The 41,096-nt window shown below is 72.0% G+C and carries 38 protein-coding genes (1 of these 38 only partly in view); 21 read left to right on the forward strand and 17 right to left on the reverse strand.

Annotated elements, in window-relative coordinates; all coding sequences use genetic code 11:
* A protein-coding gene (gene hrpA / locus M8542_RS39355; protein WP_257925457.1) for an ATP-dependent RNA helicase HrpA crosses the window boundary here: on the forward strand, positions 1-1,537 show its 3' end. Its footprint begins 2,348 nt before the window's first position; the window shows 1,537 of its 3,885 coding nt (coding positions 2,349-3,885); its start codon lies beyond the left edge, outside the window; the stop codon is at positions 1,535-1,537.
* On the opposite strand, the gene M8542_RS39360 is transcribed toward hrpA, so the two are convergent.
* The gene (locus tag M8542_RS39360) at positions 1,534-2,283 is read right to left on the reverse strand and encodes a TIGR03084 family metal-binding protein (RefSeq protein ID WP_257925458.1); all 750 of its coding nucleotides are present in this window, start codon (positions 2,281-2,283) and stop codon (positions 1,534-1,536) included. The genes hrpA and M8542_RS39360 overlap by 4 nt on opposite strands.
* Positions 2,284-2,371: 88 nt before the next feature.
* On the opposite strand from M8542_RS39360, the gene M8542_RS39365 reads away from it, so the two are divergent.
* Positions 2,372-2,968, forward strand: coding sequence for a hypothetical protein (locus M8542_RS39365; RefSeq protein WP_257925459.1), 597 nt, complete (start codon positions 2,372-2,374; stop codon positions 2,966-2,968).
* Here M8542_RS39365 and M8542_RS39370 read toward each other — a convergent pair whose 3' ends face one another.
* Positions 2,969-4,654: a bifunctional 3'-5' exonuclease/DNA polymerase gene (locus M8542_RS39370; RefSeq protein ID WP_257925460.1), complete on the reverse strand. Its 1,686-nt coding sequence runs from the start codon at positions 4,652-4,654 to the stop codon at positions 2,969-2,971.
* A gap of 154 nt (positions 4,655-4,808) precedes the next feature.
* Between M8542_RS39370 and M8542_RS39375 the strand changes: the two genes are divergently transcribed.
* Positions 4,809-6,443, forward strand: coding sequence for an acyl-CoA synthetase (locus M8542_RS39375; protein WP_257925461.1), 1,635 nt, complete (start codon positions 4,809-4,811; stop codon positions 6,441-6,443).
* On the opposite strand, the gene M8542_RS39380 is transcribed toward M8542_RS39375, so the two are convergent.
* Entirely contained in the window at positions 6,438-6,728 is a 291-nt protein-coding gene (locus tag M8542_RS39380; RefSeq protein ID WP_257925462.1) for a nuclear transport factor 2 family protein, read from the reverse strand. The two genes, M8542_RS39375 and M8542_RS39380, sit on opposite strands and share 6 nt — an antisense overlap.
* 74 nt (positions 6,729-6,802) lie before the next feature.
* Between M8542_RS39380 and M8542_RS39385 the strand changes: the two genes are divergently transcribed.
* Together M8542_RS39385 and M8542_RS39390 are read left to right on the forward strand one after the other, a co-directional pair.
* Entirely contained in the window at positions 6,803-9,736 is a 2,934-nt protein-coding gene (locus M8542_RS39385) for a helix-turn-helix transcriptional regulator (RefSeq protein ID WP_257925463.1), read from the forward strand.
* 40 nt (positions 9,737-9,776) lie between these two features.
* On the forward strand, positions 9,777-10,355 hold the full coding sequence (locus M8542_RS39390; RefSeq protein WP_257925464.1) for a DUF8817 family protein: 579 nt from the start codon (positions 9,777-9,779) through the stop codon (positions 10,353-10,355).
* A 17-nt stretch (positions 10,356-10,372) separates the two neighbouring features.
* Here the strand turns inward: M8542_RS39390 and M8542_RS39395 are convergent, their stop codons facing one another.
* A complete protein-coding gene (locus M8542_RS39395) occupies positions 10,373-11,299 on the reverse strand; it encodes a hypothetical protein (protein ID WP_257925465.1) in 927 nt (308 codons plus the stop codon).
* Between the two features lie 384 nt (positions 11,300-11,683).
* Here M8542_RS39395 and M8542_RS39400 point away from each other — a divergent pair, with 384 nt between their 5' ends.
* Genes M8542_RS39400 through M8542_RS39415 form a run of 4 tightly spaced genes read left to right on the forward strand, consistent with a single transcriptional unit; the run spans position 11,684 to position 15,069 of the window.
* On the forward strand, positions 11,684-12,436 hold the full coding sequence (locus M8542_RS39400; protein ID WP_257925466.1) for an SDR family oxidoreductase: 753 nt from the start codon (positions 11,684-11,686) through the stop codon (positions 12,434-12,436).
* Positions 12,433-13,488 (forward strand): phosphotransferase family protein, encoded by a 1,056-nt coding sequence (locus tag M8542_RS39405; RefSeq protein ID WP_257925467.1) that lies wholly within the window; start codon positions 12,433-12,435, stop codon positions 13,486-13,488. The genes M8542_RS39400 and M8542_RS39405 overlap by 4 nt, the downstream gene beginning before the upstream one ends.
* The gene (locus tag M8542_RS39410; protein WP_257925468.1) at positions 13,488-14,144 is read left to right on the forward strand and encodes a histidine phosphatase family protein; all 657 of its coding nucleotides are present in this window, start codon (positions 13,488-13,490) and stop codon (positions 14,142-14,144) included. The genes M8542_RS39405 and M8542_RS39410 overlap by 1 nt, the downstream gene beginning before the upstream one ends.
* Positions 14,145-14,154: 10 nt before the next feature.
* Entirely contained in the window at positions 14,155-15,069 is a 915-nt protein-coding gene (locus tag M8542_RS39415) for an SMP-30/gluconolactonase/LRE family protein (RefSeq protein WP_257925469.1), read from the forward strand.
* Here M8542_RS39415 and M8542_RS39420 read toward each other — a convergent pair.
* The 4 genes from M8542_RS39420 to M8542_RS39435 are packed head-to-tail and all read right to left on the reverse strand — an operon-like array spanning position 15,066 to position 18,826.
* The gene (locus M8542_RS39420) at positions 15,066-15,893 is read right to left on the reverse strand and encodes an enoyl-CoA hydratase family protein (RefSeq protein WP_257925470.1); all 828 of its coding nucleotides are present in this window, start codon (positions 15,891-15,893) and stop codon (positions 15,066-15,068) included. The two genes, M8542_RS39415 and M8542_RS39420, sit on opposite strands and share 4 nt — an antisense overlap.
* Positions 15,890-16,582, reverse strand: coding sequence for an SDR family NAD(P)-dependent oxidoreductase (locus M8542_RS39425; RefSeq protein WP_257925471.1), 693 nt, complete (start codon positions 16,580-16,582; stop codon positions 15,890-15,892). Before M8542_RS39425 ends, M8542_RS39420 begins: the two co-directional genes overlap by 4 nt.
* Positions 16,579-18,081: a benzoate-CoA ligase family protein gene (locus M8542_RS39430; protein ID WP_257925472.1), complete on the reverse strand. Its 1,503-nt coding sequence runs from the start codon at positions 18,079-18,081 to the stop codon at positions 16,579-16,581. Before M8542_RS39430 ends, M8542_RS39425 begins: the two co-directional genes overlap by 4 nt.
* Positions 18,074-18,826 carry a creatininase family protein gene (locus M8542_RS39435; protein ID WP_257925473.1) on the reverse strand — a complete coding sequence of 251 codons (753 nt, stop codon included), beginning with the start codon at positions 18,824-18,826 and terminating at the stop codon, positions 18,074-18,076. Before M8542_RS39435 ends, M8542_RS39430 begins: the two co-directional genes overlap by 8 nt.
* Positions 18,827-18,874: 48 nt before the next feature.
* Between M8542_RS39435 and M8542_RS39440 the strand changes: the two genes are divergently transcribed.
* From M8542_RS39440 to M8542_RS39460, 5 genes are all read left to right on the forward strand, one after another.
* A complete protein-coding gene (locus M8542_RS39440; RefSeq protein ID WP_257925474.1) occupies positions 18,875-19,690 on the forward strand; it encodes a PaaX family transcriptional regulator in 816 nt (271 codons plus the stop codon).
* A complete protein-coding gene (locus tag M8542_RS39445; RefSeq protein WP_257925475.1) occupies positions 19,687-20,547 on the forward strand; it encodes a tryptophan 2,3-dioxygenase in 861 nt (286 codons plus the stop codon). Before M8542_RS39440 ends, M8542_RS39445 begins: the two co-directional genes overlap by 4 nt.
* Complete coding sequence (locus tag M8542_RS39450) at positions 20,544-21,737, forward strand: kynureninase/PvdN C-terminal domain-containing protein (protein ID WP_257925476.1); 1,194 nt, start codon at positions 20,544-20,546, stop codon at positions 21,735-21,737. The genes M8542_RS39445 and M8542_RS39450 overlap by 4 nt, the downstream gene beginning before the upstream one ends.
* A 165-nt stretch (positions 21,738-21,902) precedes the next feature.
* Positions 21,903-22,976: a Glu/Leu/Phe/Val dehydrogenase dimerization domain-containing protein gene (locus M8542_RS39455; RefSeq protein ID WP_257925477.1), complete on the forward strand. Its 1,074-nt coding sequence runs from the start codon at positions 21,903-21,905 to the stop codon at positions 22,974-22,976.
* On the forward strand, positions 22,973-23,788 hold the full coding sequence (locus tag M8542_RS39460; RefSeq protein WP_257925478.1) for a serine hydrolase: 816 nt from the start codon (positions 22,973-22,975) through the stop codon (positions 23,786-23,788). Before M8542_RS39455 ends, M8542_RS39460 begins: the two co-directional genes overlap by 4 nt.
* Here the strand turns inward: M8542_RS39460 and M8542_RS50485 are convergent.
* From M8542_RS50485 to M8542_RS39475, 3 genes are all read right to left on the reverse strand, one after another.
* Entirely contained in the window at positions 23,761-25,374 is a 1,614-nt protein-coding gene (locus M8542_RS50485; protein WP_257925479.1) for a caspase, EACC1-associated type, read from the reverse strand. The genes M8542_RS39460 and M8542_RS50485 overlap by 28 nt on opposite strands.
* Positions 25,375-25,417: 43 nt before the next feature.
* The gene (locus M8542_RS39470) at positions 25,418-25,777 is read right to left on the reverse strand and encodes an effector-associated constant component EACC1 (RefSeq protein ID WP_257925480.1); all 360 of its coding nucleotides are present in this window, start codon (positions 25,775-25,777) and stop codon (positions 25,418-25,420) included.
* 140 nt (positions 25,778-25,917) lie between these two features.
* Positions 25,918-26,859 carry a LysR substrate-binding domain-containing protein gene (locus M8542_RS39475; RefSeq protein WP_257925481.1) on the reverse strand — a complete coding sequence of 314 codons (942 nt, stop codon included), beginning with the start codon at positions 26,857-26,859 and terminating at the stop codon, positions 25,918-25,920.
* 83 nt (positions 26,860-26,942) lie between these two features.
* Here M8542_RS39475 and M8542_RS39480 point away from each other — a divergent pair, with 83 nt between their 5' ends.
* Complete coding sequence (locus M8542_RS39480) at positions 26,943-27,866, forward strand: MBL fold metallo-hydrolase (RefSeq protein WP_257925482.1); 924 nt, start codon at positions 26,943-26,945, stop codon at positions 27,864-27,866.
* On the opposite strand, the gene M8542_RS39485 is transcribed toward M8542_RS39480, so the two are convergent.
* From M8542_RS39485 to M8542_RS39505, 5 genes are all read right to left on the reverse strand, one after another.
* On the reverse strand, positions 27,842-28,993 hold the full coding sequence (locus tag M8542_RS39485; protein WP_257925483.1) for a glycosyltransferase 87 family protein: 1,152 nt from the start codon (positions 28,991-28,993) through the stop codon (positions 27,842-27,844). The genes M8542_RS39480 and M8542_RS39485 overlap by 25 nt on opposite strands.
* 102 nt (positions 28,994-29,095) lie before the next feature.
* Positions 29,096-29,761 (reverse strand): response regulator, encoded by a 666-nt coding sequence (locus M8542_RS39490; protein ID WP_257925484.1) that lies wholly within the window; start codon positions 29,759-29,761, stop codon positions 29,096-29,098.
* Positions 29,758-30,984, reverse strand: a complete 1,227-nt coding sequence (locus tag M8542_RS39495) for an ATP-binding protein (protein ID WP_257925485.1) — start codon at positions 30,982-30,984, stop codon at positions 29,758-29,760. The genes M8542_RS39490 and M8542_RS39495 overlap by 4 nt, the downstream gene beginning before the upstream one ends.
* Before the next feature lie 100 nt (positions 30,985-31,084).
* Positions 31,085-31,270 (reverse strand): DUF5302 domain-containing protein, encoded by a 186-nt coding sequence (locus tag M8542_RS39500; protein ID WP_004559232.1) that lies wholly within the window; start codon positions 31,268-31,270, stop codon positions 31,085-31,087.
* Between the two features lie 82 nt (positions 31,271-31,352).
* The gene (locus M8542_RS39505; protein WP_257925486.1) at positions 31,353-32,297 is read right to left on the reverse strand and encodes a winged helix-turn-helix transcriptional regulator; all 945 of its coding nucleotides are present in this window, start codon (positions 32,295-32,297) and stop codon (positions 31,353-31,355) included.
* Positions 32,298-32,500: 203 nt separating this feature from the next.
* Here M8542_RS39505 and M8542_RS39510 point away from each other — a divergent pair, with 203 nt between their 5' ends.
* From M8542_RS39510 to M8542_RS39530, 5 genes are all read left to right on the forward strand, one after another.
* A complete protein-coding gene (locus M8542_RS39510) occupies positions 32,501-33,973 on the forward strand; it encodes a carotenoid oxygenase family protein (RefSeq protein WP_257925487.1) in 1,473 nt (490 codons plus the stop codon).
* A complete protein-coding gene (locus M8542_RS39515) occupies positions 33,970-35,661 on the forward strand; it encodes a class I adenylate-forming enzyme family protein (protein WP_276587713.1) in 1,692 nt (563 codons plus the stop codon). The genes M8542_RS39510 and M8542_RS39515 overlap by 4 nt, the downstream gene beginning before the upstream one ends.
* 4 nt (positions 35,662-35,665) lie before the next feature.
* Positions 35,666-36,853 (forward strand): acetyl-CoA acetyltransferase, encoded by a 1,188-nt coding sequence (locus M8542_RS39520; protein WP_257925489.1) that lies wholly within the window; start codon positions 35,666-35,668, stop codon positions 36,851-36,853.
* Positions 36,850-37,809: an LLM class F420-dependent oxidoreductase gene (locus M8542_RS39525; RefSeq protein ID WP_257925490.1), complete on the forward strand. Its 960-nt coding sequence runs from the start codon at positions 36,850-36,852 to the stop codon at positions 37,807-37,809. The genes M8542_RS39520 and M8542_RS39525 overlap by 4 nt, the downstream gene beginning before the upstream one ends.
* Before the next feature lie 335 nt (positions 37,810-38,144).
* A complete protein-coding gene (locus M8542_RS39530) occupies positions 38,145-38,663 on the forward strand; it encodes a pyridoxamine 5'-phosphate oxidase family protein (RefSeq protein WP_257925491.1) in 519 nt (172 codons plus the stop codon).
* Here M8542_RS39530 and M8542_RS39535 read toward each other — a convergent pair.
* Positions 38,653-39,495, reverse strand: coding sequence for an SGNH/GDSL hydrolase family protein (locus M8542_RS39535; protein ID WP_257925497.1), 843 nt, complete (start codon positions 39,493-39,495; stop codon positions 38,653-38,655). The two genes, M8542_RS39530 and M8542_RS39535, sit on opposite strands and share 11 nt — an antisense overlap.
* 102 nt (positions 39,496-39,597) lie before the next feature.
* Between M8542_RS39535 and M8542_RS39540 the strand changes: the two genes are divergently transcribed.
* On the forward strand, positions 39,598-40,833 hold the full coding sequence (locus M8542_RS39540; RefSeq protein WP_257925492.1) for a PucR family transcriptional regulator: 1,236 nt from the start codon (positions 39,598-39,600) through the stop codon (positions 40,831-40,833).
* Positions 40,834-41,096 lie beyond the last annotated feature (263 nt).

Genomic DNA, 41,096 nt, shown 5'->3' on the forward strand with positions numbered 1-41,096 from the left:
GCGCGACATCCTGGTCGACGACCAGACGCTGTACGAGTTCTACGACGCCCGGGTCCCGGCCGACGTCGTCTCGGTGCGCCACTTCGACACCTGGTGGAAGAAGACGCGCCACGAGCAGCCGGACCTGCTCTCGTTCGAGAAGTCCATGCTCATCAACGAGACCGCGGGCGGCGTCCGCGAGGGCGACTACCCGGACTCGTGGACGCAGGGCACTCAGGTCTTCAAGCTGACCTACCAGTTCGAGCCGGGCGCGGACGCCGACGGCGTCACGGTGCACGTCCCGCTGCCGGTGCTGAACCAGGTGACGCCCGACGGCTTCGACTGGCAGGTGCCTGGGCTGCGCCAGGAGCTGGTGACGCAGCTGATCAAGTCGCTGCCGAAGGCGTTGCGGCGCAACTTCGTCCCGGCGCCGGACACCGCCGCGTATGTCCTTTCGCGAGTGTCCTCTTCGGACGGTCCGCTGCTGGACGTGCTGGGCCGCGAACTGCGGGCCCTGCGGGGCATCACGGTGCCGTACGCCGACTGGGCCCTTTCGTCGGTGCCGGAGCACCTGAAGATGACGTTCCGGGTGGTCGACGAGCGCGGCAAGAAGGTCGCCGAAGGCAAGGACGTCGAGGCGCTGCAACGGCGCCTGGCCCCGAAGGTCCGGGAGACGATCTCGAAGGCGGCCAACACCCTCGAGAAGGCCGGGCTGACCAAGCCGTCGTTCGGATCGCTGCCGAAGGTGTTCGAGTCGACGCAGCGCGGCCACGACGTCAAGGCGTACCCGGCCCTGGTCGACGAGGGCGCGTCGGTGGCGGTGCGGCTGCTCGACACGCCGGGCCAGCAGGAGCACGCGATGTGGGCGGGCACGCGGCGGATGCTGCGGCTCAACCTGAATTCGCCGATGAAGTTCATCACGAGGTCGCTGTCGAACTCGTCCAAGCTGGTGCTGAACCGAAACCCGCACGGCAGCGTGGCCGCGCTGCTCGAGGATTGCGTCGACTGCGCGGTCGACTCGCTGATGGCGGCCGGCGGTGGTCCGGTGTTCGACGAAACCGGGTTCAAGGTGCTGCTGGAGAAGGTCCGCGCGGGCCTGCACCCGGTGGTGCTGGACGTGCTGACCGACGTGGAGAAGATCCTCCGCGCGGCGAACGACGTCGAGGTGGCGCTGCCGGCCACGCGCGGCCCGGCGGAGTCGCTGTCCGACATCCGGGCTCAGCTGGCCGGCTTGGTGTACCCGGGTTTCGTGACGGCGACGGGCACGTCCCGGCTGCGCAACGTGGTGCGGTACCTGCAGGGCATTTCGCGCCGGCTGGAGAAGCTGGTGCCGGAGCCGACCCGGGACCTGCAGCGCACGGCGGACGTCGCGTGGATCACCGGTGAGTACCGCGACGCGGTGGCCTCGCTGCCACCGGGGACGTCGTCACCGGCGTTGGACGAGGTGCGGTGGATGATCGAGGAGCTGCGGGTTTCGTTCTTCGCGCAGACCCTCGGCACGGCGCACCCGGTGTCGCTGAAGCGGATCACCAAGGCGATCGACGACGCGCTGGGCTAGAGGAAGACCCGGGCGACCTCGAGCCACGTCTGCGCGTCTTCGCCCATCGCCGTCAGATCGGTTTCCGCAAGGGGACGGCGCTGGGTGACCCGGAGGCAGAAGTCGAGTGCGCTGCCGCGAATCCGCTGCGCGGCGCCTTCCGGGCCCCACGTCCAGGTTTCGCCGCCGGGGCCGGTGAGTTCGACGCGGAACGGCTCCTGCGGAATCGGCAGCTGGGCCGCGTAGAACGACAGCGTCCGCCCTTCCACGCCCAGCGAAGCCACGTGCCGGAGCCGCCCGGTCGGCCGGCGTGCGACGCCGAGGGTGTCGTAGACGTCCTGCCCGTGTGCCCACGTCTCCATCAGCCGCAGCGGCACCATCAGCGTCGCGGTCACCTCCGATCCCTGCCACGGGAACGGCCGGTCCAGCGGCAGGTCACGCAGCGCCGTCGCCACCTCGGCGCGGCCGTCGCGCCAGCGTTCCAGCAGTTCCGCCCGCGGGAGCGCGGCTCCCGCGGCGGCCACGACGTCGGCGTCCTTCGCCTCGGGTTCGAAGGCTTCCGGGGTCCGCACGGCGACGAGCACGTTCGCATCGGCCGCGGCGAGGTGCGCGATCTGGTGGGCGATCGTCCACCCCGCGGCCGGGGTCAGGCGGGTCCAGTCGGGCTCCGCCGCGACAAGGGCGTCGAGCTCGTCGCCCTCGGCCACCAGGTCGGGCAGCGCGAGGTCGCGCTCCACCGCGGACAGGTCGAGGCCGTAGTCGATCATCGTTCCAGGCTACCGAAAACCCGGATGTCCGGATTCGCACTTCCGACGGTTGCCGCGTTCGATTGACGACGCTCGGTAGGATCGGGGCATGGCCGTCGAGGGGGACAAGCCGCCGAAATCCGATGACGATCCGGACTACAAGAAGTTCGGCGTCATCATCGGGTCGGTCAGCGCGGTGTGCGCGATCCTGCTGGCGCTCAACACGCTCACCGGGTTCAACCCGCTGAAGGACCTGACCACCAAGAGCAGCACGGCCGCGCCGCCGGCCACGAGCGTCCCGCTGCTGGCCCGGACCAGCGTCGAGTGGCCCACCGACCCGCCGGCGCGGACCACGGAGGAAACCGAGGAGACCTCCGAAACCCCGGAAACGACCGAAACCACCGCCCCGGCCGAACCCGCGTTCCACGTGCGCTCGTCCCAGTGGAACGGGCCGTGCCAGACGACGTCGTGCGCGATGAGCGCCGTGTTCCGCAACGACGGCGGCGCCGGCTCCGGGTCGGCGACCTTCTACGTCCTGCGGCCGGACGAGAACACTTACCTGGCCAAGTGTTCCGTCGTCCTCTACCGCACCGCCGCGGACGACTTCGTCAACGCCGGGTGCACGGCGAGCAGCGGCCAGCTGCAGCTCTGGATCCGCGACCACCCCGGCGGCACCGTGCGGATGGACATCCGGGTCGACAGCTGACTACTTCGCGTCGGCGTAGGTCTCGACCGGGGCGATCTGCATCGGGAACCGCACCGGGCAGGCCGGGCCGAACAGCATCCTCGCCGCCTCCGTCACCGAGTCCGTGATCGCCGCCGACACCTCCTCCGCCAGCTCGGCCGGGGTGTGGACGATGACCTCGTCGTGCTGGAAGAACACCAGGTGCGCCGGGGCCGGGAGGCGCTGCCGCAACGTTGCCAGCATCACCGCCGTCATGTCCGCCGCGCTCGCCTGGACGACGAAGTTGCGCGTGAACCGGCCCCAGCCCCGCGACGCGCGGCGGGCCTTCAGCTCCGCCGCCTCGTCCGAAGCCAAGCCGCCGGTCAGCGCGCGCCAGGCCGCCGACGGCGCCGGTGACGTCCGGCCCAGGCGAGAGCGCACGCGCTCACCGCGTTCGCCGGCCTGGGCGGCACGCTCCACATAGGACACTGCGGCCGGGAACCGCTGGCGCAGCAGGCCCAGCAGCGGGCCCGCCTCGCCGGACGTGCCGCCGTACATCGCCGAGAGCATCGCGATCTTCGCCCGCGCCCGGTCGTCGCGGTCGTCGTCGGCGGCCGGGACCCAGCGGCCGCCCGAGAACAACGCCTCGCCCAGGCGTGCGTACAGGTCCGTTGCCGCCGCGACGTCGGCCAGCTGCCGGTCACCCGACAACGCCGTGAGCACCCGCGGCTCGAGCTGGGCCGCGTCGGCCACCACCAGCAGCCAGCCCGGGTCCGCGCGGACGCACGTGCGCAGCACCTTCGGGATCTGCAACGCTCCGCCGCCGCGGCTGGCCCAGCGCCCGGACACCACGCCGCCCACGACGTAGTGCGGGCGGAACCGGCCTTCGGCGACCCACTCGTCGAGCCACGCCCACCCGTTCGCCGCGTGCAGCCGCGACAGCTCCTTGTACTCCAGCAACGGCCCGACCGCGGGGTGGTCGATCCCCTTCAGGAGGTACTTCCGCGCGGCCGGCACCTCGATCCCGGCGCGCGCCAGCGCCCTGACCACGCTCGGCGGCGAGTCCGGGTTGACCGGCCGCCCGCCGAACGCCTCGCTGATCTTCGCCGCCAGCTCCACCAGCACCTTCGGCCGCTGCCCGGCCGGCACCCGCGGGCCGAGCCGGGAAACCAGCAGCTGCTCGTGCAGGTCGGCCCGCCAGGGCAGGCCGTCGGCCGACATCTCCGCCGCGGCCAGCGCGCTCGCCGACTCCGCGGCCAGCAGCAGCCGCAGCCGCTCCGGGTGCTCGGCCGCGGCCACCCGCCGCTCCTGCTCGGCGAGCACGCGCCGGACCGCCGTGACCATCGTCACGCCCTCGGGCAGCGTCGGCACGTGCGTCTCGAACAACGTCGGCTGCGCGAGCTCGACGGCGTCCGCCTCCTCCGGGGGCTCCTCGTCGTTCGCCCTCGCCCAGGCCGCGCGCAGGCTTCGCGACTGCCCTTCGACGCCCTCGTACGCCAGCAGCAGCCCCTCGGCCAGCGCGACGTCGTAGCAGCGCCGCACCCGCACCCCGGCCGCCACCAGCACCGGGTACACCAGCTCGACCGACGGGAACACCCACCGCGGCCCCGCCGCCTCCAGCTCCCGGGCCAGCGCCGCGAACCCCGCCTCGTCCAGGCCGTTCGCCGTCGAGGACGGCGTGTGCACGGTGAAGCTCCCGTTCTCCTCCCGCCCGGCGATCACCTGCACGAAGACATCATGCCGGGCACCACCGACAAAAACCGGACCACGCGCGCGGCTGGTGCGCTCGCGTCCCGCTTGGGCTACTCTCCAGTAGCCCCCCATACCGCCGGTACGCCCGCCGTCGGCATGGGCTCGTTCCCGCAGCAATGGAGGTGCCCGGATGAGCCTGGTCGCGCTCGCCACGACGGTGGCGGACAAGGTGACCGAGACGGTGCGCAGCGTCGACGTCATGCGGAAGGCGGGCCTCGTCCCCTTCCCCCGGGTCGACGAGGGCCTCCGCTCACTGGTCGCGCTCCGGAAGTTCGGCCCGTTCGCCGGGGCGAACCACATCTCCGCGCGCCGCGACCCGACCGCCGTCGGCATCGTCGACGAGCTGGGGCCGCTCACCTACAAGCAGCTCGACGACCAGTCGAACGCGCTGGCCAGGGCCTGGTCCGAGCGCGGCATCAAGCCCGGCCAGGTCGTCGCCGCGCTCTGCCGCGACCACCGCGGCCTGGTCATCACGATGGCCGCGTCGGGCAAGCTCGGCGTGCGCCTGCTGCTGATGAACACCGGGTTCGCCAAGCCGCAGCTGGCCGACGTCGCCAAGCGCGAAGGGGTCACCGCGCTCGTCTACGACCAGGAGTTCACCGGCCTGCTCGACGCCATCCCGGCCGGCGTCGACCGCTACCTGGCCTGGGTCGACCCGGACAGCGACCTGGCCGGCCGGGACGTGCCGGTGCTGTCCGAGATCATCGCCAGCACCGACGACCGGCCGTGGCCCGCGCCGGAGAAGCCGGGCGGGTTCGTGCTGCTGACCAGCGGCACCACCGGCACGCCGAAGGGCGCGCCGCGGCCGCACACCTCGGCGCTGGCCTCGGCGCAGTTCCTCGACCGGATCCCGCTGCGCGCAGGCGAAGCCACGTACATGGGCGCGCCGCTGTTCCACGGCACCGGGCTCTCGCAGTTCATCCTGTCCTTCGCGCTCGGTTCGAAGGTCGTGATGCGCCGGAAGTTCAACCCCGAAGAGACGCTGCGCGGCGTCGCCGAGCACGAGTGCACCGCGCTCGTGCTGGTGCCGACCATGCTGCAGCGCATCGTCGACCTGCCCAAGGACGTCCTGGCGAAGTACGACACCTCGGCGCTGCGCATCATCTTCGTGGCCGGCTCCGCGCTGTCACCGGACCTCGGCAACCGCGCGAACGAGGCGTTCGGGCCGGTCGTGCACAACCTCTACGGCTCGACCGAGGTCGCGGTGGCGACGGTCGCGACGCCGGAGGACTGGGCGAAGGCGCCGGGCACCGTCGGCCGCGCGCCGGTCGGCTGCAAGGTGGCGCTCTACGACGAGAAGGGCGGCCGGATCACCGCGCCGCACGTGACCGGCCGCGTGTTCGTCGGCAGCGGGCTCAGCTTCGGCGGCTACACCGACGGCCGCCACAAGGAGATCATCGACGGCCTGCTCTCCAGCGGCGACGTCGGCCACTTCGACGACGAAGGTCTCCTGTTCATCGACGGCCGCGACGACGAGATGATCGTCTCCGGCGGCGAGAACGTGTTCCCGATCGAGGTGGAGAACCTCCTGGTGGAGCGGGAAGACGTGCTCGAGGCGGCGGTCATCGGCGTCGAGGACCCGGAGTTCGGCCAGCGGCTCAAGGCGTTCGTCGTCCGGGCCGACGGCTCGGACCTCGACGTCGACACGGTCCGCGAGTACGTCAAGGCGAACCTGGCGCGGTACAAGGTGCCGCGCGACGTCGAGTTCCTTGAGGAGCTGCCCCGCAACGCGACCGGGAAGGTGCTGCGGAACAAATTGTCATGACCCCCGCTGGACATTGACGATCAACCAGCGTCCCTCCCGCACGGCCGCCACGACGGTGCAGCCCGCGCCGTCGCGGCGCCCGGTCGCCACGCCGACCGACGCCGTCACCCGCAGGTGCGTCCAGCGGAACGCCGCCGCCGGCGCCCGGCCGGGCCAGTGGTCGCGGTCGAGCACCAGCCCGTCGGGGCCGTCGCCGCGGAAGTCGGCGGCCAGCAAGGCCGCGGCGCCGTCGCCGCTGGCCTCGGCGTCGCGCCAGCGGGCCAGCAGCTCTTCGAACGTGTTCACGGGTCGAAAGTCGCACGCGGCGAGGGTGCGGACATCTGCCACCTGGCCGAGCTTCGCTGGCAGACTGGCCGGCGATGAGCGAGACGAACCTGGTGCCCGCGGGCACGGTCACGATCCTGTGCGCCGGCGACGAACCGCCGGCCGTTTTCGCGACGCCCGCGGCGGCGCTCGCGACCTTGACCGGCGGACCTGCCGCGCTCCACACCGGCGACGTGCTGCTGCGCGAAGACGGCACCCCCACCGGTCCCGCCGTCCGGCGCTGCCGGCACCTGCGCGACCTGGCCGAGGGCCGCACGCTCGTCTCCGCGCGCGCCGCCGCCGAACTGCCGGGCCGGGCGCTGCACGACCTCGGCGTCCACCGGCTGCCGGACCTCACCGCGCCCGAGCGGATCTTCCAGCTCGGCGGCCGCCCCGGCCCGCTGCGCTCGCTCGACACGACCCCGAACAACCTCCCCGTGCAGCTGACCGGCTTCGTGGGCCGCGGCATCGAAGCCGCCGAACTCGAGCGGCGGCTCGCCGGGGGACAGCTCGTCACGCTGGCCGGGACCGGCGGCAGCGGCAAGACTCGGCTGGCGGCGCAGGTCGCTGCCGCCGGGGCCGGGCGGTGGCCCGACGGGGTGTGGTGGGTCGAACTCGACGTCGAGCCCGCCGACGTCGCCGAGCTGGTCGCCGCGACCCTCGGCGTGCCCGTCGAGCCGCACGTCGGCGCTGTCCGGTCCGTGGTGACCCACCTGCGTGACCGGCGGGTGCTGCTCTGCCTCGACAACTGCGAGCAGGTCCTCGACGGTGTCGCGGACTTCGCCGTCGAACTGCTGCGCTCCTGCCCCGAGGTCGCGGTGCTGGCGACCAGCCGCGAACCCCTCGGCCTGCCGGGGGAGACGGTGTGGCGGGTGCCGCCGTTGGCCGTCGAGGAGGCCGTGGCGCTGTTCGTCGAACGGGCGGGCGCGGTCCGGCCCCTGTTCACTTTGGACACTTCGAGTGCCGCCGCTGTCCGGTCGGTGTGCACCCGGCTCGACGGCATCCCGCTGGCGGTCGAGCTCGCCGCCGCCTGGCTGGGAACCCTTGCCCCGCACCAGATCGACGCGGGTCTCGACGACCGCTTCGCCCTCCTGACCCGCGGCCCGCGCGGCGTGCCGGCGCGGCAGCAGACCCTCGCGGCGTCGATCGCGTGGAGCCACGACCAGCTCGACGACTCCGACCGCGCGGTGTTCCGCCGCCTCTCGGTCTTCGTCGGCGGGTTCACCCTGGACGCCGTGTCCGGTCCGGCCGCGCTCGCCCGGCTCGTCGACAAGTCCTTGGTGCTGGCCGAAAACGGCCGCTACCGGATGCTGGAGACCATCCGCGAGTACGCGGCGGCCCGGCTGGCCGAGGCGGGCGAGACCGACGCCGTCCGCGATCGCCACCTCGACCACTTCCTCGCGCTCGCCGAGGCCGCCGAGCCCGACCTCGACCGCGACAAGGACGCCTGGCGCGCGCGGCTGGAACCCGAGCGCGACAACCTGCGCGCGGCCCTGGAATGGGGGCTGGCACAGGAAGATCCGACGCGGGGCCGCCGGCTCGCCGCCGCCGTCGCGTGGCTGTGGAACCTGCGCGGGCGCGGCCACGAAGGACTCGCGTACCTGAAACGCGCGGTCGCGCGCCGCCCCGACGAGCGGTCGACGTTGCAAGCCAGATTGCTCACCGGGATGGGTCTGGTGGCGGACACCACAGCGCCGTTCGACCTCGAAGCCGCCCGGCTGGGCTTGGAAATCGCCACCGAACTAGGCGAAGCGAGCTTGCGTGCGCGGTGCCTGTCACTGACCGCCCTCGGGCACCTGTACACGGACTTCGACGCCGCTTGGGAAGTCGCTCTCGAAGCCGAGAAGGCCGCGGGAACCGACGGCTTCGCCCGCGACAGCGCGTTGATGCTGCGCGGAATCGTGCTGCACGCGCGAGACCGTCACGGCGAAGCCGAGCCGTTGTTCGCCGAAGCGGCCGAAGGTCTCCTTCGCCGGGGCGACCGCGGACTCGCCTCGACGGTCCTCAGTGTCCAGTCCGCGAGCGCGCTCGCGGCGGCGGATCTGCCCAGGGCGCGGGAACTCGCCGAGCACGCGGTCGAGGTCGCCGCGCCGCTCGGGGACTTCCACCGCGTCAACACGACGTTGTGCCGGCTGGCGCTGGTGCACTGCCTGGCCGGCGACGTCGACGCGGGATTCCGCGTGATGGCGCCGTTCCTGCGGCTCCTAGAGACCGCGGGCGACGTCTTCGTGCCCGGCATGGCCGGGGTGATGGGCGAGCTGCACCGGCGTCACGGCGAGCTCGAGGAGGCCGAGCGCTGGTTCGCCCGTGAGGCCGTTCCCGGGACGTACCTGGCGTCGCAGGGGCTCGCCGAACGCGCGGCCGTGCTGCGGGAGCTGGGCCGGACCGGGGAAGCCGCGGCCGTGCTGGCCACCGCCGTCGAGCAGACCCGGCGCTGGAGCCTGCCGTCGGCGCTGGCCGACGCGCTGGACCAGCAGGGCTATCTGGCCGAGCCGGAGCAGGCCGCCGAGCTGCACCACGAGGCGTTGACGCTGCGCCTGGAGCACGGCCTCCGCCTGGGCGTCCTGGACAGCCTGGACGCGCTGACGACGCTGCTGGCCCGCACGGGCCGCGAAGCCGACGCGGCGCGGGTGTCCGTCTCGGCGACCCGGGTGCGCGCGGAGCTGGGGTTCCCGCGCCGGCCGGGCGGGGTCGAGCGCACGACCGAGGACGAGCCGATGAGCCTCGACGACGTGGTGGCGTTCGTCCGCCGGACCCGGGGCGCGCGCGGCCGCCCGTCGAGTGGCTGGGGCAGCTTGACGCCGACCGAGCTGGCGGTCGTCGAGCTCGCGGCCGAGGGGAGCACGAACCCGGAGATCGGCGCGAAGCTGTTCATGAGCCGCGGCACGGTGAAGACGCACCTGGCGCACGTCTACGCGAAGCTGGGCATCGCGAACCGCACGGAGCTGGCGGCCGCCCACGGCAGCAGAGTCGTTCGCACGAGCAAATAGCTCCGTGTCGTTCCGGCCGGTCCGGGCTTAGCTTCGAGCAGTGGCGAACGAACTGACCATTCCGCTCCTGCCCTGTCCCTCCATCGACGAGATCGCGTCGTTCTACGAGATGCTCGGCTTCGAGATCACCTACCGGCAGACGCGGCCGAACCCGCACGTCGCGCTGCGGCGGGAAGACATCAACCTGCACTTCTTCGGCATGGCCGATTACGACCCGGCGCAGTCGTACAGCACGTGCCTGGTCATCGTGCCGGACACCGGCGAGCTGTTCGAGGCCTTCGCCGCGGGGATGCGGTCCGGGCACGGGAAACTGCTCGTCTCCGGCATCCCGCGGATGACCCGGCCGCGGCTGCGCAACGACCGCTACACCGGGTTCACCGTCGTCGATCCCGGCGGCAACTGGATCCGGATCCACCAGGCCACCAAGGAACCCGAGGCGCGGACCAAGCTGGCCAAAGCCATGGAGAACGCCGCGCGGCAGGCGGACGCGCGCGGCGACGAACGCCAGGGGCTGAAGATCCTCGAGGGCGCGCTGAAACGGGCGACCGGCGACGAACCGGAGCTCCAGGCGGCGCGGGAGTACCGCGACGAGCTCGTCGAACGGATCAAGGGGAGCTGAGCCGCGTCCGGGCGGTGTCAGTCCCAGTCGATGCCGAACACGCCCGGGCCGAAGTCGAGCGCCACCGCGTGGACGCCGTCGCCGCCGTCCAGCTTGAGGGGGCGGCGGGCGCGGGAGCCGGTCGCGCCGTTGCGGGAGTACTGCCAGCAGCGCTCCGGCGCGGTGCCCGGGGCGAAGCGGACCTCCAGCAGGTATTCGCGGACCGGGCGCCGGAACTCGCGGTAGTAGGTGTTGCGGCACTCCGGGTACGGCGGGCCGCCGTTGGTCAGCGTGTACTCGATCAGGTGCGTCTCGCCCCGGTCGATCGGCTGGTCGAAGACCAGCTCGGCGACGATCAGCCCGTGGGCCTCGTCGACCTCGGCGCGCCCCACTCGGCAGTTGCGCACGGCGTGCAGCTCCGGCGGCCCGGCCGCCGGGTCGTCCTGGGTGTAGACGAGCAGCCAGCGGTCCTGGCCGTCCGCGCCCGCCTGGAACACCGCCCGCGCGGTCACCGCGCGCTGGCCGCCGTCGGCGGCGATCTCGCACAGGTCGTGCAGCCCGACCAGCTTCAGCGGGTGCTGGCGGTCGAGCGCGTCGGGCGCGCCGACCTTGTCCAGCAGCGGCTGCAGCGTCTCGCGCGGGAACGTCATGGGCTCGCCGCCCGCCTGGCGCTTGCCGGCGCCGCCGCGGGGCCGGGGCGGGGGCAGCAGGCCGAGCAGGGCCCCGGCGGGGACGTCGAGGATCTCTTCGAGCGTGCGGACGGCCGAGAGCGAGCTCTGCCGCTCCGGCTGGCGCTTGCCCGACTGCCAGTAGCTGAGCGCCGTGACGCTGACGACGACGCCGCGAGCCCGCAGCCGCGCCTGGATCCGGTCGAGGGACAGGCCGCTGGTGGCGATGGCGGCGCGCAGCTGGGTCGCGAACGCCGTGCGCGCACCGTCCGCGCGGCCCGAGGTGCTGCCTTCCATCGCTGATCCGACCCGCCCCTGCGTCCCCCGACGATCCCCGACAAGGTGCACGTTAGCAGGATTCACCGGGTCTTCCGCGCCCCTCTTCAGGAGGGTCTGCGGGTGGCTTCGGAGGCGCGTTCGCTCGGGCGAACGGGCTAGTACTGGCAACTGTGAACCATTGCCCCGGTCCGGGCCGACGCGCTTGTATGACTTGCCTGCGCCGGTGGCCCCGCCTCCCCCTCACGGCCCACCCGGGCGCAGGCCGGGAAAGCCGTGGACAACGGCTCCGGCTCACCCGGCCGCGTTGTGCGACCGGCCGGGTGGCCGCGCGATGACCGGTGGCCCGGCGACGCCCCCAGCGCCGGGCCACCGGTCTTGTTACCACCGGGTAGCATCCCGGGCATGACGCTCCGGACGAACATCCTGATCACCGGCGCCAGCAGCGGCTTGGGCGAGGGCATGGCCCGCCGGTTCGCGGCGAAGGGGCGCAACCTGGCGCTGTGCGCGCGGCGCACCGACCGGCTCGAGCGGCTGGCCGGCGAGCTGACCGCCGCGCACCCCGGGATCAAGGTCGTGACGCGCAAGCTCGACGTCACCGACCACGACAGCGTCTTCACCGTCTTCGAGGAGTTCCGCGCGGAGCTGGGGTCCCTCGACCGGGTGATTGTGAACGCCGGGCTCGGGAAGGGGCAGCCGGTCGGCAAGGGCCGCTTCGACGCCAACCGCCAGACCCTCGAGGTCAACTTCGTCGCGGCCGCCGCCCAGATCGAGGCGGCCGCCGGGATCTTCCGCGCGCAGGGCGCCGGGCACCTCGCCGTCGTGTCGTCGTTCAGCGCGATCCGCGGCCTGCCCGGCAACCTCACCGCGTACGCCGCCTCGAAGGCCGGGATCTCGGCGTTCGTCGACGGCACGCGCCTGGAGCTCAAGCGCAAGGGCATCACCGTCACCGACGTCCGGCCGGGCTACATCGAGTCGGAGATGAACGACCGCCTCGGCCGGAACCCGTTGCTGGCCAAGGCCGAAAACGGCGCCCGGGCGCTGGTGAAGGCGATCGAAGCCGAGCCGCGCCGGGCCTACGTCCCCGCGTGGCCGTGGGTGCCGCTGAGCCTCGCGATGCGCGTGACGCCCGCCTCGATCCTGCGGAAGTTCGCATGAGCACCATCGAGGTGCGCGAGGAAGACGCCTTCGACGCCGCCGCGGTGCACGCGTGGCTGCGCACCCGCGTCGAGGGGCTGGGCGACGAGCCGCCGCGGGTCCGGCAGTTCCCCGGGGGCGCGTCGAACCTGACGTACCTGCTGAGCTACCCGGACCGCGAGCTGATCCTGCGCCGGCCGCCCGGCGGGCACAAGGCGGCGTCGGCGCACGACATGCGGCGCGAGTACCGCGTGCAGCACGCGCTGCGGCCGGTGTTCCCGTTCGTGCCGCGGATGCTGGCCTTCGGCGACGATCCGGCCCTGCTCGGCGGCGACTTCTACGTCATGGAGAAGCTGGACGGGCTGATCCTGCGCGGCGACCTGCCGCCCGGTCTCGAACTGAGCGCCGAGCAGGCCCGCGAGCTGTCCGGCAAGGTCGTCGACCGGCTGGTGGACCTGCACGCGGTCGACGTCGAGGCGGCGGGCCTGGCCGACCTCGGCAAGGGCGCCGGCTACGTCGGACGGCAGATCCGGGGCTGGTCGGACCGGTACGTCGCGGCACGCACGGACAACGTCGGCGACTTCGCCGAAGTGCGGGCGTGGCTGGCCGCGAACCAGCCCGCCGAGGTCGGGATCTGCCTGATCCACAACGACTACCGGCTGGACAACCTGGTCCTCGACGGCCCGTCGACGCTGAACATCGTCGGTGTCCTCGACTGGGAGATGGCCACCCTCGGCGACCCGCTGATGGAGCTGGGCAGCATGCTCGCCTACTGGGTGGAGGCCGGCGACGACGACGTCATGCAGGCCAGCCGCCGCCAGCCGACGCACCGGCCCGGGATGTTCACCCGCGAGGAGTTCGTCGCGCGGTACGCCGAACAGACCGGGCTCGCGGTGGGGGACTGGCGGTTCTACGAGGTCTACGGCTTGTTCCGGCTCGCGGCGGTGCTCCAGCAGCTCTACCGCCGGTACCGCGAGGGCGCCACGCGCAACCCGGCGTTCAAGGACTTCTGGCAGTTCGTCGGGTACCTCGACTGGCGCTGCCGCGAGATCATCGCGAAGGGGAGTGCGTAGTGGGCGCGATCTACCTGGTCCGGCACGGGCAGGCGTCGTTCGGCGCGTCGGACTACGACGCGCTTTCGCCGCGCGGCTTCGAACAGTCCACTGTGGTCGGTGCGGAACTCTTGAGGCGTGAGGTTTCCTTCACGCAGATCCGGTCGGGCACGCTCGCGCGGCAACGCGACACCGCCGCGACGGCGCTGAAGGTGCTCGGCACCGACGTCCCGGTGGTCGAGGACCCGCGCTGGAACGAGTACGACCACCTCGACATCGCCCGGCACCACGCCGGGGGCGCGCCGCAGGAGGATTCCCGCGCGTACCAAGGGGTGCTGGACGCCGCGCTGACGGCGTGGACCACGGCCGGTCCGGGCGGGCCCTGCGCCGAGACGTGGCCGGCGTTCCTGGCCCGCTGCCGATCGGCTTTGGAAGAGCTGGTGGCGTCCCTTGGCAAGGGCGAGCACGCGGTCGTGTTCACCTCCGGCGGCGTGATCGCGACGATCTGCGGGCTGCTGATGGGCGCCCCGGAGGTCGGGCTCCTGAAGCTCAACCGCGTCACGGTCAACGGCGGGATCACGAAGCTGGTGTCCGGCCGGGGCGGCGTCACGATGCTGTCGTTCAACGAACACCCGCACTTCGAGGCCGACGCGGCCGCACTGCTCACCTACCGGTAGGAGACGTTCGATGCTGTCCGGTCGTCACGTCACGCTCATCCCCGTCGACGGTCACGGCCCCGAGGACGTCGTCCTCGACGCCCAGGGCCGGATCTACACCGGCGTCGACGACGGCCGGATCCTGCGGTTCACCCCGGACGGCAGCGGGTGGGAGGTCATCGCCGACACCGGCGGCCGCCCGCTCGGCCTGGAGCTGTACGGCGACGACGAGCTGCTGATCTGCGACGCGCGGGCCGGGCTGCTGGTCGTCCCGCTCGCCGGCGGCGAGGTGAAGACGCTGGCGACTTCCGCGCTGGGCCTGGACTTCGTGTTCTGCAACAACGCGGCGGTGGCGTCGGACGGGACGATCTACTTCACGGACTCCTCACGCCGCTTCGGCATCGACAACTGGCGCGACGACCTGATCGAGCAGACCGGCGGTGGCCGGTTGCTGCGCAGGTCCCCGGACGGCACGATCGACCTGGTCCTCGACGGCCTCCAGTTCGCCAACGGCGTGGCACTGGCTCCGGACGAGTCGTTCGTGGCGGTGGCGGAGACGGGCGCGTTCAGCGTGTCCCGCGTCCGGCTCTCGGACGGCCGGGTGGACCCGCTGGCCGAGAACCTGTGGGGCTTCCCGGACAACATCTCGACCGGCACGGACGGCCTGATCTGGATCACCCAGGCGTCCCCGCGCGTCGCGGCGCTGGACGTGGTGCGCCGGCTGCCGTCGTTCGTCCGCGCAGGTGTTCGCGCGCTCCCGACGTGGCTGCAGCCTCGGCCGGGTCGGGAGGTCGGCGTGCTGGGGGTGTCGCCGGAGGGCAAGGTGGAGCGGGACCTGCGCGGCGAGATCGACGGGTTCCACATGCTGGTGGGTGTGCGGGAGTGGCAGGGGCAGCTGTACTTCGGCTCGCTGGAGGAGTCGAAGATCGCGGTGGCCCGGCTTTAGCGGCCGGTCCACCGGGGCTCGCGGCCCGCGGTCCACGCCGCGTAGAACTCCTTGTGGTCCTTCGCCGTCATCAACAGTGCCTGGGTCATCGCCTCCAGCTCGATCGAACTGCCCAGGTCCATGTCCAGCTCGCGGGTCAGCAGCACCTTCGTCGTCGAGTACGCCAACGCCGGGCCGTCCGCCAGCCGCCGGGCCAGCGCCGACGCGACCGATGGCAGCTCGGCATCGGGCACGACCTGCGAAGCCAGCCCGATCTCCAGCGCCCGGGCCGCGGGCAGCTTGTCGCCCAGCATCAGCAGTTCCGTCGCGCGGCCCAGCCCCACCAGGCGCGGCAGCAGGTACGCCGAGCCCATGTCCGCCCCCGCCAGCCCCACCTTCGTGAACAGGAACGCGAACTTCGCCGACTCCGCCAGCAGCCGGAAGTCACTCGCCAGCGCGATCACCGAGCCCGCGCCCGCCGCGACGCCGTTGACCGCCGCGATCACCGGCAGCGGACACTCGCGCAGGGCCTTCACCACCGCGCCGGTCATGCGCGTGAACTCCAGCAGCTGCGCGGTTTCGAACTGCTGCAGCTCGCCGATGATCTCCTCGACGTCGCCGCCGGAGCAGAAGCCGCGGCCTTCGCCGGTGATCACCAGCACCCGCACGTCCTCGTGCTGCGGCAGCTCCAGCACCAGGTCCCGCAGGTCGGCGTAGACGTCGAAGGTCAGCGCGTTCAGCTTGTCCGGCCGGGTGAACGTCACCGTGGCGACCCCGTCGGTCACCGAGAACCCGAAGTGGCCCCACTCCTTCGTCAGCGGTGCGGTCGCGCGGAACGGGCTCATGACTGGATTCCTCCGCCGTCGAGTACGAGGGTCTGGCCGTTGATCGCGGCGGCTTCCGGGGCCGCCAGGAAGGCGACGGCGAACGCCACCTCCGCGGGTTCGAGCAGTCTGCCGAGCGGGGACGCCGCCGCCAAAGCCGCCTCTGCCTCCGGCTCGGCACGCCCGGTCCGCTCCTGGATCCGCGCCACCGAAGTGGCCGTCATGTCGGTGCGGACGAACGCCGGGCAGACCGCGTTCGCCGTGACGCCGGTGCCGGCCAGCTCCGCCGCCACCGCCCGCATCAGCCCGGCCGCCGCGTGCTTGGACGCCGTGTAGCCGGCCGTGTAGCGGTAGCCGACGTGCGACGCCGTCGAGGCCACCGTGACGATCCGGCCGCTGTCCCGCGAGCGCATCCCCGGCAGGACCGCGCGGGTGCACAGGAACGCACCGGTCGCGTTGACCTCGATCTGCGACCGCCAGTCCTCGAGCGAAGTGCGTGAAAGCGGTGCGCTGGAAGAGATCCCGGCGTTGTTCACCAAGACGTCCACCGGCCCGGCCGAAGCGAAGTAGGCGGCCACGGCGTCTTCGTCGGTGACGTCGCAGTCGGCCCGGCCCGGCGCGAGCACCGTGTCGCCGGCGGACCGGAACCGCGAAGCGATCGCGGCCCCGATGCCCCGGGTGCCGCCGGTGACCACGACCAGGCGGCTCACGGGCGGCCCGCCAGGGCGCGCCGGTCGAGCTTTCCGTTGGCGGTGCGGGGGAGTTCGGTCACGAAGACGACCTCACGGGGGTATTTGTGCTTGGCCAGGTGGGCTTTCGCGTGGTCCTTCAGCTCGTCCGCGGTCACCGGGGTCCGCGTCACGACGTACGCGCGCGGCACGACCAGGCCGCCGGTCTCGTGCCCGACCACCGCGCAGTCGACCACGGACGGGTGCCCGAGCAGGCAGTCCTCGATCTCGCCGGGCGCGACGAACACGCCGCCGACCTTGAGCAGCGCGTCGGCCCGCCCGTGGTGGCGGAAGTACCCGGCTGCCCGGCTGAACAGGTCGCCGGAGGTGAGCGTGTCGCCGTCGAACGTCTTCGCGGACTTCTCGGCGTCGCCGTGGTACTCCAGCGCGATCGTGGGCCCGGTGATCCGCAGCGGCCCGATTTCCCCGTCCGGTAACGGGTTTCCCAGCTCGTCGACGACCTCAGCGGTGTAGCCCGGCACCGGCGTCCCGAGCGTGCCGATCCGCGCCTCGCCCGGCCGGTTCGACAGGTAGATGTGGTAGGCCTCCGACGAGCCGATCCCGTCCACCACCGGCACCCCGAACAGCGCGTCCCACTTGCGGTGCAGCTCCGAGGGCAGCGCCTCACCGGCGGACGTCGTCATGCGCAGGCAGCTGAGGTCCTGCGAAGCCGCGGCCGGGTGCGCGACCATCGCGCTCATCATCGTCGGCACGTTGACCAGCACGGTCGGCCGGTGCCGCGCGATCAGCTCGAACATCAGGTCCGCGGTGCTGCGCTCGGGGAACGCGATCCCGGCCGCGCCGACGCCGAACGGGAACAGCGCCACCAGGTCGCGCGCGTAACCGAAGAACAGCTTGGGCACGGCGAGCACGCGGTCGTCCGCCCGCAGCCCGAGCACCTGCACGGCGTACCGCTCGAAGCTCTCTTTCGGACTGCGCAACGGGTGCACGCACGCCTTGGGCGCGCCGGTGCTGCCGGTGGTGAACTTCCAGATCCCGACGTCGTCCACAGTGGTCGGCGCGGCTTCCAGCGAAGGGGACGCGGCGTCCAACAGGGTCCTGAAGGGACGTTCGCCCGGGAGCAGCTCGCTTTCCGGGACCCCGAGCACCAGGAGGTTCCGCGCGCCCGCGGAGCGCAACGCGGGCAGTGTGACGGCGTCCGCGATCACCGCCACGGCTTCGGTGTAGCCGAGGTAGTACGCGTAGTCCTTGGGCTGGAGGAACGGGTAGACCTCCGCGGTGACTGCCCCGATCTTCTGCGCGCCGTACCAGGTCGCGACGAACTCCTCGCCGTCGCTCAGCGCCAAGAGCACCCGCTGTCCTTTTCGGACACCGGCGTCGAGCAGCACGTTCCCGGCGCGGTTGGCCAGCTCGGCCAAGGCGGCGTACGTGACCGAGCGATCCCCGGTGTACAGGGCGACGCGGCCCGAAGCGACGTGCCGGTCGAGGAAGTGCGTGGCGAGGTTGAACGGCTCACTCACGGGCCAGCTCCCGGATCGCTTCCACCAGCAGATCGGTCAAGGTCGAGAAGGTCTCTTCACCTTCGGCGGCGGTCGCTTCGGCCGGAGAGCCGCAGTAGGCCTCGGTCATCCCCATCTCCAGGAAGCCGCCTTCGGCAGGCGCGGAAGCCAGGCTCACGGGCACGTGCGGCAACGTCCGCATCAGCGCCTGGTCGACCAGCTCGGGCCGGTCGGCGAGCACCAGCGACGTCTCGTAGCGCCCGGCGTGGCACTCGCCGGAGCGGAACTCCTCGGTCAGCCGCTGCGCGTGGCGCCGCCGGACCAGGTCGAGCAGGGCGACGCGGCCGTCGTAGGCGAAGTTCAACGTCTCCACCGCGCGCCGCAGCGTCACCAGGTGTGCGGGCTCGAAGTGGTTGTTCACCAGCAGGATCCGGCGTAACCGCTGGCCGATCAGGGCCGCGCCGATGTCCACCAGCAGCGCATGCAGGGTCTCTTCGCCGATGTGGACACCCCCGGCGAACCCGGTCGCGAACCGCGTCACGCCGTAGGGGACCTCGGGCAGGACCAGGACGTGCACTTCGGAATCGGCGGCCAGGCGAGCAGCCGCCCGCTCGCACATCCCGCGCGAGATCAGCGGGTCGGTGCCCAGCGGCGCGTGCGGCCCGTGCGGCTCGACCGCACCCAGCGGGAGCAGCAGCACCGGGGTCCGGGCGCTGTCCGCGAGAGCCGCGACCTGCCGCGAGCTGAGGTCCGCGAAGTACGTCACGCAAATCAAGCTACACCGCAGCGGCCTGAGGTGTATAGAGTTGCGCTCATGCCCGGAGACGCGTTCGAAGCCGGCCCGCAGGAGCTGGTCGTGACGTTGCTGGGCAGCTACGTGCACCCGCGCGAGACACGCCGGGTGTGGTCGGGCGGCCTGGTCGCGGTGCTCGCCGAGCTGGGCTTCTCCGACGGCGCGGCGCGGATCGCACTCACCCGCCTGGTGCGCCGCGGCCTGCTCCAGCGCCACCGCGAGGGCCGCACCGTGCACTACTCGCTGACCCGCCGCACCGTCGCGCTGCTCGCCGACGGCGACCACCGGATCTTCTCCCTCGGCCGCCGCGAGCGCGCCGCCGGTGACTGGACGGTGCTCTGGCAGAGCATCCCGGAGAGCCGCCGCCAAGCCCGGGAACGCCTGGTCCGGCGGCTGCGGTTCCTCGGGTTCGGGCCCTACTCCGACGGCACCTGGATCGCCCCGCACGACCGCGAGGCCGAGGTCGTCGCCCTGCTCGGCGAGCTGGACGTCACCGAGCACGCCGGGCTGCTGCTCGGCCGGCCGTCGGCCGCGCTGGACGTGGCCCGGTTCGCCGGTCGCGCGTGGGACCTCGACGACCTGGCCGCGCGGTACGCGACTTTCGTCGGGCAGTTCGGCGCCTACCCCGGCAAGGAGATCCCGGACGCCGAGGCGTTCGAGGTCCGGACCCGGCTGGTGCACACGTTCCGCGCGTTCCCGTCGCTGGACCCCGAACTGCCCGCCGAGCTGGTGCCGGCGCCGGACCGCCGGGCGGCGGCGGTCGAGTTGTTCCACGATCTGTACACCCAGCTGGCTCCCGCAGCCCAGCGCCACTTCGACGAGGTGACTCAAGGATGACCGACCACACCGCAGTTGGGGGTTCCGAGGGGGCTTGCCCCCTCGGCGGGGCCTGGGGTTCGACCCCAGAGGACGCCGCCAAGACACAGGAAGCCTTGAGCTACACCTCGTACCTCGCGCTGGACGAGATCCTGGGTGCCCAGCGCCCGCGTTCGGACGAGCACGACGAGCTGCTGTTCATCGTGATCCACCAGGTGTACGAGCTGTGGTTCAAGCAGATCCTGCACGAAGCCGCGTTTCTCCAGCAGAACCTGGAAAAGGGCACCACCGCGCACTCGATCCGGATCCTGCGGCGGATCCTCACCATCCTCAAGGTCGCCGTCGCGCAGATCGACGTGCTGGAAACCATGACCCCCAGTCAGTTCACGAGCTTCCGCGCCCGGTTGGACGCCTCCAGCGGCTTCCAGTCGGCGCAGTTCCGGGAGCTGGAAGCGGTGCTCGGCCGCCGCGACGAGCGCGTCTTCGCGCACTACCCCGAAGGCGGCGAGCAGCGGAAACGCATTGCCGACGCGATGGCGCGACCGTCCTTGTTCGACTCTTTTCTGGCGTACCTCAAGGCTTCTGGCTATTCCGTGGAGTGTGACCGAGACGTCACTCGACCGGTGGAGCCCTCCCCGGCCCTGCAGGCGATATTGCTGGACGTGTACAGCGACGACGGCGGACCGTCGGTCGTCGCCGAATGTCTGGTGGATCTCGACGAAGGGATGCAGGAGTGGCGCTACCGGCACGTGAAGATGGTCGAACGCACCATCGGCGACAAGACCGGGACGGGAGGATCATCCGGCGCGACCTACCTGCGTACCACGCTCTTCCAGCCGATGTTCCCGGATCTCTGGGCCGTACGGAGCCGACTTTGACCACTTTGGACGATCTGCGCGCGGACGACAACACGCTCGCCGCGCACTACTCCCGGTTCGCGGTGGCCGACCGCCTGCTGCTGTCCGGGCACTCGCACCAGGCCTGGCCGGACGTCGCCGAGCAGGGGCTGCTTGAGTCCTTCGCCGACGCCGCCCGCGACGTCGACGGGAAGTGGGACCGCGCCTTCGCCAAGGCCGACGAGCTGCGCGCGGGGTTCCGCCTGCTGCTCGGCGACCCGCACGGCGAGTACGCGCTCGGCGCGAGCACGCACGACCTCGTGCTGCGCTTCCTCTCGGCGATGGAGCTGCCGCGAAGACCACGGATCGTTACCACCGACGGCGAGTTCCACACGCTGCGCCGCCAGCTCGCCCGCCTCGAGGAGGAGGGTGTCGAGGTCGTGCGGGTGCCGCTCGACCCGGTCACCACGCTGGCCGAGCGCGTCGCCGGCGAGGTCACCGACGACACCGCGGCCGTGCTCGTGTCGGCCGTGCTGTTCGAGACGTCGCGGCTGGTCCCGGGCCTGGCGCACCTGGCCGACTCGTGCCGCGCCCGCTCGATCGAGCTCGTCGTCGACGCTTACCACGCGCTCGGCGTCGTCCCGTTCCCGCTGCACGACCTCGGGCTCACCAACGCCTGGGTGCTCGGCGGCGGCTACAAGTACCTGCAGCTCGGCGAGGGCAACTGCTTCCTGCGGCTGCCCGCGCACGCCCAGGAGCTGCGCCCGGTGATCACCGGCTGGTACGCCGAGTTCGGCGCGCTCGCCGACGAGCGCAACCCGGGCGCGGTGCGCTACGCGACCGGCGGTGACCGGTTCGCCGGCGCCACCTACGACCCGGCCGCCCACTACCGCGGCGTCCGGGTCCAGCGGTTCTTCGCCGAGCAAGGGCTCACGCCGGAGTTCCTGCGGGAGGTCTCGCAGCACCAGGTGGGCCTGCTCGCGTCGGTGTTCGACAAGCTGAGCCTGCCCGAGGACGTCGTCTCGCGGGATCGCTCGGTCCCGCTGGACCGGCTCGGCGGGTTCCTCTCGCTGCGCTGCGCCGACGCCGGTGCGCTGCAGGCCGCGCTGGCCGCCGAGGGTGTCCGCACCGACAGCCGGGGGCCGTACCTGCGCTTCGGCCCGGCGCCGTACCTGTCGGACACGCAGCTGGAGACGGCGATGAACACCTTGGGCACGGTGGCCCGCAGCTGATTACCCGTCCGTATCGCGGGACCTCCACTGGTCCGGCGATCACCGGGGATCTAGGTTGGTGCCGGGCACCCCTGTCGCGGACGACCTCCGCACGCGGGCACCCGCCAACCCCGTGAAGCGCGTCCCGGCCACGAACCGGACGCGGGAGACAAAGGAGTCACCACCGTGACCGAAGGAGTGTTCGCCCGGGGCACCGGGCACGAACAGGTCGTGTACTGCCACGACCAGGCCAGTGGCCTGAAGGCCATCATCGGCATCTACTCCACGGCGCTCGGCCCCGCCTTGGGCGGGACGCGCTTCCACCCTTACGCCACCGAAGCGGCCGCGCTCGACGACGTGCTCGCGCTGTCCAAGGGCATGGCGTACAAGAACGCGCTGGCCGGGCTCGACCTCGGCGGCGGCAAGGCCGTCATCCTCGGCGACCCGAAGACGCTCAAGTCCGAAGCGCTGCTGCGCGCGTACGGGCGCTTCGTGCAGTCCCTGGGCGGCCGCTACATCACGGCGTGCGACGTCGGCACCTACGTGCAGGACATGGACGTCGTGGCCCGCGAGTCCCAGTACGTCACCGGGCGCTCGCCCGAAGACGGCGGCGCGGGCGACTCGTCGGTGCTCACCGCGTTCGGCGTCTTCCAGGGCATGCGTGCCTCGGCCGAGCACCTCTTCGGCAGCCCGGACCTGGCCGGCAAGCGCGTCGGCGTTGCCGGCGTCGGCAAGGTCGGGCACATCCTCGTCGGGCACCTCGTGGACGCCGGCGCGCAGGTGACGATCACCGACGTCTACGCGCCCGCGATCGCGCGGACGCTCGAGATCTACCCGAACGTGCAGGTCGCGTCCGATGTGGACACCCTGCTGCGGGCCGAGCTGGACGTCTTCGCGCCGTGCGCGCTGGGCGGCGTGCTGAACGACGACACAGTGCCGGTGCTCGGCGCGAAGATCGTCTGCGGCGCGGCCAACAACCAGCTCGCGCACGCCGGCGTCGACAAGCAGCTCGCCGACCGCGGTGTGCTGTACGCGCCGGACTACCTGGTCAACGCCGGCGGCGTGATCCAGGTCGACGACGAGCGCCACGGCTTCGACTTCGCGCGCGCCAAGCGCAAGACCACGGCCATCTTCGACACGACGAAGGCCGTGTTCGCCCTGGCGGACACCGACGGCGTCCCGCCGGCGACGGCGGCCGACCGGCTCGCGGAGCGGCGGATGGCGGAGGTCGGGCGGCTGCGGTCCATCATGACCGTGTGACCCTTTCGGACATCTTCGAAGCGGCGGGCGTGCGGGGCTTCCTGCACGCCCGCCGGCTCGGTTCGCCCGGCTGCGTGGGCGCCGGCGCCGACACGCCGGTCGTGCTGGCGTCCGTGGTGAAGGTGCCGCTGGCGTACGAGTTCGCCCGGCAGGTGGCCGCGGGGCTGCTGGACCCGGCGGACCGGGTGCACGCGTCGGCGGCGGACCGCCTGGGCGGCAGCGGCTCGGCGGGCTTCGCCGACGACGTCTCCTACAGCCTGCGGGACGCGGCGCTGCTGGCCCTGTCGGTGTCCGACAACACGGCCGCGGACCTGCTGTTCGACCGGGTGGGCGTGGCGAACGTCCGGTCGCTGCTGACGGAGCTGGGCCTGCCGCGCACGTCGGTCATCGGCCCGCCGCGGGAGCTGCTGCGCACGATCATGGCGGACACCGCCGCCGGGGTTCCGCTGCGTGCGTTGGATCCACTTCGGACGTCGTCGACGACACCGCGCGAGATGACGACGCTGCTGGCGGCGATCTGGGCGGACCCGGGCCCGGGCGCGCAGGTCCTGTCGTGGATGTCGGCGCAGGTCAGCTGGCACCGGCTGACGGCGGGGTTCCCGCCGTCGGTGGCGGTGGCGGCCAAGACGGGGACGATGCCGGGCATCCGCAACGAGATCGGCGTCGTGACGTACCCGGACGGGTGCGCGTACGCGGTGGCGGTGTTCACCGTGGGCGGCGCGGAGACGTTGCGGCGCCCGGACATCGACCGCGCGATCGGCGACGCGGCCCGGGCCGCCGTGGCTCAGCTGCGGTCGGGCGGAGCCGGTTGAGCGGGCTTGGCCTGCTCACACAACGCCCGTAGCTCATGGTGGAGTACCCGGTGCAGGGCACTAACCCGGTTCGTTGCCCACTCGACGGCGTTGCTCCATCCCGGGCCGTCAGCGGTGGAGACGTTGAAGTCGGTCAGGTATGCCGCGATCCGACTTGCCCGGTTGTTGTCCAGCCGTTCCCACGTGACCTCGAAACCCAACTCGTCTTCGACGGCATTACGGCGCTGGTGAAGCACATCGAAGATGGCTTTGGTCGTGTCATTGTCGCCGGTGTCGAGATAGATCTCGACTCGGAAACCCAGCCTGCTGAAAGTCAGGGCATAGTGTCCGTAAGGACCGGAAGCAAATGAGCACTCGTTTGCCGGGCGCACACGCGGTGCCCGGATTCCGGGCGCAATGCCATGAAGGCGTGCGAAGACTTGCTCGAAGAACACTCGCCGAACTTCGTTGATGGAGGCCTCCGTGCCCGCCGGCTCTTGTGAGGTACGCATGGCGATGGACCTTCGCGACAGGTAGCGCCGCAGCAGTAGAAAGCCGAACAGCACGAACAAACCGACCGTCAACACCATGCCGGTTATTGCGGTGCCTGCGTCGTGATAGGCACCGGAGGCGGTCGCCCCGATACTTCCGATGACCAGCAGCGCACCTCCGGACGTCAGGATCCACAACGCGGTAGTCCAGGCTCCGCGTCCCAGGCCTCGGAGCGAGTCATCCGAGATGAGTGGTCGTAGCGCCGGACGGCTGTCGGTCGAGGTGACCGTAGGCGGCTCGAGCCAGTTTTCAGAAGCTGGCTGCAATGGGTGCAGAGGTAGATCTGTCGGCGGCACTTCCGGCTTCGGAGCAGGTGGCTCGGCCTGGTGCTGTGGCGGGGACACCGGCTCTTGACGGGGTACCCGGCGAACTACGATGTTGCCGCTTGTGTCACCCGCCAGATTCTTCGGTTTGGGAAAGCCGCGCTTCGCCATTGCGACCTGTAACGGCTGGTAGAGGTCTCCCAGAAGGACATCCGATGCTCGGCCGGGGATCCCGTTGGTCGATATGGACAGCAACTCAGCGGTGAACGCGGTGTATCGCTCGCCGGGCACGGCGCGTGACTCCCGGTTCGCTTCCGTCGAGGTCAGGATGTACGTACCGGAGACCGCGATCTTGGCCAGCGCGGCAGACTTGCTGGACATCGCACCGATGGCACGACCCGAGAAGCAACAATCGAGGATGAGAATCTTGGTTTTCGCGGGGCTGTCTTCGATAGCGTGCCTCACTGCGCTGAAGGCGACCGAGGTCATATCCGCCAGTCGCTCGTCGGTCTGCCGGACGGTCAGGTAGAGATCCGCCTCGGGACCGCCGAGAATCCCATGGCCGGCATAGTAAACGAGAAGCACATCTTCAGCTTGTTGCGTGGCGCGAACCAGTCTGCGCATGAAGCTTTGAGGCGAGTCCGGGTTGTTGACGACCATGCACCGGTCATGTGCGAAGACACCGGTCTCGGGATGGGTCAGTGCTTGTTCGAGCGCGACGAGGTTGTTGTGGACTCCGGGGAGATGGTCGAGGCCGCCTGGCTCCTCGTAGTCGCTGGTACCGACGAGCACGGCCTAGGAAAGCCGCTGATCGGGATAGCTGGCCATCGTGGATTCACTCCCTGGCATCGATGAACCGAATGACCGTTTCCAGAGTTGCCTCCGCGGACTTGTCGTTGGTGAGCCGAAGGCGCAACCGTTGGCCGTCTCCCCGCTCGAGTTCCAGGTCGAACACCACCGATTTCCGGCGTTGCCCGAGGTACGTAAAGAGTGACTTGACGAACACCGTGCCGAATCCGCCGCCCAGTAACAAGGTCAGGTAGTCGAGGGCGCCACCCATGTGACCTTGGCCAGGCGTCTTGTCGTGCAAGGTCAGGCGGCTACGCAGATCATCTTCGGCGCGCAGCCACTTGATCAATGCTCTCAACTCGTCCGGATCGTCTTGAGCTGAAATTCGAACTTCATCCGAGGTCAAGGCGCATCTATCCCCCTCTTCGACGGCAATCGCCGAGCCGTGAGGGTACGCTGCCAAATCGAGTAGATCCAGATAGCCGAGGCTGCCTGACCCATTCGGCGTAGTGCGCGGTTTGCTGTTATCGACTGATATCCAGTGGCTCAGCTGCGGTCGTAGAAGACGTCCCACGGCCGGGCCGCCTGCGGCTCGACGACGATCCGCGACACCCCGTCGTTCTCGAGGACTTCGGCGGCGATCCCGGCCAGCTGGCCGGCCTGCGGGTGCGGGCTCGACGACGGCCAGGCGAACGCCGTCCGCTCGGTCAGCCGGTCGGTGAGCGGCCGCCAGACGACGCGGGGTTCCTTGCGGGCGCGTGGCTCGAACGCGACCCCGTGCCCGGCCAGCACGAGGCCGAGCGCGAACTCCGGGTTGCGGGCGTGCCGGATCGAGGCCGGCCGGAAGCCGTGGTCCCAGCAGGCGCGCAGAAGCGCGTCGTAGCTGCCCGGCGCAGCGGCGCGCGGAGCGTGGACCAGGCCCTCGCCGGCGAGGTCGGCCAGCGCGAGCGCCGAGCGGCGCGCGAGTGGCGAATCCCGGGGGAGGACCACGCCCAGCGGGGTGTCGATCGCGGGTCCGAGGTCCAGCCCGACGACGTCCACCGGCAGCTGCAGGAGGCCGGCGTCGAGCTCGCGGTCGGCGAGCAGGCGCGTCTGCTCGGCGGTGGTCAGCTCCTGCAGATCGAGCCGGATCGCCGGGCACGCGTCGGCGAACTTCGTCAGGATCTCGGCCAGCACCCGGCCGGGCAGCTCCGGCGGCACGCCCGCGCGCAGGGCGTCCATCTCGCCGCGCTCGGCCTTGGCGACAAGCGTGGTCATCCGGTCCCACCGGCTCAGGAGGTCCCGCGCTTCGGCGCGCAGGACCTCACCGGCCTCGGTGAGCGTGACGCGCCGGCCGCGGTCGAACAGCTTCGCGCCCAGCTCGGCTTCGAGCCGCTTGACGCGCTGGCTCAGCGGCGGCTGCGCGATGCCGAGCCGCTCGGCGGCGCGGCCGAAGTGCAGTTCGTCGGCGACCACGAGGAAGTACCGCAGCGAGCGAAGGTGGTCCACGCTGTGATGATAGCCGTCCGCATATCGACATGCCGACGTCTCGATCTTGGACAGCACTCCGCCACCCGTGGTCGGGTGGCGCCATGAACACAGGACTCAGCAGGCGCGGGCTGTTCGGCGCGAGCGCGGCGGCGGCGGCCATCCTGGCGGGCGCGCCGGTGGCAGCCGCTTCGAGCACGTCGCAAATGTCGTTGCGGTGGTGGGGGAACAACGGCTGGGAAATCCGCGTCGGCGGCAAGACGATCCTCATCGACCCGTGGCTGACCCGCTTCAAGACGGGGACGTACACGCCCGCGGGGGCGGACCCGCACACACCGCTGTCGGTGAACCGCGCGCTGATCGACGGCTACCTGGACCGCGGCTTCCTGCGGGCGGACCACATCCTGGTGACCCACGGCCACTACGACCACCTGACGGACGTCCCCTACCTGGCCCAACGCACCGGCGCGACGGTCTTCGGCACCGAGACCCATTTGAGTCTCATGGCGGCACTGGGTGCCCCGGAGGACCAGCTGGCGATCGCGAGCGGCGGCGAGGACCTGACGTTCGACGGCTACTCGATCCGCATCCTGCGCTCCCTGCACTCGGCAACGGGCGAGCGAGCGAGGGTGCCGTTCCCGGGTTCACGCCCCCTGTCCCGCCGCGACCGGCCGCGCGTCATCGAAGACCTGGTCGAAGGCGGCACGCTGGCGTACGCGGTGTCGGGCGGCGGCGCGAGCGTGGTGAACTTCGGGGGGTCTAACTACATCGAATCGGAGCTGGCGGGCCTGCGCCCGGACGTGGCGTGCGTCCCGGTCGGCGGGGCGAAGGTGACGCAGTATGTGCCACGGCTGCTGCGAGCACTGGGCAACCCCCGCTTCGTGGCGGCGACGCACTGGGATGACTTCGACCTGCCGCTGGGACAGGCGCACGATCCCAATGGCGGGCTGGAGGTGCTGCGGAAGGCGGTGGCGGCGACGTCGAGCGAGTTCGTGGTGCTGGATCACCTGGGTTCGTTCACCCCGTAGCCGTGCGCGACACCGGGAGCCGGCCCGACCCGGCGACTTCGCCGGATCGCCGCCACGACGAGCACCACGCCCGCGACGACGGCGACCAGCAGGTAGGCGTTGCCGACGAGGGCCTGCCCGGCGGTCCAGTCCCGCTCCCGCCCCTGACCGCCGGGCACCACCGCCACGGTCCAGCCGGTGAACAGCACCGCGAGGACCAGGGCGGACCACCGGCGGCCGGTGGTGAGCAGGTAGCCGAGCGCGGGCCCGACCCACACCCAGTGGTGCGTCCAGGAAATCGGGCTCACCAGCAGCGCGCACCCGGCGGTGACCAGCAGCGCGCCGCGTTCGTCGCCGGCCAGCCACCGCCACCGGACGACGACCACGGCACCCGCCACGATCAGCGCGACGGCCGCGAGCAGCCAGGCCTGGCCGGGAGCCGTCCGGTCGGCGAACCCCGCCCAGGACTGGTTCCCCACCCAGCCCTTCATCCGCGCGAAGTGGTCGTTGAACAACGCGGAAGTCCAGTACCGCACCGAGTCGGCCGGAAGCAGCACCGCGCCGAGCGCGGTCGCGCCGGCGAACGTGCCGAGGGCGCGGGCCGCGTCGGCCCGGCGGCCGGTGAGCAGCAGGTGGACGACGAAGATCAACGGGATCAGCTTGATCGCGGCCGCGAGGCCGATCAGCACCCCGCCGGCCGAGCCGCGCCGCCGCAGCACGTCGACGACCACGAGCGCCATCAGCACCAGGTTGAGCTGGCCCAGCCCGATGGTCTGCCACACCGGCTGCAGCGCGAACGCGGCGAGCAGCGCCCCGGCGCCCGGCGCGTACGGGCGCAGGGCCACGGCCAGCGCGGGTGCCGCGGCCATCGCGACCAGCCCCCAGCACCACTGCACGGGCAGCGCGGCGAATGGCGTGAACAGCAGCGCCGCGAACGGCGGGTAGGTGAACGGCAGCTCCGGGGCCCAGGCGGGCAACGCCGACAGGTGTCCGTACAGCGGTTCCCCGCGGAGCACGGCGATCCCGCCGGCGCGGTACACCGCGGAGTCGACGCCGAGCGGCCGGCCGAGTGCCCACCACGTCACCGCGACGAGCGCGAACGCCACTGCCGCCGTCACCACCACGGTCGTCCGCCGCGAAATCCCCATGGCCGCAACGATGATCGACAGCGGGCGGCCGGTCGTCGTGCCCCGGTGCCCACTTCCGGTGGCACCCCGGTAGGGCCGCCGGAAGCGCGTGCTACCCCGGTATCACCGGCCCGGCACCACGATGCCCGCTTCGTAGGCGGCCACGACCGCCTGTGCCCGGTCCCGCGCGCCGAGCTTGCCGAACACCCGGCTGACGTGGGTCTTCGCGGTCTGTTCGGCGATCACCAGCACTTCGGCGATCTCCTTGTTGGACAGGCCCTTCGCGACCAGGCGGAGCACCTCGGTCTCCCGCTCGGTCAGGTCGGAGATCCCCGAACGCCCCCGCGCGCCGGGTTCGGCGGCCTGGCCGCGAACCGCGAACTCGCCGATGAGCCGGCGGGTGACCGACGGGGCGAACAGGGCGTTGCCTGCGGCGACCACCCGCACCGCGACGACCAGGTCGTCCAGCGGCGCGTCCTTGAGCAGGAAGCCGCTGGCGCCCGCGCGCAACGCTCCGTAGACGTACTCGTCGATGTCGAACGTCGTCAGCATCAGCACGCGGACTGCGCCGCCCGTGCCGAGAATGCGGCGGGTTGCTTCCACGCCGTCCACGCCGGGCATGCGGACGTCCATCAGCACGACGTCCGGCGAGAGCTCCGCGCAGCCGCTCACCGCTTCGGCGCCGTCCGCGGCCTCGCCGACCACCCGGATGTCGTCCTGGGCGTCCAGCACGGCGCGGAAACTCTGCCGGACCATGGTCTGGTCGTCGGCGATGAGCACGGAAATCACACGTTCTCCTCCTGGTCCAGCGGCAGGTCCGCGGTGACCTCGAACCCGCCGTCGGCCGTCGGCCCGGCCGCCAGCCTGCCACCCAGCATCGCGGCCCGCTCCCGCATGCCGAGCAGCCCGTGCCCGCTGGTTCCGGCCGGCCGGCCGGAACCACCCGCCGCGTTGCGGACCACCGCGTGCACGGCCCCGCCGTCAACTCGCAGTTCGACGTCGATCGCCGCGCCGGGTGAGTGCCGGACCGCGTTGCTCAGCGCCTCCTGCACGATCCGGTAGGCGGACAACGCGACGCCCGCGGGCAGCGCGTCGAACTCCCCGTGCACCCGTACCGTGCAGGCCGTGCCGAGCGCACGCACCCGCTCCGCCAGCTCGGCCACCCGGGTGCCGTCCGGTTGCGGCGCGACCGGCTCGCCGGTGCTCTCGGTCCGCAGGACGCCGAGCAGCCGGCGCATCTCGACCATGCCTTCCCGCGCGGTCCCGGTCAGCTCGGCGAACTCGGCACGCACGTCGTCCGGCAGGCCGGGGAAGCGGTAGCGCGCGGAATCGGTGCGCAGGGCGAGCACGGACATGTGGTGGGCGACGACGTCGTGCAGTTCCCGGGCGATGCGCGCGCGTTCTTCGAGAACCGCGGCCCGCGTCTCCTCCGCCGCCCGCCTTCGTTGCTGTTCGGCGCTCTCCCGTTCGGCGACCCGCCGCTGCCGCACCGCGTTGCCGCCGAGCAGCACCGCCGCCATCAGGGCCACCAGCAGCGCCAGGTCGCGCCAGTCGCCGAGCCAGACGCCCATCGCGGCGGCCGAGACCACGCCGACCACGACCAGGGCGGCCTGCGAGTGCGCGGCCGCGACCAGGAAGAAGACGAGCGCGGCCGTCAGCGCCAGGCCCGGTGACCACGGCCAGCCCCACAGCCGGGGCAGGGCCGGGTACGCGGCCGGGGTGGCCAGGACCAGCACGACGAGCAGCCGCCACGCCCACAACGGCGACCGGACGGCGACGATCGCGGGCGCCGCACTCGCCACGGCGAGGCCGAGGGCCAGTGCGCTCCCGGCCGTTTCCCCCGGCGCCGTCTGCGCCGCCAGGAACCCGCTCCAGAGCCCGACACCCACCACGGCCGCGGTGCGCAAGCGGGCCGCGCCGGCCGACCGGGCCCGCACCTCGGGCCGGGCCCCGGCGTAGAGGACGTGCCGGGTGGTCCGCCACACCTCGTCCCACCGCACCCGACCGGCCATCGGCCCACCTTAGGACGCCGGCGCCGCCCGGGTACGCCGAAGGCCACCGTGGACGGGTGCCCGTGGTGGCCTTCGAAGGGTTCCGGAAGTGCCGGGAGTCTCAGCCGCTCTTCCGCCGGAACGTCCGCTTGTTCGCCGCGGGCCCGTGCGCGTGCTGGTTCTTCCCGCCGCCGTTCTCGTGGGACGCGCCCGAGCGCGCGTGCGCCTGCTTGCGCTCCAGCGCCTCCCGGAACTTGCGCTTGACGTCGTCCTCCTCGCCGCTGGGCGACGGATTCGGTTCACTCATGCTTACCTCCGGAACAGACGACGTGTGACCGCTCCAGCCTGGCACCAGGCCAACCGCTTGGCGAGTCGATTACGCCACACCGTCAGCGTTTCGGGGCCGGCACTCCGCCGAACTGCACCGACTGGCGCGTCAGGGGGCGGCCGCAGTGGTCGCACAGCAGCATCGGCTGCAGCCGGTTGCCGCATTCGACGTGGTGGAGCGTGATGTCCGGCTCCTGGCCCGTCACCTCGAAGCCGCGGGACCACTCCGCGATGAACGCCAGCGCCGGGAAGAACGCCAGCCCCTTCGCTGTCATCCGGTAGTCGCGCGCGTCCGTGCGGGTCGCCGCCGTGCCGGTGCGCAGGACCCCCACCTCGACCAGCTTGCTCAGCCGCGCCGACAGCACGCTCGGCCCGATGCCCAGCTCGCGCTCGAACTCCGAGAAGTGCCGGCAGCCGAGCAGCGCCGACACCAGCAGCCCGGTCGACCAGCGGTCGCCCAGCAGCTCCATCGTGTCGGGGAAGAACATCAGCGGGTCGCCGGCCAGGGACTCCGCGTCCTTGCGGCGGAAGCGCTTGGACGCCGTCGCCGCCGCGACGCCGGTGCTGTCCAGCCGCGAAGCCCGCACGTCGCGGGCGTCGACCCGGCGGCCGCACGCCCCGCAGCCCAGGGGCGCTGATGTAGCCAGCTCACAGTCGAGGTGGACCAGCGTCGGCAGCACCTCGCGGCGGCCTTCGACCCACTCGCGCTCCCAGGCCCAGATCGAAATCAGCAGCGGCCACAGCTCCAGGCCGCGCTCGGTGAGCCGGTACTCGTGCCGCGTGCGGCGCGCGTCGCGGTACGGCACGCGCGTGAGCATGCCCGCGTCCACCATGTCCCGCAGCCGCCCGGACAGCGCCGTCGGGGAGATGCCCAGCCGCAGCCGCAGCTCTTCGTACCGTCTGAAGCGCAGGAACAGGCTCTGCAGGATGAGCAGCGTCCACTGGTCACCGACCAGTTCGAGCGCCCTCCGCAGCGGATCCCCCGCGGGCCGGATGCGCTCTGTCATCCGGGACTCCGCCCCGGGCCGGGGGCTCTGCCACCCGGAACCCCCGAAAGATGGCTGTGCGGTCGCCTCGGTCACCGAACTTCCCCCTTGCTAAGTAGCGGCCTCAGCGTAACACCTGACTACACCTAAAGAAGCCTATTGACACCTGACTACACAAATCATAGTCTCGTCCCCAACAGCCCGCAGAGTCAGGGAGCAGCCCGATGACCAGCACCTCCGAACAGCCGCTGATGGTGGCCCGGACGGCGGACACCGGCGAGGAGAACCCCTACCTGCTCGGCGTCTACGCCCCGGTCGGCACCGAGATCGACGCCGAAGACCTGCAGGTCATCGGCGAGATCCCGAAGGACCTCAACGGCGTCTACCTGCGCAACGGCCCCAACCCGCGGTTCGCCCCCGAAGGCCGCTACCACTGGTTCGACGGCGACGGCATGATCCACGCCGTCCACCTGGAGAACGGCAAGGCGCGCTACCGCAACCGCTGGGTCCGCACGAAGGCGTTCGAGGCCGAGTCCGACGCCGGCCGCGCGCTCTGGACCGGCGTCATGGAGAACCCGAAGGACAACCCCTTCGGCAACAGCCACGGCCTGGGCCTCAAGGACAACGCCAACACCGACGTCGTCTTCCACCGCGGCCGCATCCTCGCGACCTGGTACCTGTGCGGCTCGCCGTACGGCATCGACCCGCTCTCCCTGGAGACCCTCGGCGCCGAAGACTTCCTCGGCACGCTGGTCGGCGACATGATGGCCCACCCCAAGGTCGACGAGGCCACGGGCGAGCTGTTCTGGTTCGACTACGGCCCGCGCCCGCCGTACCTGCGCTACGGCGTGATCAGCGCGGACGGCCAGGTCGTCAAGACGACCGAGATCGAGCTGCCCGGCCCGCGCCTGCCGCACGACATGGCGATCACCGAGCACTACGCGGTGCTGATGGACCTGCCGCTGGTCCAGGACCTGGAGGCGGCCAAGCTCGGCCGCCACAAGCTGCACTTCGACCGCTCGATGCCGAGCCGCTTCGGCGTGCTGCCACGCTACGGAGACGGTAGCCAGATCAAGTGGTTCGAAGCGAGCCCGTGCTACATCTACCACGTCGTCAACGCCTGGGAGCAGGGCGAAGAGGTCGTCCTCGACGTCTGCCGCGTGCGCAAGCCGGCCCCGCGCGCCGACGCGCACACGCCGCTCGCGAAGATGCTCTCCTACCTGCGCCTGGACGCCCAGCTGCACCGCTACCGCTTCAACCTGCGGACCGGCGCGTGCCACGAGGCGCCGCTCGACGACGCCAACACCGAGTTCCCCACCGTCGACTCCCGAGGCGTCGGCCGGACGAACCGGTTCTCCTACGCGGTGCACATCTCGCCCGAGTCGACGCTGAAGTTCGACGGGCTCGTGCGCTACGACAATCTTGCCGGCTCCAAGACCGAATACCGGTTCGGTCCCGGCCGGTGGGGCAGTGAGGCCCCGTTCGCACCCCGCGACGGAGCAGCCGCCGATTCGGCGGACGGTTATCTGGTGACGTTCGTGCAGGACGAGCGTGAGGGACGCTCGGAACTGGACATCTTCGACGCCGCCGATCTCGCTGCCGGACCCGTGGCCAGGGTCCTGTTGCCCCAGCGGGTGCCGCTCGGTTTTCACGCGACCTGGGTCCGGGCGGACCAGCTGGAAAACCTCCGTTCATGAGATGCCATCGAGAGGGTCGCGCCCGGGACTTCCGGGCGCGGGGATGGTGGAGTGCGGAGACGATCGACCGGCTCGTGAAGGAGCGGGTCAGTGCCGACCCGGAGGGTCTCGCGCTGGTCGATCCACCGAACACCACCGCACTGGTCGGACGCGACCCGGTGCGGTGGACCTGGAACCGGCTCGACGAACGTGTCGACGTCCTGGCCGCGTTCCTGCTCGCCAGAGGGGTGCGAGCAGGCGACGTCGTGGCCGTGCAGCTGCCGAACTGCTCGGCCCTGGTCCAGGCCTTCCTCGCGATCGTGCGGATCGGCGCGATCGTCACCCCGTTCCCGGTGTCCTACCGGGAACACGAACTCGGCCCGATGTGCCGGCGCACCGGGGCCGTGGGCGTGGTGACCGCATCCAGATACGGCGAGCACGAGCTCGCCGGGGCGGCCCTTGGGCTACAAGGCGCTTCGGCGCCGTCGGTCCGGTTCGTCGTCGCCCGGGGGGACGACGAACCGGCCGGCGCCCTGGCCTGGCCCGAAGAACCGCTGTCCGACCGCTCCACATTGGACGCGCACCTGGCCGCACTGGACACCGACGTCAACGACTGCGTGACGATCTGCTGGACGTCCGGCACCGAAGCCGAACCCAAGGCGGTGCCGCGCTGCCACGGCGACTGGCTCGCGACCGCGCGCGGCTGCGTCCAAGCCGCGGGGATCACCCCCGACGACGTCCTGCTCTCGCCGTTCCCGATGACGAACATGGCCGGCATCGGCGGGATGTTCCTGCCGTGGCTGCTGACCGGCGCGGTGTTCGTCCCGCACCACCCGTTCGACCTGCCGGTGTTCCTGGGGCAGCTCGCTTCCGAGCGCGTGACGTACACGCTCGCGCCGCCGGCGTTGCTGACCATGCTGCTGCACAACGAAAAGATCCTGTCCGGAGTGGACCTTGCCGCGCTGCGCAAGATCGGGTCCGGGTCGGCGCCGCTTTCGCCGTGGCTCGTGCGCACCTGGGCCGAGCGGCACGGCATCGACATCATCAACTTCTTCGGCTCCAACGAAGGCACGGCGCTGCTCTCGGGGCCCGTCGACATCCCGGACCCCGGCCAGCGCGCGAGCTACTTCCCGCACTACGCCTCCGACGTCACGTGGTCGACGCCCGTCGCCGGCTGGACGTCGGTGCGGCTGCACGACCCGGTCACCGGCGAGCACGTGACCGAACCCGGGCGGCCCGGCGAGCTGCACATCGCCGGGCCGACGGTGTTCGCCGGCTACCTCACGTCGGTGGGGGAGCCGCTCGACACGGCGTCCTTCGACGACGACGGGCACTTCCGCACCGGCGACGTGTTCGAGATCGCCGGGGCGCGCGGCGAGTTCCTGAAGTACGTCGACCGGCTGAAGGACCTGGTCATCCGCGGCGGGATGAACATCTCGCCCGCCGAGGTCGAGGGCCTGCTGGCCGGGCACCCGGACGTCGCCGACGTCGGGGTGATCGGCGTGCCCGACGACGTCATGGGGGAGCGGGTGTGCGCGGTCGTCGTGCCCGGCGCGCGCAAGCCGTCGCTCGACGAGCTGGTCGCCTACCTGCGCGAGAAGAAGGTGGCCGCGTTCAAGCTGCCGGAACGGCTCGAGTACGCCGACGCCTTGCCCCGCAACCCGGTGGGGAAGATCCTGAAGCGGCAGCTGCGGGAGAGTCTGGAGTGAAGCCATGACGGTGTTCGTGCTGGGTGGGGCGCAGACCGACTTCGCGCGCAACTACGCGAAGGAGGGGCGCGGGATCCTCGAGCTGTTCGCCGAGGCCGTGCCGGCCGCCCTCGCGGACGCCGGTGTTTCGCCTTCGGACGTCCAGGTCGCGCACGTCGGCAACCTGGCGGCGGAGCTGTTCACCGGGCAGGCGCAACTGGGCGGGCTGCTCGTGGCGGCCGTGCCGGAGCTGGCCGGCGTGCCCTCGACGCGGCACGAAGCCGCGTGCGCGTCCGGCAGCACCGCGGTGCTCGCCGCGTGCGCCGACATCGAGGCGGGCCGCTACGACCTGGCGCTGGTCGTCGGGGTCGAGCTGATGCGCAACGTCGACGGGCAGCGGGCCGCCGAGCACCTCGGGTCCGCCGCCTGGGCGGGGCACGAAGCCGTCGGCGCGAAGTTCCCGTGGCCGGCGCTGTTCGCCGACGTCGCCGCCGCCTACGACACGCGGTACGGGCTCGATCCCGCTCACCTCGGGGAGTTCGCCTCGCACGCTTTCTCGCGTGCCGCCCGGAATCCGGTCGCGCAGGCCCGTGACTGGCGCTTCCCGCCCGGTGCCTTCGGCACCGACGACGAGCTCAACCCGGTCATCGAGGGCGGCCTGCGCAAGCAGGACTGCGGCCGGATCACCGACGGCGCCGCGGCGGTGCTGCTGGCGTCGCCCGAGTTCGCCCGGCGGCTCGGCGGTGACTTCCCGCGCATCGCCGGTTTCGGGCACCGCACGTCGCACATCGGCCTCGCGGAGAAGCTTTCCGCCGACGGCGAGTACCTGTTCCCGCACCTGCGCGGCGCGATCACCGACGCCTACCGGCGCGCGGGGGTGGCCGGGCCGGACGCGCTCGACGTCGTCGAGCTGCACGACTGCTTCACGATCACCGGGCTGGTCGCGCTGGAGCACCTCGGCGCCGCGCCACCCGGCGACGGCGGCCGCTTCATCGCCGACGGTGGCCTCGACACGGCCGGGATCAACCCGGGCGGCGGTCTGATCGGCCTCGGCCACCCGGTCGGTGCGACGGGGGTCCGCATGCTGCACGACGTCGCCCGGCAGGTGCGGGGGACCGCGGGCGAGACGCAGGTCGAGGGCGCGCGGACGGCGTTGACGCTCAACGTCGGCGGCTCGTTCACCACCGTGGTCACCATGGTGGTCACCGCATGAGGCTTTCGGTGTCGCTCGGGCTCTGGCAGGACCGCCCGCCTGAGGAGGCGCTGGAGACCGCGCGCGCCGCCGAGGCCGCGGGGTATCCGGAGCTGTGGATCGGCGAGATGGCGACGTGGGACGCGTTCGCCTTGGGGACCGCGATCGGCGCTGCTTCCTCTCTTTCGCTGACTTTCGGGCCGCTCGCCGTGACGGTCCGCGACCCGGCGACGATCGCCATGGGCGTCGCCTCGGTCGCCGCGCTGACCGGGCGGCCGACCGGGGTCGCGCTGGGCACGTCCAGTGATGTGGTGGTCGAGGGCTGGCACGGCCGCTCGCGGGCTCGTGCCGCGACCGCCCTCGAGGAGTCGGCGATCGCCGTGCGACAGCTGGTCTCCGGCTCGAAGTCCACTGTGGACGGTTCGGTCGTGGGCTCGCGGGGTTACCGGTTGCGGTTGGCCGCGCCGAAGTCACCGCTGACGATCGCGGCGTTCGGGCCGCGGGCGCTGGAGGTGGCCGCGCGGCACGCGGACCGGATGGTGGTCAACCTGGTCAGCCCGGCCGCGGCCGCCGGTCTCGTGCGTGGCCTGCGCGAAGCGGCGGTGCGGGCGGCGCCGCCGACGGCCGCGTGGGTGGTCGGCGCGGTGGACCCGGGCGCCGCGGAGATCGAGCAGCTGCGCCGAGGGGTGGTGGGGTACCTGGCGGCACCGGGCTACGGCGAGATGTTCCGCGCGGCGGGGTTCGGCGGGCTGGTGGACTTCGCGCGCACCCGCCCGCACCCGCGCGAGCTGCTGGCCGCGGTGCCGGTCGAGGCGATCGCGGCGGTGGGCCTGGTGGGCTCGCCGGCGGAGATCGCGGCGAAGGCCCGGGAGTACGAAGAGGCGGGGATCGAGGAGCTGGCAATCGTCCCGGCGACATCGGACGACGACCCCGGCGGAGCGAAGACCTTGGCGGCGATCGCCGCGGCGCTGGGCTGAGCGCACCGGCTCGCCTTCTCTCGGTGGCCGAGTGGCCCCGCACAAACCCCGCGGCGGTCGGGGTTTCGTGCGTTCGGTCGCCCGGCCGTTTGCGGCACCGAGCTGATTGGGCTTTCGCGGGCCCGGCCACCCGGTCGCCGCGCCGCCGAGCTGAGCGCCTCGCGCGCCGGCCCGCCTTCGACCGGTGGCCGAGTGGCCCCGCGCAAACCTCGCGGCGGTCGGCTGGCCCGGGTTTCGCGCGTTCGGTCGTCCGGTCGCCGCGGCGCCGAGCTGATTCCCGCGAACCGGATCCTCGCCGCGTGTCGATCCGCCGTCTTCTCGTTCGACGCGTAGGCATGACTGAACCCACGAAGACCAAGAACCTCGACCAGAGCGGGTCCGCGGCGCTGCCGTGGAGCCGGGCGCGGGACCTCCTCGCGACCCAGACCCCGAAGGAAAACCTGACCTTCTTCGTCGGCACCGTCCGCCCCGACGGCCGGCCGCACGCCGCCGGCGTCGGCGCGATCTGGGTCGACGACACCCTCTACTTCGTCAGCGGACCGGGCACCCGCCGGGCCCGCAACCTCGCGGCGAACCCGGCGTGCAGTGTCTCGGTGCGGCTCAACGGGCTCGACCTCACCCTGGAGGGCGAAGCCGAGCGCGTCGCCGATGCCGCCACCCTCGAGCGCGTGGCGGCCGTTTACCGCGAGGGCGGCTGGCCCGCCGCGGTGGAAAACGGCGGGTTCAACGCGCCGTTCATGGCGCCGGGCGCCGGACCCGCCCCCTGGCACCTGTACCGGCTCGCGCTGCGCCGGGCCATCGGCGTCGCCGGCGCCGAGCCCCACGGCGCGTCCCGGTGGGACTTCACCCGCTGATCGCCGCCGTGACGAGCGCCCCGATGCCGCGCATGCCCGTGGCGTTGGGGTGCAGCGGGGCCGCGACCGCCGTCGGGATCACGCTCTCGAACCACTTCACCCCCGGCAGCTTGCAGACGTCGTGGCCGATCGACGCCGTGCGGACGTCGACGTACCGCGCGTGGTGCGCCGCCGCCTGGCGGGCCAGCGCCGCGTTCGTCTTGTCGATGCTGCCCTGGATGTAGTTCGCGTCGCGCGGGGTCAGTGGCGCGATCGGCCAGCACCCGTTGTGCGGCAGGTAGGTGCCGTAGCCGGCGACGAAGACGTCCGCGTTCGGCGCCTTCGCGTGGATCGCGTCCAGCAGCGCGCCCCACGTCGGCTCGAACGCGGCGATCTTCTCGGCCAGCTGGTCGTGACCGCCCGCCGTGAAGCGGTCGACGCAGTCCGGGTTGATGCCGGGCAGCAGGTTGATGCAGCTCGTCGCGGCGCCGACCAGGCCGACGTCGTTGCCGCCGATGGTCAGCGTCACCGTCTCCGTGCCGGCGCCGAGCGCGTCGAGCTGCGGCGGGACCGCGCCGGTCTCGGTCGACTGCGGCGCGTACATGTCCGCGGTCGTCGCGCCGGAGCACGTGACGTCCTTCAGCGGGACGCCGAGGCGTTTCGCCGCGACGTGCGGGTAGTTCGCGAGCGACCGGAGGCAGCCCGGGGAGCTGAGATCCGGCGGCAGGATCAGGGGGCCGGCCGCCGCGGAGTCCCCGAGCGCCACGTACTCGCCGGTGGCCGCGGCCGCGGTGCCCGCCGCCGTCATCGTCAGAGCCGCGACCAAGATCGTGATGAACGCCGTTGTCCTCACTCGCACGCCGTCCTCCTTGACGTAGTTGGCTTCCGTGACACCATCGGCACCGAGAGTGGCCGGATTTACTGGGAATCCGGGCAGAGAACGAGGGGATCGGTTGTGACGGAGCACAAAACCGGCGGCGACCTGACCCTCGGCGGCCAGCGCGTCCACGAGCGGCTGACCCGGGAGGAGCCCGCGCTGGTCGCGCGGGTGCTGACGCGCATCCAGGAGGAGGTCGCCGACTACCGGCGGCTGCCCGTCGAGGAGCTGGCCGGCGACATCGCGCGGATCACCCAGCAGGCCGTGCGCGCTTTCGCCCGGAGCCTGCGCGAGGACCGGCAGCTCAACGACGTCGAGCTGCGGCAGATCGGCGCGTCGGCGGTGCGCCGGGCCGAAGAGGGCTTTCCGCTGGAGGCCGTGCTGACCGCGTACCACGTCGGCGCGCGGGAGATCTTCGCCGTCGGCTCGGCGGAGGCGGGCAGCGCGGACGTCGCCGACCTCCTCGACGTCGCCGACCGCGTGCTCGCGTTCGTCGGCACGGTCACCGGCGCGGTCACCCGCGGCTACCTCGAGGAGCTGCGCACGAAGGTCGGGCAGGAGCACACGGCGCGTCGGACGCTGCTGTCGGTGCTGGTCGACGGCGGGCCGGTCGACGTCGTCGCGCGCAGTGCCGGGATCACGCTGCCGGCGCGGTACGTGGTGCTGAGCGTCGAGCTCGGGCCGCACGCGGACGAGGCGTCGCCGGGGGTGGACGCGGAGATCGCGGTCCGCCGCAAGCTGCGCTGCTTCCTGGCGGCGTTCGAACGCTGCTGCGGCGACGGCGTGCTGGCGTCCCTGACCGGCCCGGGCGGGCTGGTCCTGCTGCCGCTGGCCGGCCGGCTGACCGAGGTGGCGGAGTGGCGGTCGCTGGTGGACACGGCGGGCCGCGCGGCGGGCGTGGACGTCCTGGCGGCGGCGGAGCCGGCCGAGCCGTCCGAGGTCCGGCTCGTCGCCGGGCGGACCGGCGAGGTCCTGGACGTGCTGCGCTGGTTCGGCCGCCCACCGGGTCTCTACCGCCTCGACGACGTCCTGGTGGAGTACCAGCTGACCCGCCCGGGCGCGGCCCGAGACCGGCTCGCGGCGGTGCTCGAGCCGCTGTCGGCGCACCCCGAGCTGGTGGAGACGCTGTCGACGTACCTGGAGCTGGACACGAACCGCCGCCGCACGGCGGCCCGCCTGCACGTCCACCCCAACACGGTCGACTACCGCCTCCGCCGAGTCCGCGACCTGACCGACATCGACCCTCTCCACCCGGCGGGCCTGCCCCGCATCATCGCGGCACTGGCCGCCCGCCGAGCAACCCACCGCCCCTGACCCACCCACCGCCACCAACCGACCCCCAGGCACGCGCGCCGACCCTTCAAACACGCGAACTGTCCTTTGAATCACGCGAGTTCCGGCCCCAATCACGCGAGTTCTACCCCGGATCACGCGAGTGACGGGTCCGATCGGGTCTGTCAAACGAGCGGTGTAACTCGGGTTGAAAGGATCTACTTGCGTCCGGCGGCCAGGCGGCCGTCGAACGCGATCTCGAACGCGTTCAACGCGGGTTTCCAGCGCATCGTCCAGCGTTTGCG

This window comes from Amycolatopsis iheyensis (assembly GCF_024703995.1).
Classification (GTDB): Bacteria; Actinomycetota; Actinomycetes; order Mycobacteriales; family Pseudonocardiaceae; genus Amycolatopsis; species Amycolatopsis iheyensis.

Excerpts from the sequence above, each read along its gene's own strand:
- M8542_RS39360 (WP_257925458.1), bottom strand. The coding sequence starts at position 2,283 with ATGATCGACTACGGCCTCGACCTGTCCGCGGTGGAGCGCGACCTCGCG.
- M8542_RS39365 (WP_257925459.1), top strand. The coding sequence starts at position 2,372 with ATGGCCGTCGAGGGGGACAAGCCGCCGAAATCCGATGACGATCCGGAC.
- M8542_RS39375 (WP_257925461.1), top strand. The coding sequence starts at position 4,809 with ATGAGCCTGGTCGCGCTCGCCACGACGGTGGCGGACAAGGTGACCGAG.
- M8542_RS39385 (WP_257925463.1), top strand. The coding sequence starts at position 6,803 with ATGAGCGAGACGAACCTGGTGCCCGCGGGCACGGTCACGATCCTGTGC.
- M8542_RS39395 (WP_257925465.1), bottom strand. The coding sequence starts at position 11,299 with ATGGAAGGCAGCACCTCGGGCCGCGCGGACGGTGCGCGCACGGCGTTC.
- M8542_RS39400 (WP_257925466.1), top strand. The coding sequence starts at position 11,684 with ATGACGCTCCGGACGAACATCCTGATCACCGGCGCCAGCAGCGGCTTG.
- M8542_RS39405 (WP_257925467.1), top strand. The coding sequence starts at position 12,433 with ATGAGCACCATCGAGGTGCGCGAGGAAGACGCCTTCGACGCCGCCGCG.
- M8542_RS39415 (WP_257925469.1), top strand. The coding sequence starts at position 14,155 with ATGCTGTCCGGTCGTCACGTCACGCTCATCCCCGTCGACGGTCACGGC.
- M8542_RS39420 (WP_257925470.1), bottom strand. The coding sequence starts at position 15,893 with ATGAGCCCGTTCCGCGCGACCGCACCGCTGACGAAGGAGTGGGGCCAC.
- M8542_RS39440 (WP_257925474.1), top strand. The coding sequence starts at position 18,875 with ATGCCCGGAGACGCGTTCGAAGCCGGCCCGCAGGAGCTGGTCGTGACG.
- M8542_RS39445 (WP_257925475.1), top strand. The coding sequence starts at position 19,687 with ATGACCGACCACACCGCAGTTGGGGGTTCCGAGGGGGCTTGCCCCCTC.
- M8542_RS39480 (WP_257925482.1), top strand. The coding sequence starts at position 26,943 with ATGAACACAGGACTCAGCAGGCGCGGGCTGTTCGGCGCGAGCGCGGCG.
- M8542_RS39485 (WP_257925483.1), bottom strand. The coding sequence starts at position 28,993 with ATGGGGATTTCGCGGCGGACGACCGTGGTGGTGACGGCGGCAGTGGCG.
- M8542_RS39495 (WP_257925485.1), bottom strand. The coding sequence starts at position 30,984 with ATGGCCGGTCGGGTGCGGTGGGACGAGGTGTGGCGGACCACCCGGCAC.
- M8542_RS39500 (WP_004559232.1), bottom strand. The coding sequence starts at position 31,270 with ATGAGTGAACCGAATCCGTCGCCCAGCGGCGAGGAGGACGACGTCAAG.
- M8542_RS39505 (WP_257925486.1), bottom strand. The coding sequence starts at position 32,297 with ATGACAGAGCGCATCCGGCCCGCGGGGGATCCGCTGCGGAGGGCGCTC.
- M8542_RS39510 (WP_257925487.1), top strand. The coding sequence starts at position 32,501 with ATGACCAGCACCTCCGAACAGCCGCTGATGGTGGCCCGGACGGCGGAC.
- M8542_RS39515 (WP_276587713.1), top strand. The coding sequence starts at position 33,970 with ATGAGATGCCATCGAGAGGGTCGCGCCCGGGACTTCCGGGCGCGGGGA.
- M8542_RS39520 (WP_257925489.1), top strand. The coding sequence starts at position 35,666 with ATGACGGTGTTCGTGCTGGGTGGGGCGCAGACCGACTTCGCGCGCAAC.
- M8542_RS39525 (WP_257925490.1), top strand. The coding sequence starts at position 36,850 with ATGAGGCTTTCGGTGTCGCTCGGGCTCTGGCAGGACCGCCCGCCTGAG.
- M8542_RS39530 (WP_257925491.1), top strand. The coding sequence starts at position 38,145 with ATGACTGAACCCACGAAGACCAAGAACCTCGACCAGAGCGGGTCCGCG.